This window comes from Flavonifractor sp. An306 (genome assembly GCF_002159455.1).
In the GTDB taxonomy this organism is placed as follows: Bacteria; Bacillota; Clostridia; order Oscillospirales; family Oscillospiraceae; genus Flavonifractor.
This window is the reverse complement of the sequence record NZ_NFIQ01000004.1, coordinates 1-56,623: the sequence shown is the minus strand read 5'-3', so window position 1 is coordinate 56,623 and position 56,623 is coordinate 1. Positions and strand designations below refer to the sequence as shown.

General features: G+C 65.0%; 57 protein-coding genes (1 of these 57 cut by a window edge). 31 read left to right on the top strand and 26 right to left on the bottom strand.

Going from position 1 to position 56,623, the window contains the following annotated elements:
• The 14 genes from B5F88_RS01760 to B5F88_RS01695 form a co-directional block, all read right to left on the bottom strand.
• A protein-coding gene (locus tag B5F88_RS01760) for an S-layer homology domain-containing protein (RefSeq protein WP_087341275.1) crosses the window boundary here: on the bottom strand, nt 1-474 show its 5' portion. Its footprint begins 462 nt before the window's first position; only the first 474 of its 936 coding nucleotides appear in the window; its start codon is at nt 472-474; the stop codon falls past the left edge of the window.
• 62 nt (nt 475-536) lie between these two features.
• Nucleotides 537-1,889, bottom strand: coding sequence for a histidine--tRNA ligase (gene hisS / locus B5F88_RS01755; protein WP_087341274.1), 1,353 nt, complete (start codon nt 1,887-1,889; stop codon nt 537-539).
• A gap of 352 nt (nt 1,890-2,241) precedes the next feature.
• The gene (locus B5F88_RS01750; RefSeq protein WP_087341273.1) at nt 2,242-2,658 is read right to left on the bottom strand and encodes a methylglyoxal synthase; all 417 of its coding nucleotides are present in this window, start codon (nt 2,656-2,658) and stop codon (nt 2,242-2,244) included.
• A 36-nt stretch (nt 2,659-2,694) separates the two neighbouring features.
• A complete protein-coding gene (gene minD, locus B5F88_RS01745) occupies nt 2,695-3,435 on the bottom strand; it encodes a septum site-determining protein MinD (protein WP_087341272.1) in 741 nt (246 codons plus the stop codon).
• Nucleotides 3,436-3,523: 88 nt separating this feature from the next.
• Nucleotides 3,524-4,234, bottom strand: a complete 711-nt coding sequence (rsmG, locus tag B5F88_RS01740; RefSeq protein WP_087341271.1) for a 16S rRNA (guanine(527)-N(7))-methyltransferase RsmG — start codon at nt 4,232-4,234, stop codon at nt 3,524-3,526.
• A gap of 1 nt (nt 4,235) precedes the next feature.
• Nucleotides 4,236-4,589 (bottom strand): hypothetical protein, encoded by a 354-nt coding sequence (locus tag B5F88_RS01735; RefSeq protein ID WP_087341270.1) that lies wholly within the window; start codon nt 4,587-4,589, stop codon nt 4,236-4,238.
• The gene (mscL, locus tag B5F88_RS01730) at nt 4,582-5,007 is read right to left on the bottom strand and encodes a large conductance mechanosensitive channel protein MscL (protein ID WP_087341269.1); all 426 of its coding nucleotides are present in this window, start codon (nt 5,005-5,007) and stop codon (nt 4,582-4,584) included. The genes B5F88_RS01735 and mscL overlap by 8 nt, the downstream gene beginning before the upstream one ends.
• Before the next feature lie 10 nt (nt 5,008-5,017).
• Complete coding sequence (serS, locus tag B5F88_RS01725) at nt 5,018-6,319, bottom strand: serine--tRNA ligase (protein WP_087341268.1); 1,302 nt, start codon at nt 6,317-6,319, stop codon at nt 5,018-5,020.
• Nucleotides 6,320-6,497: 178 nt separating this feature from the next.
• On the bottom strand, nt 6,498-7,070 hold the full coding sequence (locus B5F88_RS01720) for a hypothetical protein (protein WP_087341267.1): 573 nt from the start codon (nt 7,068-7,070) through the stop codon (nt 6,498-6,500).
• Complete coding sequence (locus tag B5F88_RS01715) at nt 7,067-7,963, bottom strand: ParB/RepB/Spo0J family partition protein (RefSeq protein ID WP_087341266.1); 897 nt, start codon at nt 7,961-7,963, stop codon at nt 7,067-7,069. The genes B5F88_RS01720 and B5F88_RS01715 overlap by 4 nt, the downstream gene beginning before the upstream one ends.
• A gap of 1 nt (nt 7,964) precedes the next feature.
• Nucleotides 7,965-8,750 (bottom strand): ParA family protein, encoded by a 786-nt coding sequence (locus B5F88_RS01710; RefSeq protein ID WP_087341265.1) that lies wholly within the window; start codon nt 8,748-8,750, stop codon nt 7,965-7,967.
• Between the two features lie 151 nt (nt 8,751-8,901).
• The gene (locus B5F88_RS01705) at nt 8,902-9,702 is read right to left on the bottom strand and encodes a ParB/RepB/Spo0J family partition protein (RefSeq protein WP_087341264.1); all 801 of its coding nucleotides are present in this window, start codon (nt 9,700-9,702) and stop codon (nt 8,902-8,904) included.
• 112 nt (nt 9,703-9,814) lie between these two features.
• Nucleotides 9,815-10,672, bottom strand: coding sequence for a YitT family protein (locus tag B5F88_RS01700; RefSeq protein WP_087341263.1), 858 nt, complete (start codon nt 10,670-10,672; stop codon nt 9,815-9,817).
• Nucleotides 10,673-10,686: 14 nt separating this feature from the next.
• A complete protein-coding gene (locus B5F88_RS01695) occupies nt 10,687-12,339 on the bottom strand; it encodes an S-layer homology domain-containing protein (protein WP_087341262.1) in 1,653 nt (550 codons plus the stop codon).
• Nucleotides 12,340-12,598: 259 nt separating this feature from the next.
• Between B5F88_RS01695 and B5F88_RS01690 the strand changes: the two genes are divergently transcribed.
• From B5F88_RS01690 to B5F88_RS01670, 5 genes are all read left to right on the top strand, one after another.
• The gene (locus B5F88_RS01690) at nt 12,599-13,174 is read left to right on the top strand and encodes a xanthine phosphoribosyltransferase (protein ID WP_087341261.1); all 576 of its coding nucleotides are present in this window, start codon (nt 12,599-12,601) and stop codon (nt 13,172-13,174) included.
• 178 nt (nt 13,175-13,352) lie between these two features.
• Nucleotides 13,353-14,618, top strand: a complete 1,266-nt coding sequence (locus B5F88_RS01685) for a BMP family ABC transporter substrate-binding protein (RefSeq protein WP_087341260.1) — start codon at nt 13,353-13,355, stop codon at nt 14,616-14,618.
• Nucleotides 14,619-14,708: 90 nt separating this feature from the next.
• On the top strand, nt 14,709-16,292 hold the full coding sequence (locus tag B5F88_RS01680; protein ID WP_087341259.1) for an ABC transporter ATP-binding protein: 1,584 nt from the start codon (nt 14,709-14,711) through the stop codon (nt 16,290-16,292).
• Nucleotides 16,285-17,373 carry an ABC transporter permease gene (locus B5F88_RS01675; protein ID WP_087341258.1) on the top strand — a complete coding sequence of 363 codons (1,089 nt, stop codon included), beginning with the start codon at nt 16,285-16,287 and terminating at the stop codon, nt 17,371-17,373. The genes B5F88_RS01680 and B5F88_RS01675 overlap by 8 nt, the downstream gene beginning before the upstream one ends.
• Entirely contained in the window at nt 17,370-18,356 is a 987-nt protein-coding gene (locus tag B5F88_RS01670) for an ABC transporter permease (protein ID WP_087341257.1), read from the top strand. The genes B5F88_RS01675 and B5F88_RS01670 overlap by 4 nt, the downstream gene beginning before the upstream one ends.
• A 54-nt stretch (nt 18,357-18,410) precedes the next feature.
• Here the strand turns inward: B5F88_RS01670 and B5F88_RS01665 are convergent, their stop codons facing one another.
• A complete protein-coding gene (locus tag B5F88_RS01665; protein WP_087341256.1) occupies nt 18,411-19,655 on the bottom strand; it encodes an MBL fold metallo-hydrolase in 1,245 nt (414 codons plus the stop codon).
• 391 nt (nt 19,656-20,046) lie between these two features.
• Nucleotides 20,047-20,493 (bottom strand): nucleoside deaminase, encoded by a 447-nt coding sequence (locus B5F88_RS01660; RefSeq protein WP_275532899.1) that lies wholly within the window; start codon nt 20,491-20,493, stop codon nt 20,047-20,049.
• A 99-nt stretch (nt 20,494-20,592) separates the two neighbouring features.
• Between B5F88_RS01660 and B5F88_RS01655 the strand changes: the two genes are divergently transcribed.
• The 9 genes from B5F88_RS01655 (at nt 20,593) to B5F88_RS01615 (ending at nt 28,633) form a co-directional block, all read left to right on the top strand.
• Nucleotides 20,593-21,162 carry a manganese efflux pump MntP family protein gene (locus B5F88_RS01655; RefSeq protein ID WP_087341255.1) on the top strand — a complete coding sequence of 190 codons (570 nt, stop codon included), beginning with the start codon at nt 20,593-20,595 and terminating at the stop codon, nt 21,160-21,162.
• A 2-nt stretch (nt 21,163-21,164) separates the two neighbouring features.
• Nucleotides 21,165-21,881, top strand: coding sequence for a selenium cofactor biosynthesis protein YqeC (gene yqeC, locus B5F88_RS01650; protein ID WP_087341254.1), 717 nt, complete (start codon nt 21,165-21,167; stop codon nt 21,879-21,881).
• Entirely contained in the window at nt 21,869-22,672 is an 804-nt protein-coding gene (gene yqeB, locus B5F88_RS01645) for a selenium-dependent molybdenum cofactor biosynthesis protein YqeB (RefSeq protein WP_087341253.1), read from the top strand. Before yqeC ends, yqeB begins: the two co-directional genes overlap by 13 nt.
• Entirely contained in the window at nt 22,660-23,415 is a 756-nt protein-coding gene (locus B5F88_RS01640; protein WP_087341252.1) for an XdhC/CoxI family protein, read from the top strand. The genes yqeB and B5F88_RS01640 overlap by 13 nt, the downstream gene beginning before the upstream one ends.
• Before the next feature lie 98 nt (nt 23,416-23,513).
• Nucleotides 23,514-24,005: an RNA polymerase sigma factor gene (locus B5F88_RS01635; protein WP_087341251.1), complete on the top strand. Its 492-nt coding sequence runs from the start codon at nt 23,514-23,516 to the stop codon at nt 24,003-24,005.
• The gene (locus tag B5F88_RS01630) at nt 23,986-25,239 is read left to right on the top strand and encodes a hypothetical protein (RefSeq protein WP_087341250.1); all 1,254 of its coding nucleotides are present in this window, start codon (nt 23,986-23,988) and stop codon (nt 25,237-25,239) included. The genes B5F88_RS01635 and B5F88_RS01630 overlap by 20 nt, the downstream gene beginning before the upstream one ends.
• Before the next feature lie 19 nt (nt 25,240-25,258).
• The gene (locus B5F88_RS01625) at nt 25,259-26,815 is read left to right on the top strand and encodes a hypothetical protein (RefSeq protein ID WP_140402035.1); all 1,557 of its coding nucleotides are present in this window, start codon (nt 25,259-25,261) and stop codon (nt 26,813-26,815) included.
• Between the two features lie 98 nt (nt 26,816-26,913).
• Nucleotides 26,914-27,399 (top strand): RNA polymerase sigma factor, encoded by a 486-nt coding sequence (locus B5F88_RS01620; protein WP_087341248.1) that lies wholly within the window; start codon nt 26,914-26,916, stop codon nt 27,397-27,399.
• Entirely contained in the window at nt 27,389-28,633 is a 1,245-nt protein-coding gene (locus B5F88_RS01615; protein WP_087341247.1) for a hypothetical protein, read from the top strand. The genes B5F88_RS01620 and B5F88_RS01615 overlap by 11 nt, the downstream gene beginning before the upstream one ends.
• Nucleotides 28,634-28,686: 53 nt before the next feature.
• On the opposite strand, the gene B5F88_RS01610 is transcribed toward B5F88_RS01615, so the two are convergent.
• From B5F88_RS01610 to xdhA, 4 genes are all read right to left on the bottom strand, one after another.
• Nucleotides 28,687-28,887, bottom strand: coding sequence for a helix-turn-helix transcriptional regulator (locus B5F88_RS01610; RefSeq protein ID WP_204246183.1), 201 nt, complete (start codon nt 28,885-28,887; stop codon nt 28,687-28,689).
• Nucleotides 28,888-29,043: 156 nt separating this feature from the next.
• Complete coding sequence (gene xdhC, locus B5F88_RS01605; RefSeq protein ID WP_087341245.1) at nt 29,044-29,535, bottom strand: xanthine dehydrogenase subunit XdhC; 492 nt, start codon at nt 29,533-29,535, stop codon at nt 29,044-29,046.
• Entirely contained in the window at nt 29,532-30,413 is an 882-nt protein-coding gene (gene xdhB, locus B5F88_RS01600) for a xanthine dehydrogenase subunit XdhB (RefSeq protein WP_087341244.1), read from the bottom strand. Before xdhB ends, xdhC begins: the two co-directional genes overlap by 4 nt.
• Nucleotides 30,406-32,715: a xanthine dehydrogenase subunit XdhA gene (xdhA, locus tag B5F88_RS01595; RefSeq protein ID WP_087341243.1), complete on the bottom strand. Its 2,310-nt coding sequence runs from the start codon at nt 32,713-32,715 to the stop codon at nt 30,406-30,408. The genes xdhB and xdhA overlap by 8 nt, the downstream gene beginning before the upstream one ends.
• A gap of 171 nt (nt 32,716-32,886) precedes the next feature.
• Here xdhA and B5F88_RS01590 point away from each other — a divergent pair, with 171 nt between their 5' ends.
• The 9 genes from B5F88_RS01590 (at nt 32,887) to B5F88_RS01550 (ending at nt 40,408) form a co-directional block, all read left to right on the top strand.
• Nucleotides 32,887-33,648: a LytTR family DNA-binding domain-containing protein gene (locus tag B5F88_RS01590; protein ID WP_087341242.1), complete on the top strand. Its 762-nt coding sequence runs from the start codon at nt 32,887-32,889 to the stop codon at nt 33,646-33,648.
• Between the two features lie 61 nt (nt 33,649-33,709).
• Entirely contained in the window at nt 33,710-34,201 is a 492-nt protein-coding gene (locus B5F88_RS01585; RefSeq protein ID WP_087341241.1) for a hypothetical protein, read from the top strand.
• 34 nt (nt 34,202-34,235) lie between these two features.
• The gene (locus B5F88_RS01580) at nt 34,236-34,739 is read left to right on the top strand and encodes a hypothetical protein (RefSeq protein WP_087341240.1); all 504 of its coding nucleotides are present in this window, start codon (nt 34,236-34,238) and stop codon (nt 34,737-34,739) included.
• A 63-nt stretch (nt 34,740-34,802) separates the two neighbouring features.
• Complete coding sequence (locus B5F88_RS01575; protein ID WP_087341239.1) at nt 34,803-35,222, top strand: DUF4854 domain-containing protein; 420 nt, start codon at nt 34,803-34,805, stop codon at nt 35,220-35,222.
• Between the two features lie 145 nt (nt 35,223-35,367).
• Complete coding sequence (locus B5F88_RS01570; protein ID WP_087341238.1) at nt 35,368-36,840, top strand: pyridoxal-phosphate dependent enzyme; 1,473 nt, start codon at nt 35,368-35,370, stop codon at nt 36,838-36,840.
• Between the two features lie 14 nt (nt 36,841-36,854).
• Nucleotides 36,855-38,108, top strand: coding sequence for a threonine synthase (locus B5F88_RS01565; protein ID WP_087341237.1), 1,254 nt, complete (start codon nt 36,855-36,857; stop codon nt 38,106-38,108).
• A 1-nt stretch (nt 38,109) separates the two neighbouring features.
• The gene (locus tag B5F88_RS01560; protein ID WP_087341236.1) at nt 38,110-38,448 is read left to right on the top strand and encodes a hypothetical protein; all 339 of its coding nucleotides are present in this window, start codon (nt 38,110-38,112) and stop codon (nt 38,446-38,448) included.
• Between the two features lie 17 nt (nt 38,449-38,465).
• Entirely contained in the window at nt 38,466-39,848 is a 1,383-nt protein-coding gene (gene hydA / locus B5F88_RS01555) for a dihydropyrimidinase (RefSeq protein WP_087341235.1), read from the top strand.
• Between the two features lie 11 nt (nt 39,849-39,859).
• Complete coding sequence (locus tag B5F88_RS01550; RefSeq protein WP_242959586.1) at nt 39,860-40,408, top strand: nucleotidyltransferase family protein; 549 nt, start codon at nt 39,860-39,862, stop codon at nt 40,406-40,408.
• 55 nt (nt 40,409-40,463) lie between these two features.
• On the opposite strand, the gene B5F88_RS01545 is transcribed toward B5F88_RS01550, so the two are convergent.
• The 6 genes from B5F88_RS01545 to B5F88_RS01520 form a co-directional block, all read right to left on the bottom strand.
• Nucleotides 40,464-41,123 (bottom strand): 3-oxoacid CoA-transferase subunit B, encoded by a 660-nt coding sequence (locus B5F88_RS01545; RefSeq protein WP_087341234.1) that lies wholly within the window; start codon nt 41,121-41,123, stop codon nt 40,464-40,466.
• Entirely contained in the window at nt 41,123-41,815 is a 693-nt protein-coding gene (locus B5F88_RS01540; protein WP_087341233.1) for a CoA transferase subunit A, read from the bottom strand. Before B5F88_RS01540 ends, B5F88_RS01545 begins: the two co-directional genes overlap by 1 nt.
• An 80-nt stretch (nt 41,816-41,895) precedes the next feature.
• Entirely contained in the window at nt 41,896-43,155 is a 1,260-nt protein-coding gene (locus tag B5F88_RS01535; protein ID WP_087341232.1) for an acetyl-CoA C-acetyltransferase, read from the bottom strand.
• 228 nt (nt 43,156-43,383) lie between these two features.
• Nucleotides 43,384-45,333 (bottom strand): ABC transporter permease, encoded by a 1,950-nt coding sequence (locus B5F88_RS01530; protein ID WP_087341231.1) that lies wholly within the window; start codon nt 45,331-45,333, stop codon nt 43,384-43,386.
• Nucleotides 45,308-46,210, bottom strand: a complete 903-nt coding sequence (locus tag B5F88_RS01525; RefSeq protein WP_087341230.1) for an ABC transporter ATP-binding protein — start codon at nt 46,208-46,210, stop codon at nt 45,308-45,310. Before B5F88_RS01525 ends, B5F88_RS01530 begins: the two co-directional genes overlap by 26 nt.
• The gene (locus B5F88_RS01520; protein WP_087341229.1) at nt 46,207-46,596 is read right to left on the bottom strand and encodes a GntR family transcriptional regulator; all 390 of its coding nucleotides are present in this window, start codon (nt 46,594-46,596) and stop codon (nt 46,207-46,209) included. Before B5F88_RS01520 ends, B5F88_RS01525 begins: the two co-directional genes overlap by 4 nt.
• A gap of 203 nt (nt 46,597-46,799) precedes the next feature.
• Between B5F88_RS01520 and B5F88_RS01515 the strand changes: the two genes are divergently transcribed.
• The 8 genes from B5F88_RS01515 to mfd all read left to right on the top strand — a co-directional run bounded on the left by B5F88_RS01515 (nt 46,800) and on the right by mfd (nt 56,427).
• A complete protein-coding gene (locus B5F88_RS01515; protein ID WP_087341228.1) occupies nt 46,800-47,300 on the top strand; it encodes an HD domain-containing protein in 501 nt (166 codons plus the stop codon).
• A gap of 148 nt (nt 47,301-47,448) precedes the next feature.
• Nucleotides 47,449-48,642, top strand: coding sequence for a DapH/DapD/GlmU-related protein (locus B5F88_RS01510; protein WP_087341227.1), 1,194 nt, complete (start codon nt 47,449-47,451; stop codon nt 48,640-48,642).
• A 55-nt stretch (nt 48,643-48,697) separates the two neighbouring features.
• The gene (locus B5F88_RS01505) at nt 48,698-49,657 is read left to right on the top strand and encodes a ribose-phosphate pyrophosphokinase (RefSeq protein WP_087341226.1); all 960 of its coding nucleotides are present in this window, start codon (nt 48,698-48,700) and stop codon (nt 49,655-49,657) included.
• Nucleotides 49,658-49,726: 69 nt separating this feature from the next.
• Nucleotides 49,727-50,323, top strand: coding sequence for an aminoacyl-tRNA hydrolase (gene pth / locus B5F88_RS01500; protein ID WP_087341225.1), 597 nt, complete (start codon nt 49,727-49,729; stop codon nt 50,321-50,323).
• A gap of 110 nt (nt 50,324-50,433) precedes the next feature.
• Nucleotides 50,434-51,267: a VanW family protein gene (locus B5F88_RS01495; protein ID WP_087341224.1), complete on the top strand. Its 834-nt coding sequence runs from the start codon at nt 50,434-50,436 to the stop codon at nt 51,265-51,267.
• Nucleotides 51,264-52,616, top strand: coding sequence for an AMP-binding protein (locus B5F88_RS01490; RefSeq protein WP_087341223.1), 1,353 nt, complete (start codon nt 51,264-51,266; stop codon nt 52,614-52,616). Before B5F88_RS01495 ends, B5F88_RS01490 begins: the two co-directional genes overlap by 4 nt.
• Nucleotides 52,613-52,846 carry a phosphopantetheine-binding protein gene (locus B5F88_RS01485; RefSeq protein WP_087341222.1) on the top strand — a complete coding sequence of 78 codons (234 nt, stop codon included), beginning with the start codon at nt 52,613-52,615 and terminating at the stop codon, nt 52,844-52,846. The genes B5F88_RS01490 and B5F88_RS01485 overlap by 4 nt, the downstream gene beginning before the upstream one ends.
• Before the next feature lie 71 nt (nt 52,847-52,917).
• A complete protein-coding gene (gene mfd, locus B5F88_RS01480) occupies nt 52,918-56,427 on the top strand; it encodes a transcription-repair coupling factor (RefSeq protein ID WP_087341221.1) in 3,510 nt (1,169 codons plus the stop codon).
• Nucleotides 56,428-56,623 lie beyond the last annotated feature (196 nt).

Genomic DNA, 56,623 nt, shown 5'->3' with positions numbered 1-56,623 from the left:
GTCGGTGTCGGGCAGGGCGGTGATGGTGTTGATGGGGGAGAGCATGTCGTCGGGCACCACGCCCCCCATGAGGGTGAGCAGCTCCAGCCGGGTGGCACCCTTCTCCGGACCGGGTACGTCAATGCCCAGCTTTTCCAGGTAGGTCACATAGGAGAAGTACCAGGGCAGGGTCTCTCCGGCGGCGGGGGTGGCCATGGGGATGGGGTCCCCGGTGATGGCCTCGTTCATGCGGGCGGCGATGGCGGCCACCTCGCCCACGGTGAGCACTTTGTCGGGGGAGAATCCGGTGTCGGTGCCGGTGATCAGCCCCACCTCGTAGCACACCTGGGCGGCGTCGGCGTACCAGGCGCCCTCGGCCACGTCGGCATAGCCGGGGTAGGTGTTTTTGGCGGGGAAGGCCTCCTCGGGGGTGATGGCGGCGGCGGAGCCCACCGTCAGGGCGGCGGCCAGAATCAGAGCGGCCAGCTTCTTCATAGAATATTCCTCCTCGATATGGATGTTATCCGGTTAGACGGAAATCAGGGGGGAAAGTTCCATTAAAGCTGGGGCTCGGTGATGGGGGTGCCGGCGGAGCGCTGGGCCAGCCCGGCCTGCACCAGGGCCACCGCCTCCGCGGGGGTGAGGGTGTTCTGTTCGCCGGAGGTCAGGTCCTTCACCGTCACCTTGCCCTGGGCGATCTCGTCCTCTCCCAGGAAGGCGGCGTAGGGGATGGCCAGCTTGTCGGCGTAGGACAGCTTTTGCTTGAACTTCTTTTTCTCGCAGTGGAGCTGGGCCCGCACCCCCGCCTCCCGGAGGGCGGTGGCGAAGGAGATGGCGGGGGAGAGGTCCTCGGTCATGGGCAGGATCAGCACGTCCGCCGGAGCGGTGACCAGGCCGTCGTTCAGGTAGCCCTGGGCCTCCAGCACGGAGAACAGACGGGTGAGACCGATGGAAATGCCAACTCCGGGAAGTTGTTTATCGGTGTAATATTCCGCTAAGTTGTCATACCGGCCGCCGGAGCAGATGGAGCCCACCTCCGGGTGGTCCAGCATGACGGTCTCGTACACGGTGCCGGTGTAGTAGTCCAGGCCCCGGGCGATGGTGAGATCCACCATGAAGTGGTCCTCCGGCACGCCGAAGGCGGACAGGTAGCCCACCACGGTGGACAGCTCGGACACGCCCTGGTCGAAGCGCTCGTTCTTGCCCTTAAAAGGCTCCAGGGCGGCCATGGGGTCATCGGCGGCCAGCAGGGTCAGCAGGGAGTCGGCGGCCCCGGCGGAAACGGAGAAGTCATCCACCAGGATGGCCTTCACCTTTTCCGGGCCAATCTTCTCCAGCTTGTCGATGGTGCGCATCACGTCCCCGGCCTGCTCCTCCAGGCCCAGGATGGCAAACAGGCCGTTGAGCACCTTCCGGTTATTCACCCGGATCTTGAACCGGCTCAGCCCCAGGGCGGTGAAGGTCTTGTAGATGATGGCGGGGATCTCCGCCTCGTTGATGATGTCCAGGGCTCCGTCGCCGATGACGTCGATATCCGCCTGATAGAACTCCCGGTAGCGGCCCTTCTGGGCCCGCTCCCCCCGGTAGACCTTGGCGATCTGGAACCGGCGGAAGGGGAAGGTGAGCTCGTTCTGGTGGAGGGCCACGTACTTGGCCAGAGGCACCGTCAGGTCAAACCGCAGGGCCAGGTCGGTGTCCCCTTTCTGGAAGCGGTAGATCTGCTTCTCGGTTTCGCCGCCGCCCTTGGCCAGCAGCACCTCTGCCGCCTCCACCGCCGGGGTGTCCAGGGGGGTGAAGCCGTAGAGGGAGTAGTTTTTCCGTAAAATGTCCACCATCCGGTCGAACTGCACCTGCCGGGCGGGCAGCAGCTCCATAAAGCCGGACAGGGTGCGGGGTTTTACCTGAGCCATAGTAACGCTCCTTTGTGAAGTAATTGAGGCTGCTGCCCGCCCTCCGCCGCAGGTGCGGCGTCAAGCGTTTTGCGCAGCAAAACCTTGAAATAGGCCGAATTCACTTCGGCCTATTTGAGTGAAATCCGGGGTCCCCGGCGGGTCAGCGACCCGCTGGGGCCAGCAGTTCCATAAAGCCGGACAGGGTGCGGGGTTTTACCTGAGCCATAGTAACGCTCCTTTATTCTTAAGAGTAAAAAGGCGCTCCCGTCCCTTGTCACGGGACGAAAGCGCCTGCTTTCGTTGTGTTGGGCGGTAGTCCGCTTGCAATCGTATGCCAAAACACACCAAATGTCAATGAATTTCGGAAAATTCAGGCGGTAAAGGGCTTGGTTTTGGGATTGACGATGTCCCGCCAATCCAGGTCGCCCCGCTCCAGGCCGTGGATCAGGATCTCCGCCGTGGCCACGTTGGTGGCGTAGGGCACGTTGTTCTGGTCGCACAGGCGGGTGATGTACTGTAAATCCGCGTCCAGATCGTTGGACTGGGGATCGGAGAAAAAGAGCACCATGTCAATCTCGTTGTAGGCGATGCGGGCGCCAATCTGCTGGCTGCCCCCGTGCTCATGGGAGAGGAAGAGCTGCACCGGCAGGCCTGTGGCCTCCGCTACCAGACGACCCGTCGTGTTGGTGGCACAGATCGTATGCTTGGATAAAATGCCGCAGTAGGCGATGCAGAACTGGACCATCAGTTCTTTTTTTCGATCGTGGCTCATCAACGCGATGTTCATAAATCAATCCTCTCTTTTCTTATCAATTCAATGAAATCAGTGAATACGCATCAGGGGCGCCTTCTGCCCCAGCAGCCGCTTGGCAATGTTTAAATAGGCAATGGCCGCCCCACGGCTGGCGTACAGGATCAGCGGCTGCTCCCGGTTGGCGCACAGCATCACCTGGGCGTCCTCCGGCACGATGCCCAGCAGGGGCAGGCCGGCGGTGTCCATGGCGTCGTCAATGGTGGTGTGGAGCCGGCGCAGCAGCTTGGGCTGTACCCGGTTGACCACCAGGTGGAGCTTGGGGATCTGCCCCCGCAGCAGGGTCACGGTTCGCTGGGCGTCCCGCAGGGCGGAGGCGTCGGTGGTGGATACCACAATAGCCCGGTCCGCGCCGCAGCAGGCCAGCCGGAATCCCTCGCCCAGGCCGGCGGGGGAGTCCATCAGGATAAAGTCATACCGCTCTCTGGCCTGGCGCAGCAGGTCCCGCATGGCGGAATGGCTCAGGGGCTGCTCCGGCAGATTCACCGGCGCGGTGATCAGGTGCAGGCCCTGGATCACCGGATGGGGGACCGCCGCCTTCTCCAAAGAGCAGCGGCCGCACAGCACATCGGTAAAGTCCATCAGCGCCCGGTCGCTGAGCCCCAGGCTCAGGTCCAGGTTCCGCAGGCCGATGTCCATATCCATACACAGCACCTGCTTGCCCAGCGCCGCCAGACAGGACCCCAGCCCGGCGGTGAGGGAGGTCTTGCCTGTGCCACCCTTGCCGGAGGTGATCACAATTACAGTGGACATAGGCACACTCCGTTTCCACTATACATACCATAGCATGGTTTCTGACGGGAATCAATGATTTTTGTGCAATATGTGAAAAGATTTTTCCTCACAATGGGGCTTTCTGCATTTTTGCCCAACGGCGGGGAAAGCCCTTGGGGGTGGGGGAGACCTTCTCCACCACCACCACCCGGTGGACAATCTCCGTGCCCGGAATGGTGTAGTCCATCCGGGGCAGCAGGCGGCCCCCCAGCTTGGCGATGGCCCGGGAAGCCCCCTCGGTCTCCGCCCCGCTGTCCACGCTCTTCATGGCCAGGAACTTGCCTCCTACCTTCACATAGGGCAGACACAGCTCAGACAAAAGCTCCAGCGAGGCCACCGCCCGGGACACGGCAAAGTCAAAGCTGTCCCGGAAGCCCGCCTCCAGGGCCTGCTCCTCCGCCCGGGCGTGGAGACAGGCCACTTTGTCAAGGGAAAGTGCTTCACAGACACTGGACAACCAGTTTACCCGCTTGCCCAGGCTGTCCAGCAGGGTGACGGAGAGGGAGGGCTCCAGGATCTTTAAGGGCAGGCCGGGAAAGCCCGCCCCGGTGCCCACGTCGATGAGGGTTTTTTTATGGAAATCTTCCCCGATGGTGAGCAGGGCGGCGCAGTCCAGAAAGTGAAGGTCCACCACCTGGTCGGGGTCGGTGATGGCGGTGAGGTTCATCACCTGGTTCTGCTCCAGCAGCAGCTGGCCGTACCGGGCCAGCTGAGCCGCCGCCTGGGGCGGGGGCGTGAGGCCCAGCTGGGCCAGACCGGCGGAAATACGCGCTTGCATCTTATCCTCCCAACCCCTCCAACAGCGGCGGGATGCCCAGCACCAGGCTGACCCCCAGGCCCACGGCGCACACCAGGGCCAGCACCACCATGGAGGCTTTTTTGGAATAGGTCTCGTCAGGCTGCCGCAGGGTGTACAGGGCGATGATCAGCAGCCCGGCGATGCCCGGACAGGCGAACAGGGGCGCCACCCCGGTGAGGTAGGCCCCGCCGTGGAAGAAGGGGTACAGGTTCAGCCCCACCAGCAGCACCATATACACCACGCCCACCCAGGCCAGAATCCGCTTCACCGGGGAGGCGGGGGTGTAGGGCTCTTTCTCCTCCTGGGGCTTTTTGTCCTCCGGCCGCTCACGCATGGCGGCCCTCCTTCAGCAGGTCCCGGATCTCGGTGAGCAGGACCTCCTCCGCCGAGGGCTTAGGGGGCTCCGGGGCCTTGGGGGCCTCCTCCTTCTTCCGGTGGAAGGCGTTGATGCCCTTCACCAGCAGGAAGATCACGAAGGCCATGATGAAAAAGTTAATGACGGCGTTGATAAAGCTGCCCAGCATCAGCTGGCCGCCGCCGGGGAGCTGGAAGGTGAGGGAGGCGGCCAAGGATGCGCTGTCTCCCGTCAGCATGCCCAGCAGGGGATTGATCACGTCGTTGACCAGGGAGTTGACGATGGACTGGAAGGCGCCGCCGATGATCACGCCCACCGCCAGGTCCATCACGTTGCCCCGGGCCACAAATTTGCGGAACTCAGCCAGAAAGCCTCTGGTTTTCTCTTTCGCGGACATAGATTCTCCTTTATGCCTTGGGGGTCAGCACTTCCTTGCCGCCCATGTAGGGCCGCAGGGGGGCGGGGATCTTCACAGAGCCGTCAGCCTGGAGGTTGTTTTCCAGGAAGGCAATGAGCATCCGGGGGGGCGCCACCACGGTGTTGTTCAGGGTGTGGGGCAGATAGGTGCCCTTCTCGCCCTTCACCCGCATTTTCAGCCGGCGGGCCTGGGCGTCGCCCAGGTTGGAGCAGGAGCATACCTCAAAGTACTTCTGCTGGCGGGGAGACCAGGCTTCGATGTCGCAGCTCTTCACCTTCAGGTCGGCCAGGTCGCCGGAGCAGCACTCCAGCTGACGCACGGGGATGTCCAGGGAGCGGAAGAGCTCCACGGAGTACCGCCACATCTGCTCGTACCACTTCATGGAGTCCTCCGGCTTGCACACCACCACCATCTCCTGCTTTTCAAACTGGTGGATGCGGTACACGCCACGCTCCTCGATGCCGTGGGCGCCCTTTTCCTTGCGGAAGCAGGGGGAATAGGAGGTGAGGGTCTGGGGCAGCTTCTCCTCGGGGATGATCTGGTCAATGAACTTGCCGATCATAGAGTGCTCGCTGGTGCCGATGAGGTAGAGGTCCTCGCCCTCGATCTTGTACATCATGGCGTCCATCTCGGTCTGGCTCATGACGCCCTCCACCACGTTGCCGTGGATCATGAAGGGAGGCACGCAGAAGGTGAAGCCCTTGTTGATCATAAAGTCCCGGGCGTAGGCCAGCACCGCCTCGTGGAGGCGGGCGATGTCCCCCATCAGATAGTAGAAGCCGGAGCCGGACACCCGGCCGGCGGAGTCCATGTCAATGCCGTCAAAGGACTCCATGATCTGGGTGTGATAGGGGATCTCAAAGTCGGGGGTCACCGGCTCGCCGAACCGCTCCACCTCCACATTGGCGGAGTCGTCGGGGCCGATGGGCACGGAGGGGTCGATGATGTTGGGGATCTGGAGCATGATGTGGCGGATCTGCTCGGCCAGCTCGGTCTCCCGGCCCTCCAGATAGGCCAGACGGTCGGCGTCGGCCTTCACCTCGGCCTTGAGGGCTTCGGCCTCGGCGAGCTTGGAGGGGTCCTTCTTGGCCTGGCCCATCAGCATGCCCACCTGCTTGCTCTTGGCGTTGCGGGCGGTGCGCAGGTCCTGGGCCTCCTGAATGGTTTTGCGGTTCTCGGCGTCCAGGGCGATCACCTGGTCCACCAGGGGAAGCTTCTCCTCCTGGAACTTTTTCTTGATGTTTTCCTTGACGGCCTCGGGATTTTCCCGGATGAATCGAATATCCAGCATGGTTAAATTCACCTCAAAATGAAATTGGGGGCGGAGCCCCGGGGACCCCGCGAAAGCCCAGCGTAGCGGGTTTCGTGGGGGAGAGGAGGGGCAGTGGAAGGAGTGAGTTTTCCCGTATACGGGAAAACGAGGGATCTGAAACTTGCCCCGACGAGTTTCACGTGAAACATGTTCTTTTTTAGCCCAGCCAGGAGACCAGCTGCTGCCAGGCCGCCAGGGGATCATAGATCTCCAGCTCCTCCGGCGTGGCGTATGTTTCGTTATACAAGGTCAGATAGTCCTCGATCACATAGCTGTTGTCGGCGTTCAGCTCCTGCTCAGCCAGAAAGTCCCGGGCGTCGCTGTACCGCCCCTGGTTATATAGGCTCCGCAGGGTGTTCAGCGCCGTCAGGGCCTGGACAACCTGCTCCAGCTCCTCCTGGCTCTCTGCCACCTGGCCGGACTGCTCCTCCAGCTGGCTGGTGAGCTGCTGGTTTTCCTCCTCCAGCTGGGTCACCTGAGCTTTCAGCTGCTCGTTTTCCTTCAGCTTGTTTTCCAGGGACTCCACCGCCGAATTGGAGGTCTCCTCCAGGTGGCTCATGGCCTCCTGGTTGGCCCGGCTCTGCATCATAAAGGACATGAGCAGCAGCAGGAAGGCAACCGCAAAGAGGATCATCAGGTAAAACAGCACCGGATTGCGCTTGGAGGGCTTTTCGTGCTCCGCGGCGTGTTGGAGGCTGTCCTCCGGCTTGTGCTGGGATGGATGGCTCAAAGCGTCTGACCTCCCTTCCCCTGGGTGGGCAGCTGCTCCAGCAGCTCCAGAAGGGTGTTCAGATCGTCGGGGTTATAGTACTCCAGCTCGATCTTGCCCTTTTTCTTGCCGTTGACAATGTGGACCTTGCGGCCAAAGCGGTTGGTCAGGGACTTTTCCGCCTCCCGGAAATAGATGGACAGGTCGGGTCCGGCGGCGGGCGGGGGAGAGGGGGGCAGCCTGTCTCCGGCGGCCAGCCGCTTGGCCAGGGCCTCGGTCTGGCGGACGCTGAGGCCGTCCTCAATCACCTTTTTGGCCAGCTTCATCTGCAGAGCCCCGTCCTCCAGGGACAGAATGGCCCGGGCGTGGCCGGCGGACAGCTTGCCCTCCTCCAGCAGGGCGCACACCGGGTCGGGGAGGGAGAGCAGCCGCAGGGCGTTGGCCACCGTAGGCCGGGACTTGCCCACCCGCTGGGCCACCTCCTCCTGGGTGAGGCCGTATTCCTCCACCAGGACCTTGTAGCCGTTGGCCTCTTCAATGGGGTTCAGATCCTCCCGCTGGAGGTTTTCGATGAGGCCCAGCTCCATGACCTTCCGGTCGTCGGCCTCGATGATCACGGCGGGCACCTCGCTGAGCCCCGCCAGCTTGGCCGCCCGCCACCGCCGCTCTCCGGCGATGATCTGATAGTAGCCGGAGGACAGCCGCCGCACGGTCAGGGGCTGAATAATGCCGTGGGTGCGGATGGAGTCGGCCAGATCCTGCAGGGCGCCCTCCTCAAAACGCTTTCGGGGCTGCTTCAGCCCCGGCTCCACCTGGGAGATGGGCAGGGAGAGGGAGCCCCCCTCCTGGGATTGGAGAGCGGCGTCTCCCAACAGAGCGCCCAGGCCACGGCCCAGGCCCCGTTCAAGTGCCATATCATTCGCTCCTTTCCAAACGGGTGACGGCGTACTGATTGTGCTCCAGCACCTCGGCGGCCAGGGCGGCATAGGCCTCCGAGCCCCGGGACAGGGGATCGTAGGCGGACACCGGCTTGCCGTAGCTGGGCGCCTCGGACAGGCGGACGTTCCGGGGAATCACCGTGGCGTACACCTGGCCGGGGAAGTGGCGCTTGACCTCCTCCGCCACCTGAATGGACAGATTGGTGCGCCCGTCGTACATGGTGAGCACTACCCCTTCCAGGGCGATGGACGGGTTGAGGGAGCGCTTGACGATGCGGATGGTGGACAGCAGATCGCTGAGGCCCTCCAGGGCGTAATACTCACACTGCACCGGCACCAGCACCGTGTCGGCGGCGCACAGGGCGTTGAGGGTAAGCAGCTCCAGGGAGGGGGGGCAGTCGATGAGGATATAGTCGTAGTCCGACCGCACCAGGGACAGGGCCTCCTTCAGCCGGTACTCCCGGTGGTCCAGACCGATCATCTCCACAATGGCGCCGGTGAGGGCCTTGTTGGAGGGGATCACGTCGGCATAGGGGGTGGAGACGATGGCCTTGGCGGTCTCCGACCCGTTGAGCAGCACATCGTACACATTGGGGGCGATGGTCTTGTCCACCCCCAGCCCCGAGGTGGTGTTGGCCTGAGGGTCAAAGTCGCACACCAGTATCCGCTGTTCCATTTTTTTCAGGGCGGCGGCCAGATTGACACAGGTGGTAGTCTTTCCCACACCGCCCTTTTGATTCACGATTGCGATGGTCTTTGCCATAGCACACCTGCCTTTTCTACTGTAACCAGCGTACCAACCTATTATATCTTCTCTTTCCCGGTAATTCAACCGAAAAAAGCGCAAGAACCTTGTTTCACGTGAAACAAGGTTCTTGGTTGAATTGGCGGCAGGTGATGTTTCACGTGAAACATTATCCTTTTGGAATGGTAATGGTCAAGAGGATCGAATCGTCGGTCTCCTTGCGCTGGCAGTCAGCGTTGACCCCGGCGGTTTTCATCAGCGACAGGCCCCGGTTGATGGAATTGAGAAACAGGCGCACATCCTTAATAATAAAGAGCCGCTTCTGCCGGGGCTTGTCCGCCTTGTGAAGCAGCTCCTCCACATACTGCTCGGTGCGGGCCACGGTAAAGCCCTGCTGGGCAATGTAGCGGGCGGCCTCCAGCTGAGCCTGGGCGCTCTCCAGCCGCAGCAGCGCCCGGGCGTGGCGCTCGGTGCAGCCGTGCTCCCGCAGCAGGGCCAGGGCCTCCGGCGGCAGCTTCAGCAGCCGCAGCTTGTTGGCCACCGCCGACTGGGACTTGCCGATCCGCCGGGCGGCCTCCTCCTGGGACAGGTGGTAGGTCTCAATGAGCCGAGCCAGGGCGGAGGCCTCCTCCACAAAGTCCAGGTCCCGGCGCTGGAGGTTTTCCACCAGAGCCAGCAGGGAGGACCCCTGACTGTCCACATTGACCACAATACAGGGCACCTCCGCCAGCCCCGCCAGCTTGGCGGCCCGCAGCCGCCGCTCGCCGGAGATCAGCTCATAGCCCTGACCCCCTCGGCGCACCGACAGGGGCTGGAGCACCCCGTGCTCGGCAATGCTGGCGGCCAGCTCCTCCAGCCCTTCCCGGGAAAAGTGGCGGCGGGGCTGGTCCGGATTGGGGGTGATGGCGGCCACCGGTAAGTACAGCACCTTGTTGCTCTCATATAGTCCTTTACGGCGCAATAACGGCATAAAAAGCCCTCCTTCATGGCAAAACGGGAATATGGACAACCATATATTACCATATTTTGCCGCAAAGGAGGGGGAACACCGTCGAGTTGGAAATATTTTCCAGGAAAAAACCTCAGGCCCGCAAAAAGCCCTTTCCAAAGATCTCGCTGGAGTTGGCCACGATCAGGAAGGCGTGGGGGTCCATGGACTTGAGCTGCCGCCGGAGGACCACCGCCTGGCCCCGGGACAGGACGGTGAGCACCACATGGTGGACCTCATGGGTGTAGGCCCCCTGGGCCTGCCACACAGTGGCGCCCCGGCCCAGGGTGTCGGTGACATAGGCGCACACCGTCTCCGGGTTGGAGGTGATGATGAAGAAGGCCTTGCGGCGGTTGAAAGACTCGATGGCCGAGTCCACCAGCACCGACTTGAGGGCCAGGCCCAGCAGGGAGCACAGGCCGGCCTGCACGTCAAAGACCACCAGGGCGGCGGCGGCGATGGCCACGTCGGACACCAGCAGGGCCCGGCCCACGTCCATGCCGGTGTATTTCTTCAAAATCATGGCGGCGATGTCGGTGCCGCCGGAGGAGGCGCCGATATTGAAGAGGATGGCCGAGCCGATGGCGGGGAGGACCACGGCGAAGAGCAGCTCCAGCATCAGCTGGTTGGTCAGCGGGGCGCTGAGGGGCCAGAGGATCTCAAAGACCTGCACCAGGCCGGCGTACAGGATGGAGCAGTACACCGTGCGAAAGCCGAAGCCCTTGTCCAGCAGCAGAAACCCCAGCAGCAGAAACAGCAGGTTGATGATGGAGTTGAAGGTGGAGGGGGAGAGCTGAGGGATCAGCTTGCCCAGCAGCACCGCCAGGCCGGACACCCCGCCCATGGAAAAGTTGTTGGGAAATTTGAAAAAGTAGACGCCCACCGACACCAGCGCGGTGCCCAGGCTCATCAGCAAAAACTCATGAAACAGCTCTTTGGGGGACAGCTTCATGTCCTCTCTCCTCCTCAGCGGGTGCTCAGCACCGCGCTCCATACGTCATAGCCCGACGAAGCGGGAATATTGCCGATGCGCCACAGGGACACCCCGGTGACGCCGAACATCCGGGCCAGCTGCAGCTTGTCCAGCACGCTCTGCTCGTTTTCGTACCACACCTTATACTGGCTGCCGTCCTCGGTGGTGTACAGGGCATAGGGGTTGCGGTATTTGTCGGAATAGGTCACCACCGTGTCCGGCTGGTTCAGCCGGGCGGTGAGGGTGGTCATGGCCGGGTGGTAGATGGTGGTCTCCAGCAGCCTGCCCTCCTCGTCCACGTGGAAGCCGGCGGTGCCGAAGGAGATGGCCAGGGCCACCTTGCTCACATCCTGTACGCCGGTGTCCGGATCGGTGATGTCCCGCAGGGCCTCATAGATGCTGGGGAAGGGGGTGACGGGGGAATTGGTGTTGGCGGTGCCCACATAGGACTCGGGTGCCGAGGTCCACTGGTAGTCGTGGGCCATGAGGATCACCTTGTCGCACACCTCCCCCAGGCCCCGGTAGTCAAAGCCGGTGTACCAGGTGTCCGGCTGAACGCAGACGTACAGGGTCTTGTCCTTTGGCAGGGCCTGCCGCAGCTCCTCCATAAAGGTGACATAATCCTGCTTTATGGTATCTCCCTTCAGGGCCTCAAAGTCGATGGTCAGGCCGCTGTAGTCGGCGGCGGCTGTCACCAGGGCGTCAATGGCCTGCTGCCGGGCCTCCGGTGTGGATACCACCGCCGCCACGGTGGAGGAGGTGGCGCCGTCGGCTAGGGTGACGCTGTCCCCGGCAGAGGCGTAGACGTTCAGGTTGTAGGGCAGCTGATGGCTCTCAAAGTAGGAGGTGGCGGGGGTCACGTCGTCGGGCTTGACCCAGTCGTTGCCATTTGCCGAGGTGGAGTTGAGGACGGGGCCGTTCTCGCCGTACTCCATCTGAGCCCACCCCACGCTGACGGCGTCCATGTCGGCGGTCAGATTGATCTGGGCGTAGGAGGAGAAGGCGTAAAAGCCGTGGAGCCACTGGGTTTTGGACTGGTAGCGCTCATATACCCGCACCAGCATGGCCGCCGCCTCCGCCCGGGTGGCCGAGTGGTTGGGCAAAAACTTCAGGGAGCCGTCGGGGCCGGCCACGCCGTTGACCATGCCGATGTCGTAGGCGATGGCCATATAGCCCGTATCCTCCTTCACATCGTCAAAGGGGAGGGTGAGGCCGGCCAGATCCTGGGCCAGCTGGTCGTATCCCAGGGCCCGCACCAGCATCACCGCCATCTCCCCCCGGCTGATGTAATCCTCCGGCCGGAAGGGCCCGGAGGGGTCCATCACGTTGTGGGCCCGGGCGGTCTCCACGGCGGAGTAATACCAGGCGGAGGGGGAGCAGTCGATGTACGAGGGGGAGTCGGGGGTGAGCATATCCCAGCCGAACATACGGCAGAGCACGGTGACAAACTGGCTGCGGGTCATCTCATCCCCCACGCCGAAGGTGCCGTCGGGGTAGCCCTGGATCAGGCCGTATGCCTCCGCCTGCTCCACCACCTCCTGGGCCCAGTGGCCCTGGGCGTCGGAGAAGGTTGCCTGGGCGGAGAGGGGGGCGGCGGAGAGCACCAGAAGGGCGGCCAGGCCGCCGGTACAAATGCGCTTGAGCACGAAGCAAGACCTCCTTGTCAAAGGGTCGGAACAACAGGTTTACCCGCATTGTACCAAATTTCCGGGCAAAGTACAATGGAAAAGGCGGCGTCCCGCTCCCCGCCGCCGGAGGGGGCGGGACAAGTCCCCGTTCTTCCGACAAAATTTCTAAAAACACGTGACGCAGCCAAGGTTTTTTGATAGAATATAGTCGTTGCAGGAGGATTCTTACTTAGGCTAAAATAGAATCAAATTTTTCTTGCTTGGAGGAGAAGGATCTATGAAACAGCTGGAGGAGCGCATCCGCGCTGACGGCAAGATCCGCGAGGGCGGCGTACTGAAGGTGGACAGCTTTCTCAATCATCAGATGGATGTGAAGCTGTTTCAGGATATGGGCAAGGAGTTCCTGCGCCTGTTCGGGGACTGCGGGGTGACCAAGATCCTCACCATCGAGGCGTCGGGCATCGGCATCGCCTGCGTGGCCGCCCTGTTTTTTGACTGCCCGGTGATCTTTGCCAAAAAGAACAAGACCAAGAACATCGCCGGGGACGTGTACACCTCCAAGGTGGAGTCCTTCACCCACGGCAAGGTGTACGATATCATTGTGTCCAAGGAATTCCTGCACCCCGAGGACCGGGTGCTCATCATCGACGATTTCCTGGCCAACGGCTCCGCCCTGCAGGGCCTCATCAAACTGGTGCAGGACGCCGGGGCCACCCTGGTGGGGGCGGGCATCGCGGTGGAGAAGGCCTTCCAGCCCGGCGGCGATCTGATCCGGGGCATGGGCGTCCGGGTGGAATCTTTGGCCCGGATCAAGAGTATGAGTGTGGAGGACGGGGTGACGTTCTGCGACTGAGCGCCCCCAAGTGTGTGTGAACAAAGCGAGACCGGCTGCCGCAGGCGGAGGGCGACCTTCGTGATGAGCGGATGATTGTGCGCCCGCCTGGGAGCGTGGGGGAGACCCCGCGAGCAGGCAGCCGTTTGGAATAGAGGTACCTGAATTGTAATGCGCGGAACTACAAGGAGGAACTGATATGAAGAAAAGACTGCTTGCACTGCTCCTGGCGGGCGCCATGACGTTTGGTCTGGCCGCTTGCGGCAACACCGACCTGGGCTCCGCCGAGAGCCCCTCCGGCACCACCCCTGCCGGCACCGAGACCGGCGGCGAGGCTGCCAAGACCGTGAAGGTGGGCCTCATCTGCATCGGCGACGAGAACGACCAGGGCTACACCTACAACTTCATCCGGGGCAAGGAGGCCGTCACCGAGGCCCTGGCCGCCAAGGGCATCACCGTGGACTGGGAGGTCAAGTACAACGTGGGCGAGGACTCCTCCTGCGAGGAGGCCAACATCGAGCTGGCCGAGGCGGGCTGCGACCTGATCATCAACAACTCCTTCGGCTTTGAGCCCTACATGCTGAAGGTGGCCCCCGACTATCCCGAGATTGAGTTCATCTCCTGCACCAACCAGGCCTCCGCCGTGGACGAGCTGGAGAACACCCACAACGCCTTCGCCAACATCTACGAGGGCCGTTACCTGGCCGGCGTGGTGGCCGGCATGAAGATGCAGGAGATGATCGACAACGGCGAGATCACCGCCGACCAGGCCGTCATCGGCTACGTGGGCGCCTACTCCTTCGCCGAGGTGATCTCCGGCTTTACCGCCTACTACCTGGGCGCCAAGAGCGTGTGCCCCTCCGTCACCATGAAGGTGCAGTTCGTGGGCTCCTGGTCTGACGCCACCCTGGAGGGCAACGCCGCCCAGGCCCTGTGCGACGCCGGGTGCGTCATGATCTCCCAGCACTCCGACAACACCACCCCCGCCACCGCCGCCCAGAACGCCGGAGCCTTTCACACCGGCTACAACAACGACATGATCGCGGTGGCTCCCGAGGCCTCCCTCATCGGCACCCGCATCGACTGGTCCGTGTATTTCGAGTACGCCATCGAGGCCGTGGCCAACGGCGAGAGCTTTGAGCAGGATTGGTGCCACGGCATGGACGAGGGCGCCGTGGTCATGACCCCCCTGAACGAGGAGATCGCCGCCGCCGGCACCGCCGACAAGCTGGCCGAGGTGGAGGAGCAGCTCCGCTCCGGCGCGCTGCAGGTGTTTGACACCTCCACCTTCACCGTGGAGGGCGCCGAGCTCACCACCTGCATGGCGCTGGACACCGACGGCGACTTTGTGGCCGACTCCGAGGAGGCCGTGTTTGACGGGGCCTTCCACGAGTCCTACTTCCAGTCCGCCCCCTACTTCACCGCACAGATCGACGGCATCGAGTGGCTCAACTCCGCCTATTGATCTGCGCACCAACCCAAAAGAGGGCTGCCCGGGCAGCCCTCTTTTTCCTCTCTCACCAAACCACGTCACATCACAGGAAGGATGACAGCCTTGGAACCTGTCCATGCCATTGAGCTGCGGCACATCACCAAGCGCTTCGGCGCCAAGGTGGTGGCCAACGACAGCATTGACCTGACCATCGACCGGGGGGAGATCCTCTCCCTGCTGGGGGAGAACGGCAGCGGCAAGACCACGCTGATGAACATGCTCTCCGGGATCTACCTGCCCGACGAGGGGGAGATTCTGGCCGAGGGCCGTCCGGTGACCATCCGCTCCCCCGGCGACGCCTTCGCCCACGGCATCGGCATGATCCACCAGCACTACAAGCTGGTGGAGGTGTTTACCGCCGCGGAAAACATCGCTCTGGGCCTGAAGGGGAAGGGCCATGACCGCAAGACGGTGGCCGCCCAGGTCCAGGCCATCAGCGACAAGTACGGCTTCGGCATCGACCCCAACAAAAAGGTGTACGACATGTCGGTGTCGGAAAAGCAGACAGTGGAGATCGTCAAGGTGCTCTACCGGGGGGCGGAGATCCTGATCCTGGACGAGCCCACCGCCGTCCTCACCCCCCAGGAGACCGAGCGGCTCTTCAACATTCTCCGGGCCATGAAGGCCGACGGCAAGGCCATCGTCATCATCACCCACAAGCTCCATGAGGTGATGTCCATTTCCGACAAGGTGGCGGTGCTCCGCAAGGGCAAGTACATCGGCACCGTCAACACCGCCGACACCAACCCCCAGAAGCTCACCGAGATGATGGTGGGCCACGCGGTGAGCCTGAACATCGACCGGCCCCAGGCCAAGTACAAGGACCTGCGGCTGGAGGTGAAGGGTCTCAACTGCCGCAACGGGGAAGGGGTGAGCGTGCTCAAGGACATCACCTTCCAGGCCTTCGGCGGGGAGATTCTGGGCATTGCCGGCATTGCCGGCTCCGGCCAGAAGGAGCTGCTGGAGGCCATCGCCGGCCTGCAGAAGGCGGAGAGCGGCCACATCTTCTACTACCCGCCCCACCCCAACAGCGACATCGCCGGCTATCACGTGCCGGTGGACAAGGCGGGGGAGGAGCTGGTGGGCAAGACCCCCAGCCAGATCCGGCACGTGGGGGTCTCCCTGGCCTTCGTCCCCGAGGACCGGCTGGGCATGGGCCTGGTGGGGGGCATGGGCATGGTGGACAACATGATGCTCAAGACCTACAAGGACACCCCCGGCCCCTTTGTGGACCGCAAGCCCCCCAAAGAGCTGGCCGACAGGCTGATCCGGGAGCTGGAGATCGTCACCCCCGGGGTGGCCACCCCGGTGCGGAGGCTGTCCGGCGGCAACGTGCAGAAGGTGCTGGTGGGCCGGGAGATCGCCTCCACCCCCACGGTGCTCATGACCGCCTACCCCGTCCGGGGCCTGGATATCAACTCCTCCTACACCATCTACCGCCTGCTCAACGAGCAGAAGATGAAGGGCGTGGCGGTGCTGCTGGTGGGGGAGGACCTGGACGTGCTGCTGGAGCTGTGCGACCGGATCCTGGTGCTGTGCGGCGGCCAGGTGTCCGGCGTGGTGGACGGACCGTCCGCCACCAAGGAGGAAGTGGGTCTGCTGATGACCCGGGTAGGCGGAGGAAAGGAGGGAGCGGCCCATGCATGAACCACATAGCCCCCTGCTCCGGCTGGCCAAGCGGGACGGAATGCCCCGGGGCCAGGTGTGGGCCATACGGCTGGGCTCCTTCGCGGCGGCCCTCCTCATCAGCGCCCTGATCTTCCTGATCATGGGCCACAACCCCCTGGGGGCCTTCGGCACCATGGTAACCGGCTCCCTGGGCAAGAAAACCGCCATCCGCCAGACGGTGCGCATCGCCATCCCTCTGCTGGGCACCGCCCTGGCCATCGCCCCCTGCTTCAAAATGCGGTTCTGGAACATCGGCGCCGAGGGTCAGATTACCGCCGGCGCTGTGGGGGCCAGCTACTTCGCCCTGTTCTGGGCGGATAAGCTGCCCCAGGTGCCCCTGCTCATCGTCATGGCCGTGGCCGGAGCCATCTGCGGCGGCCTGTGGGCCCTCATACCCGCCTTCTTCAAGGCCCGCTGGGGCACCAACGAGACCCTGTTTACCCTGATGATGAACTATATCATGATCGGCGTGGTTAAGTGGCTCCAGGGCGGCCCCTGGGAGGGGCGGCCCGGCTCCCAGATCATCCCCCAGTTTGACGACGCCGCCGTGCTGCCCAAGGTGCTGGGGGTCCACTGCGGCTGGATCATCGTGCTCATCCTGATGGTGTTCATGTTTGTCTACATGAAGTACACCAAGCAGGGCTATGAGATCGCCGTCATCGGCGAGAGCGAGAACACCGCCCGGTACGCCGGCATGAACGTGGGGAAGATCATCATGCGCACCATGTTCCTCTCGGGCGCCATCGCCGGACTGGTGGGCTTCATCGTCTCCTCCGGCGCGGACAACACCCTCCACGCCGGGGTGGCCGCCGGGGTGGGCTTCACCGCCATCACCGTGGCCTGGCTGGCCCAGCTCAACCCCTTCGCCATGGTGGCCATCTCCATGCTGCTGGCCGTGCTGGAGAAGGGAGCCAGCACCCTGGAGACCCAGATGGCGGTGCCCGCCTCCATCTCCGACATCATCACCGGCATCTTCCTGTTCTGTATGCTGGGCTGCGAGTTCTTCATCAACTACCGCCTGATTGTCCGGGGCGGCCATAAGGAGGGGGCTGCACAATGATCAATCAAAATGCCGTACTGCTGCTGATCATGGCCGCCGTCCTCAACGGCGTGCCCCTGCTCTTCGGCACCCTGGGGGAGATCCTGTCGGAAAAGGCGGGCAACCTGAACCTGGGCGTGGAGGGCATGATGTTCACCGGCGGGGCCATGGGCCTGGGGGCCGCCTTCTACTATGAGGCCGCCGGCGGCACCGTGGGGGTCGTCGCCGTGCTCCTGGCCCTGCTGTTCGCCTTCCTGGGGGGCGCGGTGGGAGCCCTCATCTACTCCTTCCTCACCGTCACCCTCCGGGCCAACCAGAACGTCACCGGCCTGGCCCTGGCCATCTTCGGCACCGGCGCGGGCCAGTTCATCGGCCAGTACATGCGGGAGAGCTCCGGCGGCTACGTGGCCGTCAGCAACGATCTGAAGGCGGTGTTCCTCAATTCCCCCTTCCCGTCGGCCCTCCAGCAGCTGCCCCTGGTGGGGCCCCTGCTCTTCGGCCACAGCATCTTTTTCTACCTGGGGGTGCTGCTGGCGGTGGGTATGTACTTCTTCCTCAGCAAGAGCCGCCCCGGCCTGTGCCTGCGGGCGGTGGGCGAGTCCCCCGCCACCGCCGATGCCGCCGGTATCCCCGTCACCCGGTATAAGTACCTGGCCACCGTCATCGGCGGCGGGATCTCCGCCATCGGCGGCATGGTGTACATCATGACCATCGCCAGCTGCGTGTGGAACCATGAGGCCCTCTCCGGCGAGGGCTGGCTGGCGGTGGCCCTGGTCATCTTCTGCCTGTGGCGGCCCCTCAACGCCATCTGGGGCTCCATCCTGTTCGGCGCGCTGATGATCCTCTATCAGCGGCTCCACCTGGCCTTCATACCCGACGAGTTGTACAAGATCCTGCCCTATGTGGTCACCGTGGTGGTGCTGATCCTCACCTCCCTGCGCAACAGCAAGGATAAACAGCCCCCCAATGCCCTGGGGCTGGCTTACTTCCGGGAGGACCGGTAACCAATGTGAAAACCCCCGGCGGTTCCTTTTGGAACCGCCGGGGGTTTCGTCTGTCTACAGGGGGATTACCGCCTGAGCGTCAGTGATGGGGACACAGGCCGGGTGGCAGCGGCCCTCCCGGCAGGCGTACCGGCAGTCCTCCGCCGGACGCAGGTGGGCGTCGGTACACAAAAAGGCGCAGTCCGGGCTGGCCTGGGCCAGCCCCTCCAGCACCGCCCCCTCCACCGGAAAACGGCGGTAGCCCCCGTTGGACAGGATGTACCGGTCCGCCGGGGGGATGGCGGGGAAGTGGCAGCCCTGCGTGCCGTGGCAGGGCAGCTTGACCACGGCGTACCGGGGGTGGAACCGCCCTTCGCTTTGGAGCAGCTCCAGCACCGGGGCGGGAGCGTCCCCCGGCAGCAGCACCTTGTCCCGCCACTGGAGCACCACCCCGCAGGCCTCCAGGGCGTCCTCCAGCAGGGCGGCCTGCCGCTGGGCGAAGGCGGACAATGGCCGGAGCCAGGGGGGATAGGGGGGGCGGAGCTCCTCGCCCCACAGGGTACGCCGCAGTTGATCGGCCTGGGCCCGCAGCTGGTTCAGCCGGCTCAGCGCCCCCCGCCGGGCGGGGGCGGCCAGGGCCTCCCCGTGGAGGAGGAGGAAATAGGCGGCCAGGGCCTCTTCCAGTTTGGCGGCCACCTCCAGCAGCTCCCCGCCCAAAGGGGCCCCGGCCAGGGCGGCGCGGCAGAGCTCCTCCATGGGCCCGTCGGCCTCCAGGAAGGACTGTCCCCCCGACAGAGGCAACCGGGAGAGGGCGGTCTCCGTCCGGGGCCACAGCACCTCCAGCTTCTGGCCGTCCAGGGGAAGCACATCCCCTGCCTGTACCGGCCGAAGCTCCTCCGCCTCCTCCTCCAGCCGGGCCAGCAGCTCCAGCAGCTCCCGGGCCAGGCCGTGGGCCAGGGTGCGGGGGGGCGCGGCCAGGTACAGCCGGGCAAAGGCGGGGGCCAGAGCCGCCTTGCCCCCCAGCAGGGTCCAGGGCAGATAGGCCGTTCCCACCTGGGCTCCGGTGCGGAAAAGGGGCGGGCAGTTCTCCCCCAGGGCCAGAAAGCCCCGGTAGTGGTTGGGGTGGAGGTGGGAGATCAGAATGTGGGTGGGCAGCAGGTCGTCCACCTGGGCGGCAATGGCGGCATAGGCAAAATCCCGGGCGGACAGGCTGCCGTCGGGGGCCTGACTGCTGCCGCCGCAGTCCACTACCAGCCGGCTCCGCCGGCCCTCCAGCACCGCGCAGTCCCCGAACCGCACCCGCTTGACCTGCAATTTCAAGGCAAATCCCTCCCTCCGTTACCATCAGCATAACACAGCCGGCCAAAAACGACAAGGGCCGGACGCCTGCTCCTGGCGTCCGGCCTTTGCCGAAGGAAAGAGGATACAATGAAATGAAAAGAAACTGTCTCTTGCAAGTATTAGGATACAGGAGAATTGTTAACGAAGAAATCCCCAGGTGTTACAGAAGTTTTAAATCCCCGACTTTTTCTGTAAACTTCCTGTAAGATCGGAAAATATCTGCCAGAACGTGGAAACAGGCAGCGGTGCGCTCCGCTGCCTGTTCCTATGATTGGAGGATAGAATGAAAAGAAGCTTTGTCTCTTGCAGGTATTATGGTAACAGGGGTTTGTTACAAAAGCTAGGGTAGTTTTGTTACAAAACCATTAAATCAACGCAGGTTTTCAAAAAAATTCTGGAGGATTTTCCCACATGCTTCCTCCAGCACTCCGCCGTACACCCGGGGCTTGTGGTTGAACCGCTCCTCAAACAGGTTGAGCACCGACCCGCAGCACCCCGCCTTGTCGTCCCTGGCCCCGTAGCACACCACCGGGATGCGGGCGTTGACGATGGCCCCGGCGCACATGGGGCAGGGCTCCAGGGTGACGTACAAGGCGCAGTCCTTCAGCCGCCAGCCCCCCAGGGTTTTGCAGGCCATGGCGATGGCCTCGATCTCCGCGTGGCCCAGGGCGGTGCGGCAGGTCTCCCGCCGGTTGCGGCCCCTGCCCACCACCACGCCGTCCTTCACGATCACGCAGCCCACCGGTACCTCCCCCTCGGCCATGGCCTCCCGGGCCAGCTCCAGGGCCTGGGTCATATAGTGTTCCCGCTCCGTCACGGCGCTCCCTCCTTGTGCTGTTTATCTTGTTATAGCATATTTGGGGCCGGTGTGCTATAATATTTTTTAAGTGTAGCTAACTTTTCGTTTGCGCAGGTGATGTGTGTGGTAGAGGTCTTCCTCATCGCGGTGAGTCTGGCCCTGGACGCCTTCGCCGTATCGGTGTCCAGCGGCATCGCCATTCCCGGCTTCGGCTGGAAACAGGCGGTGAAAATGGGCGTTTGGTTCGGGGCCTTCCAGTTTGCCATGCCCCTGGCGGGGTGGCTGCTGGGCAGCAGCGTCAGCGGGTACATCCAGGCGGTGGACCACTGGGTGGCCTTCGGCCTGCTGGCCCTCATCGGAGGGAAGATGGTCTGGGGCGCCCTGGGACGGGGCGCGGGGGAGGAGGATGAGGCCCCCGCCGACCTGTCCCCCCGGCGGCTATGCCTGCTGGCCATCGCCACCAGCATCGACGCGCTGGCGGTGGGGGTGTCCATGGCCTTTATGAAGGTGGACGTGTGGTTCTCCGCCCTGGTGATCGGGGTGGTGGCCTTCGTGCTGTCGGTGGTGGGAGGCCTGGCCGGCCGGCGGCTGGGGGCCCTGTTCCAGCGGCGGGCCGAGCTGGTGGGCGGTCTGGTGCTCATCGGCATCGGCGTAAAAATTCTGGTGGAGCACACCCTGGGAGGCTGACCATGGGAATCTGGGAACAGCTGCATCTGAATATGGCAGCCCACCGGCTGGTGGCCCTGGTGGGGGCGGGGGGCAAGACCTCCACCCTCTACGCCCTGGCGAAAGAGGGGGTGGAGGCGGGCAAGCGGGTGGTGGTCACCACCACCACCCACATGATGCCCCACCCGGGTCTCCCCCTTACCGACCACATGGAGGAGCTGCCCGCTCTGCTGGAGCGGCACCCGGCGGTAACTCTGGGCAAATTCCTCCGGCCGGACAAGCTCTCCGAGGCCGGGCAGCCGGAGGCGTGCCTGCGCTGGGCCGACCTGGTGGTGGTGGAGGCCGACGGGGCCCGGCTGCGGCCGCTGAAGGCCCCGGCGGACCATGAGCCGGTGATTCCCCACGGGGCGGCGGCGGTGATCGCCGCCGCCGGGCTGGACTGCCTGGGCAGAGCCATCGGGGAGATCTGCCACCGGCCCGAGCGGGTGTGTGCCCTGCTGGGGGTGGGGGAGGACCACATCCTCACCCCGGCCGACGTGGCTGCGGTGCTGTCCAGCCCCCAGGGGGGCCGGAAGGGCGTGACGGAGGAGATGGCCTTCCGCTGCCTGCTGAACAAGGCGGACACCCCCCAGCGGCAGGCCTGGGGAGCGGAAATTGGGGAAATCCTGGCCCAGCAGGGCATTTTCAGCACAGTGACCCACTATACGGAAAAGGAGCGGGGCGGAGCATGCTTGTTTTGATCAAAGGGGCGGGAGACCTGGCCACCGGCACGGCGGTGCGGCTGCACCGGGCGGGCTTTCCGGTGGTGATGACCGATATCGCCCAGCCCACGGCGGTGCGGCGGACGGTGTCCTTCAGCCAGTGCATCTACGACGGCGTGACGGAGGTGGAGGGCATCACCGCCCGGCGGGCGGCCAACGGGGAGGAGGCAAGCGCCATGCTGGCGGCGGGGGAGATCCCGGTGCTGGTTGACCCGGAGGCCCGCATTTTGGACGAGCTGCCCTTTGGGGCGGTGGTGGACGCCATCCTGGCCAAGCGCAACCTGGGGACAAGCCTGACCGACGCCCCCATCGTGCTGGCCCTGGGCCCCGGCTTTACCGCCGGAGTGGACTGCCACGGGGTGGTTGAGACCATACGGGGCCACGATTTGGGGCGGCTGATTCTGGAGGGCTCCGCCATTCCCAATACCGGCGTGCCTGGTGACGTGGGGGGCTACACCAAGGAGCGGATCATCCGGGCCCCCGCCGACGGACCCTTTGAGCCGGTGGCCCGGATCGGCCAGAAGGTGGAGCTGGGGGACGTGGTGGCGAAGGTGAACGGCGTGCCCGTTGCTGCCCAGCTCACCGGCATCGTCCGGGGGATGCTCCCCGCCGGAATCCCGGTGACAAAGGGCATGAAGTCCGGGGACATCGACCCCCGGTGTGAGGTGCGCCACTGCTTCACCGTCTCCGACAAGGCCCGGGCCATCGGCGGCGGGGTGCTGGAGGGGCTTTTGTACTTTGGAAGGAGGACAGGGCTGTGGAACGACTGATCCTGTGCGGCGGGGGCCACGTGTCCCTGGAGCTGGCCCATATTGCCGCCCGGCTGGAATTTGAGCTGGTGGGCATCGACGACCGTGGAGAGTTTGCCAACAAAGAGCGGTTCCCCATGGCGAGCCAGGTGCTGTGCATGCCCTTCCTGGAGGCCCTGGACCAGCTGGGCAGCCGGGAGGACGATTTCTACGCCATCCTCACCCGGGGCCACGCCTTTGACAAGGACTGCCTGGCGCACATCCTCCGGGGCAACTACGCGTACGTGGGCATGATCGGCAGCAAGACCAAGGTGGCCGCCGTGCGGAAGGCCCTGGAGGAGGAGGGCTTTTCCCGGGAAACCCTGGACGGGGTGTACGCCCCCATCGGGCTGAAGATCGGGGGCCAGACCCCGGCGGAAATCGCCGTGTCCATCGCCGCCCAGCTGGTGGAGCAGCGGGCCAGACGGGGCCCGGAGGCGATGCGTCCCCCGGAGGGGCCGGGTGTGCTGTGTACCATTGTGGAAAAGCACGGCTCCGCCCCCCGTGGAGTGGGCACCTGGATGCTGGTGCGGCCCGACGGTTCCTGCGCCGGCACCATCGGCGGCGGCGCGGTGGAGTACCAGGCCAGGCAGGACGCCCTGTCCCTGTGGCAGGCCGGGGTGGAGCACGCCCAGCAGGAGTACGACCTGTCCCACGCCGCCGCGGAACTGGGAATGGTGTGCGGCGGCCGGGTGAAAGTGGAATTCAGACTGCGGAAACAGTAGAGCGGAGGGCCGCCGGGCAGATGCCCGGCGGCCTTTTTTATTTTTTGAAACCTTTTTCTCACGCCCACCGTGTATAGGGCAGAAAGGAGGGAGCGCCTGTGGAGGAGCCATGGAAGGAGCCGGACTGGCTGGCCCGGCAGTACGGCCCGGCGGTGTACCGCCTGGCCTTCGCCCGGACGGGGAGCCGGGCCGACGGGGAGGACGTGATGCAGGAGGTCTTTGTCCGCCTGCTGAAGGCAAAGCCGGACTTTGCCGATGAGGAGCATGCCAAGGCCTGGCTGCTGCGGGTGGCGGCCAACTGTGCCAACGACCTGTTCCGTGCCCCCTGGCGGCGGCGGGAGGAGCCACTTTCCGAAACCATATCTGCCCCGGAGGGCCCGGAGCCGGGGGGCATGGTGGAGGCGGTGCTGGCCCTGCCCCCCAAGTACCGCGCGGCGGTGCACCTGTACTACTACGAGGAGCTGAGCGTGGCGGAGATCGCCAGGATCCTGGGCAAGAGCGAGGGCGCGGTGAAGTCCCGGCTGTTTCGGGCCCGTGCCCTGCTGCGGGAATGGATGGAGGAGGATGAAGATGTTTCCCATGGAGTATAAGCGGGAGATGGACGCCCTGGCGCCCAGCGAGGCGGCCATGGCCCGGCTGGAGGCGCTGACCAAAGGGGAGAGCCTGGAGAAGCCTGGAAGGCGGCTGGGCCGCCGGGCGGCGGCAGTCCTGGCCCTGTGCGCCGCCCTGACGGTGACGGCGGTGGCGGCTGGGCCGTCGGTGTGGAGCGCCCTGGCCGAGCACCTGGGGCCCTTTGGGGCCTATCTGAGCGCCGCTGAGGGCACGGTGACCCACCAGGGGGTGAAGGTGGAGCTGGTGGCCAGCCTCAGCGACGGCTATACCGCCATGGCCTACTTTACCGCCACCGATCTGACAGGCGGGCGGTTCAACGACCACACCCGGGTATCCGCCCGGCTGGACGGGGAACTGGCCGGTCCGGGCGGGGCTGCCGGGTGCAGGGTGATCTCCTATGACGCGGAGCAAAATCAGCTTCTGGTGCAGGTTGGCCTGGAGGGGCTCGACAGCGGCGCCGCCGTTCAGCTGGAGGTGTCCGGGTTTGACCCCGGCTATCACTACATCCAGGACGCCCGGTTCCAGCCGCCGGAGGCGGCCCTGACCCTTGCCGAGCAAATGACGGCGGAGGGAGACGTGGTGCTGAAGGCGGGGCAGACCCCCCAGACCAGCCCGGACACGGCGGATGTGTCCATCTCGTCCATGGGCTTTGACGGGGCGGGGAACTTCCACATTCGGCTGGCTCTGGCGGAGGGCTGCTCTGACAAAGCCCTGCTGGCGGTTCCCTATAATGCTGCCGGTGAGCAGATGGGACATACAGCGGCCCAGACCGCCGTGGAGGGCGGCGTGGACAGTGTGCTCGAAGGGATCACACCGGCGGATGTGGCGGATATGGCATATATCCGGGTATACGGCCCCTACCGGGGGCCGGAGGCGGTCATTGAGGGAACGTGGGTGCTGCCCGTGACCCTGGAACCGGCGGAGCAGAGTACCATTCCCATGGAGCGCATGCTGGGCGGCGGGATATATGTGGAGCGCATCCAGCTCTCCAATCTGAGCGCGGTGGTTTTTTACCGGAGCGGGGAGCGGGAATATTTTCCGCTCCAGATTACCGACACCCAGGGACAGACCGTGGATGTGCCCATGGCGTTTAAGAGCGTGGATAAGGATACCGCTCTGAGCTACGCCATCTATCGCTTTGACCAGCCTGTGGAACTGGGGGACATCGCCTCGGTCACCCTGCTGGGGGAGACCATCTCCCTTACCCGTTGACCTTCCGGCGTGCTGTGGTATGATAGGAGCAGAAGGGCGGGTGACGGCTTTGCTGTTCCATCGAAAGAAAACATACGGAGACTATCTGGCGGAGTATATCGGCCATGTGAAGGAAGGGGAACTGGCCTTCGTGCCCTGGGTGTACTGCGCCCTGGCCCAGGGCACGGATGAACAGAAGCAGGCCGCCGCCCATACCCTGGCGGAGGTGCTGGCGGGGCTGAACGCCGATGGCCTGGTTGCCATGGATCTGCGGATGCGGGCGACCACCTCCATGGAGTGGAGCATCTCATGGCGCACCCTGGGCCTGGAGGACTTGTTTGCCAAAAACCTGTCCCTGGCTGAGTGCCGGGCGGTGCTGGTGTTTTCCACCTTCCACCCCAACGGCTACATCCGGGAACAGGCGGTGGCCGCCCTGGGGACCGATTCCCAGGCCCTGCCCGCCGTGCTGCTGCGGTGCAACGACTGGGTGGCCCAGGTGCGGCAGGCGGCGTTGGAGAGCCTGAAACAGCTGTTGGATACGGCGGACGGAGGAGAGATTGCCGCCGCCCTGCCCATTCTGGAGAAGCTGCGGCGGAGCGGGCGGTGCCGGATGGACCATATCCTGACCCTCTTTTTCCGAGCCTTCCAGAGGGACCCCGACCTGCTCCGGCTGGGGCTGGAGAGCGGGGACGTGCGGGCCCGGCGGCTGTGCATCTCCCTGCTGCCTGCTCTGGGGGAGCCGGACACCGCCTATCTCCTCGAGCGGGTGAAGCGGGAGCCCGACCCCTTTCTGCGCAAGCTGCTGTACCAGACCCTGCTGGAGCTGGGGGTGGAGGGGATGGCGCTGAGCCGCCGCTTTCTGCGGGACAAATACCCGCCCAACCGGGTGCTGGCCCTGGAGTACCTGGCGGAGCACGGGGCGGAGGATCTGTTTGGTCAGGCCGTGTCCCTGCTGATGGACAAGAGCGGCCGGGTGCGGGAGGCGGCCGGGGAGGTAGTGGTCCAGGCTGACAAGGACTTTGACTTGCGGCAGTTCTACCGGGAGCGGCTGTCCGTCCGGCCCGCCGTGGCCATTTTGGGCCTGGGGGAGACGGGAAACCGGGCGGACTGTCCGGCTATCGCGGGATTTCTCTCCTGCCCCCAGTCCGCAGTGGCGCGGGCGGCCATGACCGCCCTCATGGGGCTGGATCCAGAGCGCTACAGTGAGGCCGTCACCGAAAAACTGGCCGCCGACCAGCCGGGGGTGGTCAAGACAGCGGCCCTGCTGCTGACCAAATACAGGAATTTCGATCCGGACCGGGTGTTTGCCATTTTACAGGCCAGCCCGGTGGAAAACACCAGGCTCAAGTGCGCCGCCCTGCTGTTTTGCGCCGGGAAGTGGGACCGGCTGACCTACGCCCTCACCCTGCTGGGGAGCGGGTATGAGAAGCTGGACCAGGCCTGCCGGAGACAGCTGGAGGATTGGAGCCACACCTATAACCGCAGCTATGCCGCCCTGGGGGAGGAGCAGCGGCGGCGGATCCTGGCCCTGCTGGAGGAGAAGGGGGCGTACCTGCGCTCCGCCATGGTAAAGCAGCTCCGGTTTTTGAGCAAGTAGAGAAAAAATTCCGCCGGATTCCGGCGGAATTTTTTTGTCCGGAGTGAAACAAAGGAGCCTGCTGCGTGGTGTAAGGAATAGAGAAAGGAGGGAGGACTATGGCCTATACCAGGCAGGAGCTGGAGGAGCTGGTAAACCGGCACGCCCCGGCGGTGTACCGCCTGGCCTTTGCCCGGACGGGCAGCCGGGAGGACGCGGAGGACGTGATGCAGGAGGTTTTTCTCCGGCTGCTCCGCCGCTCGCCGGAGCTGAACGGGGAGGACCACCTGCGGGCCTGGCTGCTCCATGCGGCGGCCAACTGCGCCAACAGCCTGCACCGCCGCCCCTGGCGGCGGCGGGAGCTGCCTCTGGAGGAGGACACCGCCCAGACGCCTCCGCCGGAGCACGACGAGGTTTTGACGGCGGTGCTGGCCCTGCCGGAGAAATACCGGGCGCCGGTGTGCCTCCACTACTGCGAGGGGTACACCACGGCGGAGGTGGCGGCGATTTTGGGGAAAAAGGAGGCCACCGTCCGCACCTGGCTCTTCCGGGCCAGGGGACTGCTGCGGGATATGCTGTGTGAGGAGGAGAGCTATGAGCGTTAACGGAACGGACATCCGCCGGGCCCTGGAGGCCGCCGGCCCCACCCCGGCCCAGCTGAAAGGGCTGACCGACCAACTGGAGGCGGCTCAGGAAACCCCCGCCCGCCGCCGCCCGGGCCGCCGGGCCATCGTGGCTGTGGCATTGTGCGCCGCCCTGGCGGTGACGGCGGTGGCGGCGGGGCCGTCGGTGTGGAACATTCTGAACTCGTACCTGGGGCCCTACGCCCCCTTTGCCCAGGAGATCACAGGCACCGCCAGCGACCAGAGCGTCCGGCTGGAACTGGTGAGTGCCGTCAGCGACGGCTATACCGCCCAGATCTTCTATACCCTCACCGATGAGGAGGGGGGCCGCTTCAACGCCGGCCACACCAGGGTGGCGGCCTGTCTGGAGGGGAGCAATCTGGGCGGGATGGGCATAGGCAGCCAGGTGGTCTCCTACGACGCCGGCAGCGGCACCCTGCTGATGGAGGCCAGCGCCACGGGCATCGACACCAGCCAGCCCCTGGAGCTGGTGGTGGAACGGATCGACCCGGCCTCCTATATGCTCCAGGACAGCCGCTTTCCGGCGGTGGTGCCGGAGGAGCCTTTGGAGACCGAGACCACGGAGGAGGGGGACGTGGTGCTGAAGGCGGGCCAGAACCCCCAGACCAGCCCGGACACCGACGCGGTGACCCTCTCCTCCGTGGGCTTTGACGGGGCGGGGAACTTCCACATCCGCCTGGCATTCGCCGAGGGGGTCACCGGCATGCTCCTGGCCATGCCCTGCAACGCCGCCGGGGAGCCCCTGGCCCATGTTACCGCCACTGAGGTGGAGGGAGGCATGGACTGTGTGGCGGAGGACTTCGACCTGGCCGAGCTGGCCTACATCCAGGTATACGGCCCCTACCGGGGCCCGGAGCCGGCCATCGAGGGGGAATGGACCCTGCCCCTGGAGCTGGAGACGGCGGAGCAAACGGTGATTCAGGTGGGCCGCACCCTGGAGGACGGGGTGTATGTGGACCGGGTGGAGGTCTCCGGCATGAACATCGCCGTCTTTTTCCGCAGCGAGGACGTGGACTGGTTCACCCTCTGGGCTACTGACCATGCGGGGGAGACCTTGGGTGTGCCCCTGAATTACATGAACCGGGGCGTGGAGCCCATGGATTTGAGCTGCGGCCTGTGGAGCTTTGAGACCCCCATGGACCTGGAGGACATCGCCTCGGTGACCTTCCTGGGGGAGACCTTCCCCCTGAGCTGAACGCAAAAGAAACGAGAGAGGCCCGGCGGCTGTGCCGCCGGGCCTCTCCCGTTTTACCGCCTGTCATCCAGGCCCAACAAGTAGTCCACGCTCACCTTGTAGTACCGGGCCAGCGCGATCAGCGCCTGGCTGGGGATGTCCAGCTTCCCGTTTTCATAGCGGGAATAGGTGGACTGGCTTACCCGCAGCACCCTGGCCATCTCCGCCTGGGAGAGATCCCGGTCCTCCCGCAATTCAGCCAACCGTGGATACATCTGCATCACCCATACCAAGCATATCCCATGCGAAAACTGCATCTTGCATTTTATGCGGTTTTCGCATAAAATTGCATGGGGTGACCAAAATGTACCGGAACAGGGGCAAAAAGGGCCCCGGCGCCAGAAATGGCGCCGGGGCCGTTACAGGGGGGCTCAGTCCCCCTTGCCGACAAATTTATGGGTCTCGTTCACCGCCCGCTCCACGGCGTTGAGGATGTTCTCATAGCCGGTGCAGCGGCACAGGTGGCCGGAGATGAGCTTGCGCAGCTCGTCCCGGGTGTACTGCTTGCCGGAGCCCACGATCTCCACCGCCGACATGATGATGCCGGGGGTGCAGAAGCCGCACTGGACGGCGGCCTCCTCCACGAAAGCCTTCTGCAGCGGGGTGAGCTCCCCGTTTTCATTCTGCAGGCCCTCCACGGTGAGGATGGTCTTGCCCTGGGCCCACACCGACAGGTAGATGCAGGAGTCGATGGCCACCCCATCCACCAGGACGGTACAGGCCCCGCACTCGCCCACCTCGCAGCCCTTTTTCACGCTGGTGAGGCCCAGCCGCTGCCGCAGGGTGTCCGCCAGGGACTCCCGGGGGTCGATGCCCAGCTCCACCGGCTTGTTGTTTACGGTACAGCGCAGAATTTCCATCATACGGCGGCGCCTCCTTTCCGGGCGGCCTCCCGCAGGGCGCGGCCGGACAGCTCCTCCACCAGCTGGAGCCGGAACTCCTTGGAGGCCCGCCAGCTGGTGCGGGGGTTCACGTCCTGAAGGGCGGCCTTGCCGATCTGCCGGATGGCCTCCTCAATGGGCAGGCCGGACACCGCCGCCTCGGCGGCGGGAGAGCGCATGGGCACCGGCCCGGCCACGCCGAAGGCCAGCTTGACGGTCTCGGCGGTCTGTTTGTCTGCGCTCAGCTTCACCAGACAGCTCACCCCCAGAGTGGCGATGTCCATGGCGTTGCGCATGGCGTACTTGATATAGTGGCCGGTAAAGCCCGCATAATTTTCCCGGGGAATGAGAATCTTCACCAGCAGCTCGTCCTGGGCCAGGTCTACCTTGCCCACGCCCTTGTACCACTGGGAGATGGGCACCTGCCGCTCGCCTGCCGGGCCCCGGACCACCAGTACCGCGTCCAGGGCCGTCAGGGTGGAGGCCGAGTCGGCGGAGGTGATGCCGTTGCACACGTTGCCGCCGATGGTGCCAGCCGCCCGCAGCTGGGGCCCGCCGGCCATGTCGGTGGCCTCCCCCAGCACGGGGATCTTCTCCCGGATCACCGGGCTGAAGGTCACGTCCCGGAAGGTGGACAGGGGGCCGATTTCCACGTCGCCGTTGGCGGCCAGGGTGATGCCCCCCAGCTCCTCGCCCAGCTCGTGGATGGACACCAGGGAGCAGCCGGCCAGCTTGCCCTCCCGGATCTTGATGAGCACGTCGGTGCCGCCGGCAATGACCAGGGCCTCCGGATTGTCCTGGAGGGCCCGGATGGCGTCGGCCACCGAGGTCGCCTGATAAATGGAGCCGATATCATACATGGCCGATCAGCCCTCCTTTCGTAAATTCCTCCACCAGCTTCTGGGGGGACAGGGGCAGGGAGTTCACCGCCACGCCGGTGGCGTTGAGCACCGCGTTGCGGATGGCGGGGGCCACCGGGATGGCCGGAGGCTCGCCCAGGGCCTTGTTGCCGAAGGGGCCGGAGGGGTCGTCGGTCTCCACGAACAGGGCGGTCAGGTCCGGGTGGTCCATAGAGGTGGGCATCTTGTAGTCCAGCAGGTTGCCGTTGAGCAGCCGTCCGGTCTTGGGATCCAGCTTCATCTCCTCGCTGAGGGCGTAGCCGATGCCCATGGACATGCCGCCGTGGACCTGGGCCGCAGCCAGAGCGGGGTTGATGAGCTTGCCCGAGTCGTGGACGTTGATGAGCCGCAGCACCTTCACCTTGCCCAGCGGGATGTCCACCTCCACCTCGGCAAAGCAGCAGCCGAAGGCGAAGGTGTTCTCCTTGCAGTGGTTGGTGTCCTCGGCGGAGATGTGGACGGAGTGCTCCAGGGAGTAGAAGGCGGTGAGGGCCAGCTCGGCCAGGGAAATCAGCTTCTCTCCCGCCCCATCGGTGATAAACCGCTCCGAAATGGTGAGGCCCTCCGCCTCCGGGAAGAGCCCGGCGGCGTAGGACAGCAGCTTCTCTCTAAACTCCAGGCCCACCTTCTTGATGGCCTTGCCGGTGACGTAGGTCTGCCGGGAGGCGTAGGCCCCGGTGTCAAAGGGGGCGGTGTCGGTGTCCTGGAAGGAGACGATATGTACGTCCTCGGTGGGGATGCCAATGGCTTCGGCGGCCATCTGGGAGAACACGGTGTCGCCGCCCTGGCCGATCTCGGTGGCCCCCAGCTGGAGCTGCACCGTGCCGTCCTGGTTGAGCACCATCCGGGCGGAGGAAGTTTCCAGGGAAATGGGGTACACGCCGGTCTTGTAGGAGAAGCAGGCCATACCCACGCCCCGGCGCACCGGGCCGGTCTGGTTTTTGTACTGTTCCCGCAGTTTGTCCCAGCCCATGGCCTCGGCGCCCTTGAGGATGCACTCCCTGAGGCCGGTGGAGTGGCAGGTGATGCCGTTGAAGGGGTCCACGTACCCCAGGGGCATAATGTTCTCCAGCCGGAACTTCAGGGGGTCAAAGCCGAATTGAAGGGCCATGTCCTCCATCATGCACTCGGCGGCAAAGTTGCACTGGGGGATGCCGTACCCCCGCATGGCGCCGGGGGCGGGGCGGTTGGTGTAGACGGTGTAGGCGGTGGAGTGGTGGCCGATCCGGTCGGGGTAGAGCTGCCGGAAGCCGGTGACGGCATTGGCCACGATGGCGTTGCCGTGGGAGGCGTAGCCCCCCTGGTTGGAGATGGCGGTGCAGGAGCGGGCCATCATGTGCCCTTCCTGATCCACCGCCGCCGCCACGTCGAAGGAGATGGGGTGGCGGGAGCGGGTGTTCTGGAAGGTCTCCTCCCGGCTCACGTCCAGCCGGACGCAGCGGCCCCCCACCTGGGTGGTGAGCCAGGCGTTGAGGGGCTCATAGAGCACCTCCTGCTTGTTGCCGAAGCCGCCGCCGATGTAGGGCTTCACCACCTGGATCTGGCCCCAGCCGATGCCCAGGGCCTGGCCGATGACCCGGCGGACGATGTGGGGAATCTGGGTGGAGGTGATGACGCGGATGCGTCCGCCCTCCATCCAGGCAAAGGACACGGGGTTTTCAATGTGGCAGTGCTGGACCTGCTGGGTCTCATAGTGGCCCCGGAACTGGTGGAAGGCCGGGTCGGCCAGCGCCTGCTCCACCGTCTCGTACCGGCTGTCGGCAATGGGGGTGCGCAGGTCCATTTTGGCCAGGATGTTGTCCGGCCGCTCCTCATGGATGGCGCCCGCCCCCTCCGCCATGGCCTGCTCAGGCTCCAGCAGGACGGGGTATTCCTCGTATTCCACCTTGATGAGCTCCAGGGCGTGCTGGGCGGTGAGCTCGTCCTCCGCCACCACGGCGGCGATGTCGTCGCCGTAGATGCGCACCCGGCGGTTGAGCAGCTTCCGGTCGGACATGTCCTGATGCTTGGGGTCCACGCTCCAGGGATGGCCGGGGGTGGGGTACTGGATGTCCGGCACGTCGAAACAGGTGAGCACCTTCACCACCCCGGGCAGGGCCTGGGCGGCGGAGATGTCCATGGACTTCACCCAGCCGTTGGCAATGGTGCTGTGTAAGATCTTGGCCTCCAGCACAGGCCGGGGGCACAGGTCGTCGGTGTATTTGGCGCGGCCGGTCACCTTGTCGGCGGCGTCCACACGGGGGATGCTTCTCCCGACTTCCATAAAACGCACCTCCTTTATCATGCCTCCAGTATACCTTACCAGTGGGAAAAAAGGAAGGTCTAACTTTTCCTGGGGTGACAGAAAGCGGCAGAAGAAAGAGTTGACAAGAAACATTTTTTAGGCCACAATTTTCGTGGTGTAACTTTTGAGAGAGGAAAAGGGTGACTTACCTTGTTTCAAATCGCGGTTTGTGACGACATACCGGAAATTGTCCGCCAGGTCTGTTCCGTTCTGGAGGGCTCGGCCCTGAGCGGGCAGATCCACATAGAGGACTACAGCTCCGGCGCGGCGCTGGCCCAGCAGCTGCGGGCGGGGGCGCGGTACGATCTGCTGATTCTGGACATTGAGCTGGATGAGGTGGACGGGGTATCCATCGGCCATCTGCTGCGGGACGAGCTGCGGGACTCCACCGCCCAGATCCTGTACATTTCCGGCCGGCAGCAGTACGCCATGGCCCTGTTTGACACCCGGCCGCTGAATTTCCTGCTCAAGCCTCTGGACGAGGCCAAGCTGCTGGACTGCGTGGCCCAGGCCATCCGCCTGGCCCGGCCGGGGGAGGCCCTGCTCACCGTCCTGGTGAACCGCAGCCCCCAGACCCTGACCGCCCGCAGCGTGCGCTATATCGAGAGCTACCACAAGCGGGTGACGCTCCACACCGTCCAGGGGGAGCTGGTGTGCCGGGACAAGCTGGAGAGCCTGGCCCGGCAGCTGCCCGACGCCCTGTTTGTGCGCATCCACCAGTCCTTCCTGGTGAACATCCTGTACGTCTCCCGGGTGCAGTACGACCGGCTCACCCTGGACGACGGCACCCAGCTGTCGGTGAGCCAGTCCTACCGCCGGGCGGTGCGCAGCCGGATGATGAAAGCCGCCCCCTGGCAGGACGGGCCGGAAGGGGACGGATTTCGCCCTTTGGCCGACGAAGTTGGCCGGTAGGGTGGACGGATTTCCTTGTACATTGCTATAATATCGCCACTGCAAAGAGAGGGTGACATATTTGAAGCGATTCAACATCACTGTACAGGGAAAACCGTATGATATCCGCCTGCGGGCCTATTCTGTGGAGATCAACGGAACCCGCTATAAGCTCCGCAGCCTGCCCGCCCGCAAAGTGATCTTCCTCACCATGGAGATTGATCTGCCCATTGAGGGGGCCAGCGTGATGCTGGTGCCCGGCCTGGTGTCCATGGAGCTGGTGGTGGACGGGGTTTACGTGCGCAGCGGCAAGCCCTATACCCCCATCGGGAAGGTGCCGGTGTGGGGCTATGTCCTCAGCGCCCTGAACCTGGTGCAGGTTATAAACGGCGCCATCGGCGTGCTGCTGGGCTTTTTGGGTATCTACCTGACCCTGCGTATCTCCACTGCCGAGGATATCGCCCCGCCGGTGCGGATCCTGCTGAGCGTGGCCTATCTGGTGCTCTCCTGGGTGGCCATTATCCTGATTGCCGCCTTGCTGGTTATAGGCGGCGGGTATCCCACATATTACTAATGAGATTGATTGAGAAAGAAGGAGGGTATCAACCGTGACAGAGCAAAAACCCAATACCTTGCTGCGGGTGGGCTGTTTCCTCTTTATTTTTGGAGGGATTCTGTCCTGCCTGGTGAGCGTGGTGACCTATATGGCCGCCGTCGGCACCATGCTGGACGTGGACGACGCCACCTATGACTACATCAACCAGGCCGCCCTGGAGCAGACCGACGGTATGTTCGGCGGCCAGGAGATCATGGGCGTTGTGTCCGGCATGGTCTTCGTCATGTGCGCCATCGCGGTGATCATGCTGATCGTGGACCTGATTGCCGGGCTGATGGGCCTGTCCCGCAGCCGCCGGCCGGAGAAGTACGGCTTTTTCCTGGGCTGGGGCATCCCCCTGCTGGTCATCGGCGTGCTGGGCACCCTGATGGGCGGCATCTTTACCCCGCCCGCCCTGGTGGGCATCGTGTGCGGCGTGGTGGCCCCCATTCTGTTTATTGTGGGCGGCGTTCAGCAGAACAGGCTCCACAACCAGAACACCAGCCCCCGGTTTTGATGGGATCTCCGCGGCGTCCGCCGCGATCCAAACCTATGATTGATGATTGAGAGGAGAAAGAACATGAAAAAGCGCATTGTATCCCTGGCCATGGCCGCCTGCCTGGTGCTGTCCATGATGGTCACCCTGTCCGCCTGCGGCGGCAAGCCCACCCTGGAGGAGTACTACAACTCCGACGCCATGCAGACCATCATCACCGCCGCCGTCTCCCAGTATGAGGCCCAGGGCGTGGCCTGCTCCGTCACCGCCTCCGGCGACGAGCTGCGCTACGACTTCACCATCGACATCCAGACCACCGAGGAGGAGCGGGCCATCTACGCCGAGACCCTGGAGTCCCAGATGCCTGCGGATTACCAGGAGTTCATTGACGAGGCCAAGAGCATCAAGGAGTCCGTCTCCAACGAGACCGTCACCGTGGTGGTTACTTACTACGACGCCGACGCCAACGTGCTGTACACCCAGTCCTATTCCTCCGACGGCTGATTGCCGCCGAGCTTCCCCAGCCGGGACGCCGCCACAGGGCGGCGTCCCGGTTTTTGTATCCCCGGCGGGGCAGAATTGTCTTTGATTTCCGGTCGGGCTGTGCTATCATGGGGATATCATCACCAACGGAATAGGAGGCGTTTGCATGATCGACCTGACCATAAACCGGGAGGCGCTGGCGCGTAACATCCAGAAGGCCCGGGAGAACCAAGTGGTGCTCCCCACCTACGAGAACATGAAGCACCCCGAGACCGTGCCGGAGGCGGTCCAGGCCCGGCTGAAGAGCGTGGGCCTGTGGGACGTGGACCCGGCCAACCTGTTCCGCATTACCTGGAAAAACCAGCCCACCCAGTCCGGCGGGCTGTATCAGGCGGTGCCCAACTACATCGAGCTGCCCCCCGCCCTCACCGGCGTGCCCGCCCGCATCGTGGCCCTGGTGGGCAAGTGGTTCCCCACCGGCTGCCACAAGGTGGGGGCCTCCATCGGCTGCCTGCTGCCCCGGCTGGTCACCGGCCAGTTTGACGCCACCTACCACCGGGCGGTGTGGCCCTCCACCGGCAACTACTGCCGGGGCGGCGCCTTCAACTCCAAGCTGCTGGGGGTCAAGTCGGTGGCGATCCTGCCCGCCGGCATGAGCCGGGAGCGGTTTGAGTGGCTCAGCCAGATCGCCGGGGAGGTCATCGCTACCCCCGGCTGCGAGTCCAACGTGAAGGAGATCTTTGATAAGACCTGGGAGCTGCGCCAGGAGCCCGACTGCATGATCTTCAACCAGTTTGAGGAGATGGGCAACCACCTGTGGCACTATCAGGTCACCGGCTCCGCCATCGCCGAGACCTTTGAGGCCATACGCCGCCCCGGCGACAAGCTGGCGGGGGCCTGCTTCACCTCCGGCTCCGCCGGCACCATCGGCTGCGGGGACTACCTGAAGGAGGTTTACCCCCAGATGAAGCTGGCGGTGGGGGAGGCCCTCCAGTGCCCCACCATTCTGGAAAACGGCTTCGGCGACCACCGCATTGAGGGCATCGGGGACAAGCATATCCCCTGGATCCACAACGTCAAAAACACCGACATGGTCATCGCCATCGACGACGAGGACTCCCAGCGGCTGCTGCGGCTGTTCAACGACCCAGCGGGCCTGGCCTACCTGAGGGAGGCCGGGGTGCCCGAGGAGACCCTGAACCAGCTCTCCCTGCTGGGCATCAGCGGCATCGCCAACGTGCTGTGCTGCGTGAAGCTGGCCAAGTACTACGAGCTGACCGGGCGGGACGTGGTCTTTACCGTCCTCACCGACTCAGCCGACATGTACCGCTCCCGCATCGCCGAGCTGGAGGAGCAGTACGGCCCCTACTCCGACAAGGCCGCCGCCGTGGACCATGCCCTCCACCTGCTGGGCCTGCGCACCGACTCCATGGCCGAGCTGAATTATTACGACCGCAAGCGGGTCCACAACCTGAAGTACTACACCTGGGTGGAGCAGCAGGGGAAGGACATGCACGAGCTCAACGACCTGTGGTACGACGAGGACAAGACCTGGAAGGGCATCCACGGCCAGGCCGCCGCCCTGGACGAGCTGATCAACGCCTTCAACGAGGAGACGGGCGTGCTCAAGAGCCTGTAAAAGGGGGTTCCTCCATGAAATATGTGCTGGGCGCCAAGTGCGTCAAATGCGGCCGGGAGTATGCCGCCGTCCCCGACCTCACCACCTGCGCCTGCGGGGGGATCCTGGACATCCAATACGACTACGCCGCCATCCGGCGGGACTGCTCCCCCAGGGACCTGGAGGGGAACCCCGACCGCTCCATGTGGCGGTACCGGCCCTTCCTGCCGGTGGAGGAGACCACCGCCCCGCCCCCCCTGCGGGTGGGCTGGTCGCCGCTGTACAAGGCGGACCGGCTGGCGGGGGAGTTGGGCCTTAAGACCCTGTACATCAAGGACGATGGCCTCAACCCCACCGCCTCCCTGAAGGACCGGGCCTCCGCCATGGCGGTGGCCAAGGCCAAAGAGGCGGTGGCGGACACCATCGCCTGCTCCTCCACCGGCAACGCCGCCTCCTCCCTGGCGGGGAACGCCGCCGCCGCGGGCTTTGCCACCTACATCTTTGTGCCCAGCCGGGCCCCCAAGGGGAAGGTGGCCCAGCTGCGCATCTTCGGGGCCACCGTCATCAGCGTGGACGGCTCCTATGAGGACACCTTTGAGCTGTCCAGGGCCGCCATTGACAAATGGGGCTGGTACAACCGCAACGCCGCCATCAACCCCTACCTGTCGGAGGGGAAAAAGACGGTGACCCTGGAGATCATGGAGCAGCTGGGCTGGCAGGTCCCCGACTACATCGCCCTGTCGGTGGGGGACGGCTGCACCATCGCCGGGGCCTGGAAGGGCCTGAAGGACCTGTACGCCGCCGGGTTCATCGAAAAGCTACCCCGGCTCATCGCCGTCCAGGCGGAGGGCTGCTGCCCCCTGAACCGGGCCATCCAGACCGGCCAGCCCTGGCAGCCCATGGAGGAGAATACCCTGGCCGACTCCATCGCCGTGGGGGTGCCCCGCAACCCGGACAAGGCCCTCAACGCCATTCGGGAGTCGGAGGGGGTGGCGGTCAACGTGTCCGACGAGGAGATTCTCTCCGCCATGCGCCTGCTGGGCCGCACCCAGGGGGTGTTCGGGGAGCCCGCCGGGGTGACCGGCACCGCCGGGGTGAAAAAGGCCCTGGAGCTGGGGCTGATCCCGCCAGACAGTACGGTGGTGAGCATCGTCACCGGCAACGGCCTGAAGGACGTGGCAAACGGCATCAAAGCCGCCGGGGAGCCCATACTGGTCAGGCCGGACATGGAGGCCCTGCTGGCCGCTTTTGCGGCTCACCACATTACACCCGTGGAAAGGAATCATTGATATGAACGTACGCGCCGCCAAGGTGGGAGTCTGGTTCTACATGCTCTTTACGCTGGCCAGCTTTGCCACCACCGTTATTCTCTACATCACCACCACCGGCATGGGCACCATCGCCATCGCCTTTCTGCCCCTGTGGATGGCCTACACCGTATTCTCCCTCATCAAGAGCATTGCCGACCTGATCGGCGCCCAGCAGCGGGTGGCCAACTTTACCCGGATGATGGACCGGTGGGAGGACGCCTTTGAGAGCCGGGGCAAGGCCCTGCTGCTGCTGTTCTTTATGACCATGGCGGTGGGGGCCGTCAAGATGGCGGTGCCTGTGATTTTGGCTCAGTTTTGAGAGAGGGGGTTTCTTCCATGTCCATACTCATTCAAAACGGCACTCTGCTCTGCCCCGAGGGGCCGGTGCAGGCCGACCTGCGGGTGGAGGGGGAGCAGATCGCCCAGATCGGCCCCAACCTGCCCGTGGGGGACAGCCAGGTGATTGACGCCAGGGGAAAGCTGGTCTTTCCCGGCTTTATCGACACCCACACCCACTTTGAGATGAACAAGGGCACCATCCGGGAGACCGCCGACAACTGGGAGAGCGGCACCCGGGCCGCCCTGGCGGGGGGCACCACCTGCGTGCTGGACTTCGCCGAGACCCAGCGGGGGGCCTCCCTCCAGTCCGCCCTGGAGGAGTGGCACAGCCGGGCCGAGGGCCACGCCAGCTGCCACTACGGCTTCCATATGACCATCAAGGACTGGGACAGCCGGATCCTGGAGGAGATCCCCCGGATGAGCGAGCAGGGGGTCACCTCCTACAAGGTGTACCTGGCCTATGCCAACATCCGGGTGCCCGACGGCGTGGCCTATGAGGTCATCAAGGCCGTAGGGAAAGAGGGGGGCATTGTGGGCTGCCACTGTGAAAACGGCGACCTCATCGACGCCGCCATCGCCGAGCTGAAGGCCGCCGGCAAGCTGTCTCCTGCCAGCCACCCCCTGTCCCACACCGCCGTCATGGAGGCCGAGGCGGTGGACCGCTGGCTGGCCCTGGCCGAGCAGGCGGGCTATCCGGTGAATGTGGTCCACCTGTCCACCCAGCGGGGCCTGGAGGCCGCCCGGCGGGCCAGAGCCCGGGGCCAGAAGGTGTACCTGGAGACCTGTCCCCAGTACCTCACCATGACCGAGGAGAAGTACCACCTGCCCGGCTTTGAGAGCGCCAAGTACGTCTGCGCGCCCCCTCTGCGGCCTCAGTCCGACGTGGATGCCCTGTGGCAGGCCCTGGAGGGCGGGGAGATCGACACCATCGGCACCGACCACTGCTCCTTCAACTTCCACCCCACCAAGGAGCTGGGGAAGGACGACTTCTCCGCCATCCCCGGCGGCATCCCCGGCGCCGAGCACCGGCCCGCCCTGATGTACACCTACGGGGTGCGCTCCGGCCGGATCACCCCCCATCAGATGATGCTGGCCCTGGCCCAGCACCCCGCCCAGCTTTTCGGCATGTTCCCCCACAAGGGGGCCCTGCAGGTGGGCAGCGACGCCGATATTGTGATTTTCGACCAGGATCACACCTGGCGGATTACCGCCGAAGCCCAGTACCAGCGGGTGGACTACACCCCCTATGAGGGGATGGAGATGGCGGGCCGTACCGACACCGTGCTCCTCAGCGGCCAGGTGGCCGTGGCGGGGGGCAAGGTGGTGGCCGAGGGCCTGGGCCGGTATGTCCACCGGGGCCCCGCCCAGTTCTGGCGGTGAGGGTAGGCGGTGTGCTGCTGGCCTCCGGCCAGGGGAAGCGGTTCGGGTCCAACAAGCTGCTGACGGCGGTGGATGGGGTGCCCCTCTACCGCCGGGCCATGGACACCCTGGCGGGGGCCGGGCTGGACCGGCTGGCGGTGTGCTCCCCCTACGGGGAGATCCTGGCGGCGGGGGAGGAGCTGGGCTTCCTCCCCCTCAGAAACAGCGGCGCGGCGGAGGGAATCTCCGCCTCCGTCCGGCTGGGCCTGTCCGCCATGGAGGATCTGGACGGCGTGCTCTTTTCGGTGAGCGACCAGCCCTATCTGACTACGGATAGTATTATCCGGATGCTGGATGTCTTTTGGGAATTGGAAACCAGCCTGTGCGCCCTGTCCTGGCGGGGCCGGCGGGGGAACCCGGCGGTCTTTCCCCGGGACCTGTTCGGGGAGCTGGCCGCCCTCACCGGCGACGTGGGGGGCGGGGCGGTGATCCGCCGCCACCCGGAGCGGCTGATCCTGGTGGAGGCCGCCTCACCCCGGGAGCTGGCCGACGTGGACACCCCGGCGGACCTGCTCCCATAGCAAAAAACAAGCCCCGCGGCTTTGCCGCGGGGCTTGTCTGATATATGGGGTGAAATCAGCACATGGGCTTGAGGTCGGGGGAGACGATCAGCTCGGCAGCGGTGGCGGCCTGGATCTGCTCCACGGTGAACTCGGGGTTGTACTCCACCAGCTCCAGACCCTTGTCGGTCACGTTGATCACGGCCATCTCGGTGATGATCTTGGTGACGCAGTGCACGGCGGTGTAGGGCAGGGTGCACTTCTTCAGGATCTTGGGGTTGCCCTTGGCGGTGTGCTCCATGGCCACGATGACTTCCTTGGCGCCCACCAGCAGGTCCATGGCGCCGCCCATGCCGGGCATCTTCTTGCCGGGGATGATCCAGTTGGACAGGGAGCCCTCCTCGTCCACTTCCAGGCCGCCCAGGATGGTGGCGTTGACGTGGCCGCCCCGGATGAAGCCGAAGGAGGTGGCGGAGTCAATGTAGCAGCCGAAGGGAGCGGCCTGGGCAGGCTGTCCGCCGGCGTCGGTCTTGTACTTGGGGTCGGCCTCCTCGGCGGAGGGCTTGGCGCCGGTGCCGATGATGCCGTTCTCGGACTGGAGGATAACCTCCACGCCCTCGGGCAGGTAGGCGGGAACCAGGGTGGGCAGGCCGATGCCCAGGTTGACCACGTCGCCGTCCTTCAGCTCCTGAGCCACACGCTTGGCGATAAAGCCCTTGATCTCAGACTTTTCCATTATGCATTCCCTCCATCCACGATGTAGTTGACAAAGGCGCCGGAGGTAACCACGTTCTCAGGCTCGATGTCGCCAATCTCCACCAGGTTGTCCGCCTCGCAGATCACCACGTCGGCGGCGGTGGCCATGACAATGTTGAAGTTGCGGGTGGTGCCCTTGTACCAGACGTTGCCGAACTTGTCCACAGTGTGGCCGTTGATGATGGCAAAGTCGGCGTGAACGGGCTGCATCAGCAGGTACTCCTTGCCGTTGATGGTCTGCTTGCCCATGCACAGCGGGGAGTCCTCCACAATGGTGCCCACGCCGGTGGGGGTGAGCACGCCGCCCAGACCGGCGCCGGCGGCCCGGATCATCTCGGCCAGGGAGCCCTGGGGCACCAGATCCACCTGCAGGGTCTTTTCCACCATGCCCTGGGTGCCCACGTCGGGGGTCATGCCCACGTGGGTGGCGATGACACGCTTGACCTGCTTGTTGTGGACCAGCTTGGCCATGCCGTAATACTCCTCGCCGTGGGGGCCGGTGGCCATGCCGCAGTCGTTGCCGATGATGGTCAGGTCCTTGGTGCCCTTCTTGGCCAGGGCCTCGATCACCTTATGGGCGCTGCCGCAGCCCAGGAAGCCGCCGAACATGATGGTGGCGCCGTCGGGGATCATGTTCACCGCTTCCTCAATGGAAATTACCTTGTTGCGCACGATTGTTACCCTCCTGTATGTAAAATAAGGGGATTCAGGGAAGGCGTGCCGGAGAGCGTCCGGCACTCCTTGTTATAATTTTAACACTTTTCGAAGATGGTGGCAACACCCATGCCGCCGCCGATGCACAGGGTGGCCAGACCGCGCTTGGCGTCGGACCGTTTCTGCATCTCGTGGAGCAGGGTGACAATGATGCGGGCGCCGGAGCAGCCCACGGGGTGGCCGATGGAAATGGCGCCGCCGTTGACGTTGACCTTGCTCATGTCGAAGCCCAGCTCACGGGCCACGGCGATGGATTGGGCGGCAAAGGCCTCGTTGGCCTCCACCAGATCCATATCCTCGATCTTCAGGCCGGCCTTGGCCATGGCCTGACGGGAGGCGGGCACGGGGCCCACGCCCATGATCTTGGGATCCACGCCGCCCTGGCCCCAGCTCACCAGCTTGGCCATGGGCTTCAGGCCGTACTTGGCAACGGCCTCGCCGGAGGCCAGCACGATGGCGGCGGCGCCGTCGTTGATGCCGGAGGCGTTGGCGGCGGTGACCCGCTGCACGTGCTGTTTGGCGTCGGCCTCATGGACCTGGGTGACGTCAAAGGTGTGAACGATCTCGTCCTCCACGCCCTCGGGACCCACGGGGAAGGCGCCGCGGAGCTTGGACACGCTCTCCATGGACACGCCGGCCTTGGGGTACTCGTCCACCTTGAACTCCACCATTTCCTTCTTCTTCTTGACCATGACGGGGACGATCTCGTCCACGAACTTGCCGGCGGCCTGGGCGGCCTCGGTCTTATTCTGGGAGGACACGGCAAAGGCGTCCATCTCTTCCCGGGTAATGCCCCACACGTCGGCGATGTTCTCGGCGGTGGTGCCCATATGGTAATTGTTGTAGGCGTCCCACAGGCCGTCCTTGATCATGGTGTCCACCACCTTCTTGTCGCCCATGCGGGCGCCCCAGCGCTCATCGGGCAGGGCGAAGGGGGCGGCGGACATATTCTCGGTGCCGCCGGCAACCACCACCTCGGCGTCGCCGGACAGGATGGCCCGGGCGCCCTCGATGACGGACTTCATACCGGAGCCGCACACCATGCCCACGGTGTAGGCGGGTACGGAGTAGGGCAGGCCGGCCTTTACCCCCACCTGGCGGGCGGGGTTCTGACCCTGAGCGGAGGTAAGGATGCAGCCGAACATCAGCTCGTCCACCTGCTCGGGCTTCACGCCGGCCCGGTTCAGGGCCTCCTTCACCACGACGGCGCCCAGATCCACGGCGGGTACATCCTTCAGACTGCCGCCAAAAGAGCCCACGGCGGTACGGCAGCAGTTGACAACATAGACTTCTTTCATGTACATAGACCTCCAGACGATTTTTAAAATTTTCCCATGCAAAAACACCCTTCGAGCAAGATTATACCTCCGCGTTTACGAAAAATCAACCGCGGGAGCAGGGGATTTTTGGTTATTTCCTGCACGGAGCCGCCAAAGTTTTTCGCCGTGGCATTTTCCTTTTGTCAAAAATGCAAAAAGAGGGCAAAAAGGCGCTCCGCCGTAAAGCGGAGCGCCCAAAGGTGCCGGTTAGCTTTCCATCATCTGGTATTCCGCGTGGGAGGGCAGCATGGTGTCCGGGTCGATGCCGTACTTTTCCAGCACCGCCATGGTGTTTGTCGCGCTCCTCTGGAGGGTGATGGCGATGGTGCGGGTGCTGGCCTGTGTGGCCGCGGCGGCGGGAGCGGTGCCGGAGACCGTCACGCTCTGGTTTTCCTGGGCGGTCTCCACCAGGCGGTAGGTCAGCTGCAGATCGCAGTAGCAGCAGTTTTCCAGCCGCTCCCGGTCCTCCAGCAGATAGCGGCGGCCCAGGTTGCCGGCGGCCAGGTCGGCCCTGACGGCCGCCTCCAGCTCGGGGAGGGCCTCGGCGGGCAGATACTCCTTGAAGTACAGGCCCCGGGATACCCCGTCCCGGTACACGGCGGTGAGCACAGCATCCACCAGCCGGTCGTCCTCCGACAGGCCGGCAAAGTAGGATTGCTCCGACAGGCCGGGGACGTTGAGCAGGGCCTGGAGCATGGCGTCGGGGGAATCGGGGTCGGTCAGGGTCTCGGTGGTCACCGGCAGGTAGTAAGACCGCTCCATGATCGAGCCGTCGGTGAGGATATAGGTCAGGGAGAGGTCCACGCCGTCCTCGGTCTGGACCTGCAGGCCGTCGGCCTCGTCCACCGACCAGGAATTGCCCTGATGGTTGGCGGCCTCCTCCAGCCAGCCCTTCTCCTGGGTAATGCGCTGGTGGAGCTCCACCAGCTGCCCGATCAGCTCCGGGTCCTCCAGGGTGTAGGTGTTCCACCGCAGATCGTCGTCCGGGTAGGAGCGCACGCTGCTCAGGTAGACCCGCTCCACCTGGGCGGCGGCGGGCACCCGGCGCTCAAAGCCGAAGCCGTCCAGCTCCATCAGGCACATGGCGGCGGTGAGCACGGCCAGGAACACAGCGCAGCCCTTCCAGCAGGGCCTGAACACCCAAAAGCTCTTGTGCAGCAGCATGGCGGCCACAAAGTAGCCGAAGGCGCCCCAGAGGAGCATCCACGCCAGCAGGATCCAGGCGCTGCGGGGCAGCAAAGAGGAGAAGATGTTGTCAAACAGGCTGCCCAGGGTGATGGAGCAGCAGAAGGCCACCCCGTACTGGAACACGGGCTTTACCCAGCCCACGCTGACCACATCGCCGGCGCTCTCCAGCTGCCGGCGGCGGTACACCACCAGAGCCAGCCCGGCGAAGGCCACCCCCACCAGGGCCAGCAGGAACACATAGCCCAGGCCGGAGAAGTAGGCGCTGTTGGTCCCCGCTTCCCCGTATTCGATGCCGGTGTGCTGGCCCAGGTACAAGATGGGGGTGAGCCAGGTGGCCACATCTTCCATCCAGGCGGCGCCGGTAAAGCCGAAGAGGAACCGGCTGGCCATGTCCTGCAGCAGGTAGCACAGCCCGGCGGCCAGGATGTTCAGGATGCCGTAAAAGGCGGGCAGGGCCAGAATGTGGCCGGTGAACATGGCGCAGAACACGGCGAAGGAGTAGAAGAACAGATTGAGCAGGCAGGTCACCACCAGCCAGGTGAACAGGCTGCTGAACACCAGGATGCCGAAGGCGGCCTCCACCGCCACCGACAGCAGGAACACCGCCAGGTTGGGGACGATCAGGAAGGCCAGGCCCGACAGGTAGTTGGTGAGAAACAGCCCCTCCCGCCGCAGGGGCAGGGTGTGGAGAAACCCGGCGGAGCGGCTGGAGTAGAGGTAGGAAAACACCGCCATGGCGGCCAGGATGCCAAAGACCAGGGAGAAAAAGACGGCGGCGCCAAGGTAGCCGCTGCAGTATTCCAGCGGGAGCATCCGGGCCTGCCCCCGGCCCATGTACTCCCCGTTGACCAGCACGTTCACCGGCAGCAGCATCAGCCACAGAAAGCCGTACAGCCCCCAGATGGGCCAGAACCGGGACAGGTTCTTGCGGAAGAGGGTGAAATTAAAGTACAATGTCGCGGACCGCATAGTCCTCACCTCCCAGCTCATAGATAAAGATCTCCTCCAGCGTCAGGGGCAGGGCCTCCAGCAGAATGGGGGCCAGCACAGCCAGCCGGTTGGTGACCTCGGTGGCGTTGCCCCGGACAATGAGGGTGTGGATGCGCCCCACCTGGGACACGTGGAGGACCTCCAGACCCTCCGGCAGCTGGGGCATCTCCCGCTCCTGGAACACCACCTGCATTTTCACCAGGTTCTCCTGCAGATCGGTGAGGGAGCGCTCGATGAGCACCTTGCCGTGGGACAAAATCCCCACGTGGTCGCACACGTCCTCCAGCTCCCGCAGGTTGTGGGAGGACACCAGCACCGTGGTGCCGTGTTCGGCCACGTCCCCCATCAGCAGGCTCCACACCTGCCGGCGCATCACCGGATCCAGGCCGTCCACCGGCTCGTCCAGCACCAGCACCTCCGGCCGGCAGCACAGGGCCAGCCAGAAGGCGGCCTGCTTCTGCATACCCTTGGACAGGCGGCGGATGGCCTGCTTTTCATTGACGGTGGAGAACACGTCCTTCAGCGCCTCGTACCGCCCCTGGTCGAACCGGGGGTAAAAGCCCTTGTAAAAGCGCATCATGTCCCGGGTGGAGGCCGACAGGAAGTAGTACAGCTCGTCGGGAATGTTGGCGATGCGGGCCTTGGCCGCCGGATTTTCATAGATGGGGTTGCCCTCCAGCAGCACCAAGCCCGAATCCTGCCGGTAGATGCCGGTGACGTGCCGCAGCAGGGTGGACTTGCCCGCCCCGTTGGGGCCCACCAGCCCGTAGATGGACCCACGGGGGACCGTCATGGTCAGCCCGTCCAGGGCCCGGAACCCGTCAAAGCTTTTGACCAGGTTTTTGGCTTCGATCATTGCCCTCTCTCCTCTCTGGCTGTCCTGCGTCCGGCGGCCTCCTCCAGCCGCCGGGCCAGCTCCTCCGCCGTCATGCCCAGAAACAGAAGTTCCGCCGCCGAGGCGTCAAACTGCTTGAGCAGCCCCTCCCGCCGGGCGGCGTTCACGTCGGCCTGGGGGGAGGCGAAGGAGCCCTTGCCCGCCACGGTGTAGAGGTAGCCCTCCCGCTCCAGGGCCTCGTAGGCCCGCTGGATGGTGTTGGGATTGATGGCCAGGGAGGAGGCCAGCGCCCGCACCGAGGGCAGCTTATCCCCCGCCTGCAGGGCCCCCGTCACCACCAGATGCCGCAGGCCGTCCTTCACCTGTTCGTAAATGGGCCGGGCGTCCCGGTAATTGAGTTGGATCATGGTTCCGTCTCCTTTCGGAAACTGTATGATGTGAAGTAGTACAGTCAGTATACGCATTGGGCCGGGGAAAGTCTTTAATTATTTCTGACGTTTTCCTGTCGGTTTTGGAATTCCCCGTAAAACGGCAAATTTCCAGTGACAAGGCAGGCGGGAGGGGTTATAATACATACAATAAACACAAAACACAGAAAGAGGGGGAGTATATGCGGGAGGAAGCCTGGCAGGACTATCTGGACTGCGTGGGGGAGCTGCTGGCCTCTCCCCAGGTGCAGGCCATGCGGGACATCCGCCACCACCCGGGGGTAAGCTGCTATGAGCACAGCGTATTTGTCTCTTACACCGCCTTCCGGCTGGCGGAGCGGTGGGGGGGCGACCGGCGGGCGGCGGCCCGGGGGGGCCTGCTCCACGACCTGTACCTCTACGACCCCAAAAGCCTGCCCTCCTACAGCCAGTGCTTTGCCCACCCCATCGCCGCCCTGCGCAACGCCGCGGACCTGTGCGGGGGCCTGGAGCCGGCGGAGGCCGACGCCATCCGGGCCCACATGTGGCCCATGGCCCGCCACATGCCCCACTGCCGGGAGGCGGCCGCGGTGTGCCTGGCCGACAAGCTGTGCGCCACGGCGGAGGTGCTGGGCTTTTGGCGGAGCGCCCGGCTGCGGCGGATGGCCCTGGCCATGCGTCCGGCGGCGGTGCACATTCGGTAAAGAAGGGGCAAAAATTTCCCCGGAAATTGTGGAAGGACACAAAGCGGGAAAAATAGTCTGGTTTTTTTGAAAAATCCAATGCTTTTTTCCCCGACCTTTGCTATAATCTGAACAGATGGTAAATCTTTAATCTGAGGTGAAGCCAACTATGAGCGCAACTGGAGCGGTAATTTTTCTGCCCAGAGAGGGAAACGGCGCCTCGGTCATGCTGCAGGAGCTGCTGTTCGACCCTGCCGCCCGCTGGCTGGCCCAGTCCCTGAGCGACGCGGGGGTGGAGCGGTTCTTCGTGGTCTGCCACAGCGACGACCAGGAGAAGGCCCAGGCCTGCTTCCCGGAGGGGACGGAGTTCGTCACCGGCGTCAGCCAGGACGCGGTGGAGCAGCTGGTGGGCTTTCTGGCCACCCTGGAGGGCAAGGCGGTGGTGATCACCCGCCCGGTGCTGCTGGACTGGCAGGAGGCCAGGCAGCTGGTGACCGAGCCCAACGTCAGCTCCATGGACGACAAGGACACCGGAGTGTACCGGGTGGACGCCGAGGCCCTGGCCGCCGCCCTGGGGGACGGCGTGGGGCTGGAGGACGCCCTGAAGGAAAACGGCGACAAGCTGGGGGGCCGCAGCGTGTGGTTCCAGGGGCGGTACGCCCTCCGCTCCGGCTGGGCCGGCCGGATGGAGGCCGAGATGACGGTGCGCCAGTACGGCGCGCTGCGGCTGATGCGCTCCGGCGTGCGGGTGATGGACCCCAACGCCTGCTATGTGGGGCCCCAGGTCCAGGTGGGGGAGGGCACCGTGCTCCTCCCCGGCACCATTCTCCGGGGCAGGACCGTCATCGGCAAAAACTGTGAGATCGGGCCCAACAGCATGGTGCGGGACTGCACTGTGGGGGAGGGCGTGAGCATCAACGCCTCCCAGCTCAACGAGAGCACGGTGGAGGAGGGCGCCACCGTGGGTCCCTTCGCTTACATCCGGCCGGGCTGCCATGTGGGGCCCCATGTGAAGGTGGGCGACTTTGTGGAGCTGAAGAACTCCACCATCGGGGAGGGTACCAAGATCTCCCACCTGACCTACGTGGGGGACTCCGACGTGGGCGGCCACGTCAACTTCGGCTGCGGCACCGTGACGGTGAACTACGACGGCGCCCAGAAGTACCGCACCACCATCGGGGACAACGCCTTTATCGGCTGCAACACCAACCTGGTGGCCCCGGTGAAGGTGGGGGAGGGGGCGTACACCGCCGCCGGCTCCACCATTACCGACGAGGTGCCCGCCGACTCCCTGGCCATCGCCCGTACCCGGCAGACCGTGAAAAAGCAGTGGGCCGCCAAGCGCCGGGCCCGCAGAAGGTAAACTCATCCCTCTGGGGTGGAAATATAGAGATTTACGTGAGAGGATGTTTGAAGACATGATTGCACACGGTAAGGACATCAAGATCTTTTCCGGCAATTCCAACCGCGCTCTGGCCGACGCCATCTGCAAGGAGATGGGTATGGAGCTGGGCAACGCCGAGGTGGGCGCCTTCTCCGATGGAGAGAACTTTGTCTCCATTTACGAGACCGTCCGCGGCTCCGACGTGTTCGTGGTCCAGTCCACCAGCTCCCCGGTCAACGACAACCTGATGGAGCTGCTCATCATGATCGATGCCCTGAAGCGGGCCTCCGCCGGCCGGATCACCGCCGTAATCCCCTACTTCGGCTACGCCCGTCAGGACCGCAAGACCAAGCCCCGGGATCCCATCTCCGCCAAGCTGGTGGCCAACCTGATCACCCGGGCCGGCGCCGACCGGGTGCTGACCATGGACCTGCACGCCAACCAGATCCAGGGCTTCTTTGACATCCCTGTGGATAACCTGCTGGGCAACCCCATCTTCACCAACTACCTCCACGACCGCTTTGCCGGCCAGGAGGAGGACGTGATCGTGGTCTCCCCCGACGTGGGCTCCGTGGCCCGGGCCCGGGCCTTTGCCCAGAAGCTGGGCATGGGTCTGGCCATCGTGGATAAGCGCCGCCAGAAGGCCAACTCCTCCGAGGTCATGAACATCATCGGCGACGTCCGGGGCAAGAAGGTCATCCTCTTCGACGACATGGTGGATACCGCCGGCTCCCTGTGCGGCGCGGCCCAGGCCCTGGTGGAGCTGGGCGGCGCCACTGACGTGATCGCCTGCGCCAGCCACGGCGTGCTCTCCGGCCCCGCCGTGGAGCGCATCCAGAAGAGCGTCATCAAGGAGCTCTACTTCCTGGACACCGTGCCCGCCAAGAAGGGCGTTTCCTGCGACAAAATCAAGTACCTCTCCGTGGCCCACCTGTTTGCCGAGGCCATTGAGCGTATCTACGAAGAAGTGTCCGTTTCCAAGCTGTTTGTGTAAGCGGATACAACCATACCGGGCAAAGGCGGGGGCGTTCCCCCGCCTTTGCCTGCGTTTGAAGGAGAATTTATGCTGTTTGGAAGGAACAAGACCTCCGGGGTGGAGTGGCTGCTGGTGGGCCTGGGCAACCCGGGGGACAAGTATGACAACACCCGGCACAATGTGGGCTTTGCCGCCATCGACCAGCTGGCCGAGGAGCTGCGGGTGCCGGTGCAGAAGCTGAAATACCGCTCACTCACCCAGACCGTGGAGCTGGGGGGCGCCAAGGTGCTGCTGATGAAGCCCATCACCTATATGAACCTGTCCGGCGAGGCGGTGGGGGAGGCGGCCCGGTTTTTCAAAATCCCAGCCGACCACGTGCTGGTGCTCTCCGACGATGTCTCCCTCCCCGTGGGCAAGCTGCGCATCCGCAAGGGCGGCTCCGCCGGAGGCCACAACGGCCTGAAGAGCATCATCCAGCACCTGGGCACCGACCAGTTCCCCCGGGTGAAGATCGGCGTGGGGGAGAAGCCTCACCCCGACTACGACATGGCCGACTGGGTGCTGGGGAAATTTGCCGGCGAGGACCTGAAAACCATAACCCAGGCCATCCAGCGGGCGGGAAAGGCGGCGGAGTGCTATATCCATGACGGCCCCGACCAGGCCATGAACCGCTTCAACGGCTGAGGGACTGTTGCCAAATCGTAACTTGCTTTTTCCGCTCCACCCGGTTAGCATGGGAAAAGCGGGGCCTGTGTCCCGCTTTCTTTACTGTATCCAGGCGGGAGGGAAGAGCCATGGCCAAGCGCAGACAGTTTTACCAGCTGAGCCCGGTGTGCTACCGCGTCTCCCTGTGGAAGGAGGGGCTGCGGAAATCCCTGGCCGACCGGCGGTCCGGGTTTCGGGCCGCGGAGCTGCGGCAGGAGGAATCCCTGCCCGTCATTGTGAAAAGCCACCGCTCCCCCGTGCTGCGGCGGCTGGAGGGGGTGGACATGGCCCTCCAGCAGAGCAAGCGGGTCAACCTGGCCCTGGCCGCCGGGTACATCGACGGCGTGGTGATCCGGCCGGGGGAGAGCTTCTCCTTCTGGCGGCTGGTGGGGGACCCCACCGCCAGGCGGGGGTTTGGCCCCGGCCTGACCATTGCCAGCGGCTGGGTGGGCACCGGCGTGGGAGGCGGGCTGTGCCAGGCGGGCAACCTGCTCCACTACCTGGTGCTCCACAGCCCCCTGACGGTGACCGAGCTCCACCACCACTCCGACGCCCTCTTTCCCGACGACCGGCGGCGGGTGCCCTTCGGCACCGGCACCTCCATTTTTTATCCCCACATTGACTACCGCTTCCGCAATGACACCGGCCAGACGGTGCAGCTGCGGCTGTGGCTGGAGGAGGACGACCTGTGCGGCGAGCTGCGCAGCCAGACCCCCTTCCCCCTGCGCTACCGCCTGCGGGAGGAGGACAGCCACTACGTAAAGGAGGGGGCGGACTACTACCGGGTCAGCCGGGTGTACCGGCTCACCCTGAACGGGGCCGGGGAGCAGGTAAACCGGGAACTGCTGCTGGACAACCACTCCAAGGTGCTCTTTGACCCCGCCCTCATCCCCCCGGACCAGCTGCGGGAGGAGACTCCATGACCGGGCCCCTGCTGGAGCGGGTGCGGGCCAACAGCATGACCCTGGGGGACCGGCCCGCCCTGACGGCGGGGGCGGACGTGATCCGCTGGCGGGAGCTGTGGCCCATGGCGCAGAGCCTGGCCGCCCGCCTGCGGCAGGCGGGGGAGGGGCCGGTGGCCCTGTCCGGCAGTCCGGACCAGGTGTGGCGTCCGGCGGCCTTTCTGGCCTGCCTCATTGCCGGGCGGCCCTACCTGCCCCTGGACCCCGGCCTGCCCCTCCGGCGGCAGCGGGAGCTGGCGGCGGGGCTGGGGGCCCAGTGGCTGGAGGAGGGGGAGGCCCTGGCGGGCTTTGCCGCCGGCCGGAGCTGTTCCCCGGCGGAGGACGGGGAGCGGCTGGCCTACCTCCTGTTTACCTCCGGCACCACCGACGCCCCCAAGCCAGTGGGCATCAGCCTGCGCAACCTGGAGTCCTTCCTCCGCTGGGCGGTCACCCTGCCCGGCCTGGCGGACAGCGCCGGGGAGACGGCAGTGGGCCAGGCGGCCTGGTCCTTCGACCTGTCGGTGGCTGACCTGTACCTGGCCCTGGTCCGGGGGGGCACCCATGTGGCCCTGACGGAGGAGGAAAAGGGGGACTACCCCGCCCTGCTCCGCCGGCTGGAGGCCTGCGACGCCGCCCTGCTGGTGACCACCCCCACCTTCCTGCGGCTGTGCCTGGCCGAGCCCGGCTTTTCCCCGGCCCGGCTGCCCGGCCTGCGGACGGTGTTCTCCTGCGGGGAGGCCCTGCCCCCCGCCGCCGCCCGGCGGCTGCTGGACCGCTTCCCCGGCTGCACCCTGCTCAACGCCTACGGCCCCACCGAGGCCGCCTGTGCCGTCACCGCCGTTCCCATTACCCGGGACATGTGCGCCGGTCCCCTGCCCGTCGGCCGGTGGGGGGAAGGGGCGGTGTCGGTGACTTTGGAGGAGGGGGAGCTGATCCTGTCCGGGGAGAGCGTGGCCCCCGCCTTTGGGGGGCGCTATGCCACCGGCGACCTGGGCTATGTGAAAGAGGGGCTGCTGTACTGGGCGGGCCGGAAAGATCATCAGCTGAAGTACAAGGGCTACCGCATCGAGCCCGCCGAGATCGAGGGCACCCTGGAGTCCCTGCCCGGCGTGGAGCGGGCGGCGGTGCTCCCCCGCCGGGGCCCCGGCGGAGAGGTGCGGGGCCTGACCGCCGTAGTGGAGGGCTCCGCCCCCGTGGAGGAGCTTCGGACGGGCCTGGCCCGGCTGCTGCCCCCCTGCAAATGCCCCGGCCGGTGGGTGACTATGGACCGCATCCCCCTGACCCCCAACGGAAAATGCGACCGGAAACGGCTGGAGGAGATGATACAATGAACCTGGAGGATTCTGTCCGGGCCCTGCTGGTCCAGGCCTGCGGGACCCAGCGGGTCCTGCAGCCCGGCGCCGACCTGCTGGAGGAGGAGCTGCTGGACTCCCTGGCCTTCATCGAGCTGCTGGAGGGCCTGGAGGACCTGGGGATCATCCTCCAGCCCACCCGCATTCCCAAAGACCGGTTCCGCACCGTGGACAGCATCCTGGCCCTGGTGCGGGAGTACGCCGGGTAGCCCCCGGGCCCACCGACGTGGGTCCCTACGTCTGTGACTTCCATATTTTTCTATTTAATTTGAGGTGTGCCATGAAACAACTGCTCTCCGCCCTGGGGGACATCCCCGAATACCGCGCCCTGACGGCGGCCGTGGACAACGGCGGCTGTCCGGTGGCCTTTTCCGGCCTGTCGGCGGTCCACCGGGCCCACTTTGCCGCCGGGCTCCACCAGGAGCTGGAGCGGCCGGTGGTGGTGGTGTGCGCCGACGAGGGGGAGGCCCAGCGGATGGAGCAGGATCTGGCCGCCCTGGCCGGGGAAAAGGTGACCACGCTGTCCGCCCGGGAGTTCACCTTCCACAACGCCGCCGTGGCGTCCCGGCAGTACGAGCACCGGCGGCTTTCCGTGCTCCGGGCGCTGGCGGCGGGGGAGTGCCCCCTGCTGGTGTGTACGGTGGAGGCCATCCTCCAGCGCACCATCCCCAAGACCCTGCTGACCCAGGCGGCCCAGGTGCTACGCATGGGGGAGCGCCACGACCTGAACGAGGTGGCGGACACCCTGGCCGCCGCCGGATACACCCGCTGCCAGCAGGTGGAGGGGGTGGGCCAGTTTGCCCTGCGGGGGGGCATCCTGGACTTTTTCTCCCCCGCCCACCCCAAGCCGGTGCGGGTGGAGTTCTTTGGCGACGAGATCGACGCCATGGGCCTCTTTGACCCGGACACCCAGCGGCGCATCGAGAATATCAGCGAGGCTGAACTGCTGCCCGCCGCCGAGGTGCTTCCCCAGTTTGCCCCGGGGGGCTTCGGCGGCCTGCTGGAGCTGCTGGACGGCCTTATTTCCCGGGTGCGGAAGCGGAAGGGGAGCGACAAGCTGCTGACCACCCTGGAGGAGGACCGGGAGAAGCTGGCCCAGGGGCTGAGCTTTCCCGCCATGGACCGCTATCTGGAACTCATCTACCCCCAGATGGCCACGGCGGCCGACTACTTCCCGGAGGACGCCATTGTGGTGCTCAGCGAGAGCCCCCGGGTGGCCGAGCGGGGGAAAAACTACCTGTGGCAGCTGGAGGAGGACGCCAAGACCCTGCTGGAGCGGGGAGAGCTGGCGGGGGAGCTGGCCCGGCTGGCCCGCACCCCGGAGGAGCTGTGGCAGGTTCTGGACCGGTGGCCGGTGTGCTGCCTGGACGCCTTTGCCTCCGCCCAGTGTCCCCTGCGGCCCAGGACGGTGCTCAACCTGCTGGCCAAGCAGCTGCCCTCCTACGGGGCCAGTTTGGAGACCGCCGTGTCGGATCTGGCCCACTATGTCTCCGAGGGGTTCCGCACCGTGGTGCTGGTGAGCAGCGAGCAGCGGGCCCTGAATCTCCAGTCCCTGCTGCGGGAGCAGAAGATGACCACCGCCGTGGACTTCCAGCTCCACGACCTGCCCGCCTACGGCAAGGCGGTGATCGCCGTGGGGGGCGTCTCCGCGGGCATGGAGTACCCGGTGGGCCGGCTGGCGGTGCTCACCGAGGGCCAGTCCGCCCTGGGGAAGAAGCGCAAGAGCAAGCCGGTGACCAACCGGCAGAAGCTGGGCTCCTACGCCGACCTGTCCCCGGGAGACCTGGTGGTCCACGAGCACCACGGGGTGGGCCGGTTCCTGGAGATGACCAAGATGACGGTGGACGGGGTGGAAAAGGATTTTGTGAAAATCGCCTACGCCGGCACCGACGTGCTCTACGTTCCCGCCACCCAGCTGGATCTGGTGAGCAAGTATATCGGCTCCGGGGAGGACGCCCAGGAGACCAAGAAGCTCTCCAAGCTGGGAGGCACCGACTGGGAGAAGGCCAAGACCCGGGCCAAGAAGGCGGTGAAGGACCTGGCCAGGGGGCTCATTCAGCTCTACGCCCAGCGGCAGCGGCAGCCCGGCTTCGCCTTTTCCCCCGACTCGGCCTGGATGAAGGAGTTCGAGGACCAGTTTGAGTACGCCGAGACCGACGACCAGCTGCGGTGCATCGCCGAGATCAAGGGGGACATGGAGCAGCCCCGGCCCATGGACCGGCTGCTGTGCGGCGACGTGGGCTACGGCAAGACCGAGGTGGCCTTCCGGGCCATTATGAAGTGCGTGCTGGACGGCAAGCAGGCCGCCATCCTGGTGCCCACCACCGTGCTGGCCCGGCAGCACTATCTGTCCGCCAAGCAGCGGTTTGCCAAGTACCCGGTGGAGATCGACGTGGTGAGCCGCTTCCGCACCCCCGCCCAGATGAAGGAGACCCTGCGGAAGCTGGAGCAGGGGGGCATCGACCTCTTGATCGGCACCCACCGGCTGTTCCAGAAGGACGTGAAATTCAAGGACCTGGGCCTGCTGGTCATCGACGAGGAGCAGCGCTTCGGCGTCCAGCACAAGGAGAAGCTGAAGGAGCTCTCCAAACAGGTGGACGTGCTCACCCTGTCCGCCACCCCCATTCCCCGCACCCTGAATATGGCCCTCAGCGGCATCCGGGATATGTCCACTCTGGAGGAGCCCCCTCTGGACCGGCAGCCGGTGCAGACCTATGTGCTGGAGCACGACTGGGGGGTGCTGATGGACGCCGCCCGCCGGGAGCTGGAGCGGGGCGGCCAGGTCTACTACCTCCACAACCGGGTGGAGACCATCACCCGCACCGCCGCCCGGATCAAGGAGATGCTGGGGGAGGACGTGGAGGTGGCGGTGGCCCACGGCAAGATGAGCCAGGAGGAATTGAACGAGGTCATGACCCGCATGAGCGGGGGGGAGGTGGACGTGCTGGTGTGCACCACCATCATCGAAACCGGCATCGACATCGCCAACGCCAATACCCTCATCATCGAGGACGCTGACAAGATGGGCCTGGCCCAGCTCCACCAGATCCGGGGCCGGGTGGGCCGGTCCACCCGCCGGGCCTACGCCTATCTCACCTACCGCCGGGGGAAGGTGCTGACCGAGGTGGCCTCCAAGCGGCTGGGGGCCATCCGGGAGTTTGCCGAGTTCGGCTCCGGCTTCAAGATCGCCATGCGGGATTTGGAGATCCGGGGGGCGGGCAACGTGCTGGGCCCCGAGCAGAGCGGCTTTCTGCTCAGCGTGGGCTACGACATGTACCTCAAGCTGCTGGAGGAGGCGGTGCTGGAGGAGCGGGGGGAAAAGCCCCAGCGGCCTACCGAGTGCGCCGCCGACCTCACCGTGGCCGCTTCCATCCCCGACCGGTACGTGCCCTCCCCCGAGCAGCGGATGGACCTGTACCGCCGCATTGCCGCCATCCGCTCCGAGGCCGACGCCGACGAGCTGATGGATGAGCTCATCGACCGCTACGGCGACCCGCCCCGGACGGTGAACAACCTCATTTCGGTGGCCCTCCTCCGGGCGGACGCCGCCGCCAACGGCATCTCCCAGATTGACCAGAAGGGCACCAATTTGAATTTCTACCTGGACGGCTTCGACCTCCAGCGGGTGAGCGCCCTGTGCGGCCTGGACAAGTACCGGTCCCGGCTGCTGTTCTCCGCCGGGGAGAAGCCTTACCTGTCCCTCCGGCTGAAAAAGGGGGAGGATGCCCTGAAATTCGGCCGCAGGCTGGTGGAGGACTACGCCAAAACCGCCCCCGCCGCGGCGGAGTGAAATGTGAAATTTCAATGAATGGGAACCGGTACTTCTTGCCTGAACTGGGGAAATAGTGTACACTGTACCCTGCTGAACGCAAATAAGGAGGATTTGGAACGATGAATTGGAAGCAACTCCTGTGCGCGGGTCTGTCCGGCGCGCTGCTGCTGGGGGCCCTGTCCGGCTGCTCCGACCAGCCCGCCGACCCCACCCC

Coding starts and splice junctions, on each gene's coding strand:
- B5F88_RS01570 (WP_087341238.1), top strand. CDS start 35,368: ATGATCGACCTGACCATAAACCGGGAGGCGCTGGCGCGTAACATCCAG.
- B5F88_RS01505 (WP_087341226.1), top strand. CDS start 48,698: ATGATTGCACACGGTAAGGACATCAAGATCTTTTCCGGCAATTCCAAC.
- B5F88_RS01535 (WP_087341232.1), bottom strand. CDS start 43,155: ATGAAAGAAGTCTATGTTGTCAACTGCTGCCGTACCGCCGTGGGCTCT.
- yqeB (WP_087341253.1), top strand. CDS start 21,869: ATGCTTGTTTTGATCAAAGGGGCGGGAGACCTGGCCACCGGCACGGCG.
- B5F88_RS01610 (WP_204246183.1), bottom strand. CDS start 28,887: ATGTATCCACGGTTGGCTGAATTGCGGGAGGACCGGGATCTCTCCCAG.
- B5F88_RS01675 (WP_087341258.1), top strand. CDS start 16,285: ATGCATGAACCACATAGCCCCCTGCTCCGGCTGGCCAAGCGGGACGGA.
- B5F88_RS01750 (WP_087341273.1), bottom strand. CDS start 2,658: ATGAACATCGCGTTGATGAGCCACGATCGAAAAAAAGAACTGATGGTC.
- B5F88_RS01625 (WP_140402035.1), top strand. CDS start 25,259: ATGATAGGAGCAGAAGGGCGGGTGACGGCTTTGCTGTTCCATCGAAAG.
- B5F88_RS01615 (WP_087341247.1), top strand. CDS start 27,389: ATGAGCGTTAACGGAACGGACATCCGCCGGGCCCTGGAGGCCGCCGGC.
- B5F88_RS01520 (WP_087341229.1), bottom strand. CDS start 46,596: ATGATCCAACTCAATTACCGGGACGCCCGGCCCATTTACGAACAGGTG.
- B5F88_RS01515 (WP_087341228.1), top strand. CDS start 46,800: ATGCGGGAGGAAGCCTGGCAGGACTATCTGGACTGCGTGGGGGAGCTG.
- B5F88_RS01630 (WP_087341250.1), top strand. CDS start 23,986: ATGTTTCCCATGGAGTATAAGCGGGAGATGGACGCCCTGGCGCCCAGC.
- B5F88_RS01510 (WP_087341227.1), top strand. CDS start 47,449: ATGAGCGCAACTGGAGCGGTAATTTTTCTGCCCAGAGAGGGAAACGGC.
- B5F88_RS01530 (WP_087341231.1), bottom strand. CDS start 45,333: ATGCGGTCCGCGACATTGTACTTTAATTTCACCCTCTTCCGCAAGAAC.
- B5F88_RS01490 (WP_087341223.1), top strand. CDS start 51,264: ATGACCGGGCCCCTGCTGGAGCGGGTGCGGGCCAACAGCATGACCCTG.
- B5F88_RS01495 (WP_087341224.1), top strand. CDS start 50,434: ATGGCCAAGCGCAGACAGTTTTACCAGCTGAGCCCGGTGTGCTACCGC.
- minD (WP_087341272.1), bottom strand. CDS start 3,435: ATGTCCACTGTAATTGTGATCACCTCCGGCAAGGGTGGCACAGGCAAG.
- mscL (WP_087341269.1), bottom strand. CDS start 5,007: ATGTCCGCGAAAGAGAAAACCAGAGGCTTTCTGGCTGAGTTCCGCAAA.
- B5F88_RS01685 (WP_087341260.1), top strand. CDS start 13,353: ATGAAGAAAAGACTGCTTGCACTGCTCCTGGCGGGCGCCATGACGTTT.
- yqeC (WP_087341254.1), top strand. CDS start 21,165: ATGGGAATCTGGGAACAGCTGCATCTGAATATGGCAGCCCACCGGCTG.
- xdhB (WP_087341244.1), bottom strand. CDS start 30,413: ATGTATGATATCGGCTCCATTTATCAGGCGACCTCGGTGGCCGACGCC.
- hydA (WP_087341235.1), top strand. CDS start 38,466: ATGTCCATACTCATTCAAAACGGCACTCTGCTCTGCCCCGAGGGGCCG.
- B5F88_RS01545 (WP_087341234.1), bottom strand. CDS start 41,123: ATGGAAAAGTCTGAGATCAAGGGCTTTATCGCCAAGCGTGTGGCTCAG.
- B5F88_RS01620 (WP_087341248.1), top strand. CDS start 26,914: ATGGCCTATACCAGGCAGGAGCTGGAGGAGCTGGTAAACCGGCACGCC.
- B5F88_RS01485 (WP_087341222.1), top strand. CDS start 52,613: ATGAACCTGGAGGATTCTGTCCGGGCCCTGCTGGTCCAGGCCTGCGGG.
- B5F88_RS01670 (WP_087341257.1), top strand. CDS start 17,370: ATGATCAATCAAAATGCCGTACTGCTGCTGATCATGGCCGCCGTCCTC.
- B5F88_RS01525 (WP_087341230.1), bottom strand. CDS start 46,210: ATGATCGAAGCCAAAAACCTGGTCAAAAGCTTTGACGGGTTCCGGGCC.
- serS (WP_087341268.1), bottom strand. CDS start 6,319: ATGCTGGATATTCGATTCATCCGGGAAAATCCCGAGGCCGTCAAGGAA.
- xdhC (WP_087341245.1), bottom strand. CDS start 29,535: ATGATGGAAATTCTGCGCTGTACCGTAAACAACAAGCCGGTGGAGCTG.
- B5F88_RS01700 (WP_087341263.1), bottom strand. CDS start 10,672: ATGAAGCTGTCCCCCAAAGAGCTGTTTCATGAGTTTTTGCTGATGAGC.
- B5F88_RS01710 (WP_087341265.1), bottom strand. CDS start 8,750: ATGGCAAAGACCATCGCAATCGTGAATCAAAAGGGCGGTGTGGGAAAG.
- hisS (WP_087341274.1), bottom strand. CDS start 1,889: ATGGCTCAGGTAAAACCCCGCACCCTGTCCGGCTTTATGGAGCTGCTG.
- B5F88_RS01735 (WP_087341270.1), bottom strand. CDS start 4,589: ATGCGTGAGCGGCCGGAGGACAAAAAGCCCCAGGAGGAGAAAGAGCCC.
- rsmG (WP_087341271.1), bottom strand. CDS start 4,234: ATGCAAGCGCGTATTTCCGCCGGTCTGGCCCAGCTGGGCCTCACGCCC.
- B5F88_RS01715 (WP_087341266.1), bottom strand. CDS start 7,963: ATGGCACTTGAACGGGGCCTGGGCCGTGGCCTGGGCGCTCTGTTGGGA.
- pth (WP_087341225.1), top strand. CDS start 49,727: ATGCTGTTTGGAAGGAACAAGACCTCCGGGGTGGAGTGGCTGCTGGTG.
- B5F88_RS01560 (WP_087341236.1), top strand. CDS start 38,110: ATGAACGTACGCGCCGCCAAGGTGGGAGTCTGGTTCTACATGCTCTTT.
- B5F88_RS01575 (WP_087341239.1), top strand. CDS start 34,803: ATGAAAAAGCGCATTGTATCCCTGGCCATGGCCGCCTGCCTGGTGCTG.
- B5F88_RS01565 (WP_087341237.1), top strand. CDS start 36,855: ATGAAATATGTGCTGGGCGCCAAGTGCGTCAAATGCGGCCGGGAGTAT.
- B5F88_RS01705 (WP_087341264.1), bottom strand. CDS start 9,702: ATGCCGTTATTGCGCCGTAAAGGACTATATGAGAGCAACAAGGTGCTG.
- xdhA (WP_087341243.1), bottom strand. CDS start 32,715: ATGGAAGTCGGGAGAAGCATCCCCCGTGTGGACGCCGCCGACAAGGTG.
- mfd (WP_087341221.1), top strand. CDS start 52,918: ATGAAACAACTGCTCTCCGCCCTGGGGGACATCCCCGAATACCGCGCC.
- B5F88_RS01690 (WP_087341261.1), top strand. CDS start 12,599: ATGAAACAGCTGGAGGAGCGCATCCGCGCTGACGGCAAGATCCGCGAG.
- B5F88_RS01655 (WP_087341255.1), top strand. CDS start 20,593: ATGTGTGTGGTAGAGGTCTTCCTCATCGCGGTGAGTCTGGCCCTGGAC.